66 protein-coding genes, 2 tRNA genes and 1 other RNA gene (2 of these 69 running past the window's edge) are annotated in these 57,671 nt (G+C 29.8%); 49 read left to right on the top strand and 20 right to left on the bottom strand.

Features of this window, described 5'->3' with window-relative positions; genetic code table 4:
- A protein-coding gene (locus NXS15_RS01015) for an MAG0110 family membrane protein (protein ID WP_259290017.1) crosses the window boundary here: on the top strand, positions 1–623 show its 3' portion. The gene continues 97 nt to the left of window position 1, outside the view; only the last 623 of its 720 coding nucleotides appear in the window; the start codon falls outside the window, past its left edge; the stop codon is at positions 621–623.
- A gap of 69 nt (positions 624–692) precedes the next feature.
- Here the strand turns inward: NXS15_RS01015 and NXS15_RS01010 are convergent.
- Positions 693–769 (bottom strand) — tRNA-Arg (locus tag NXS15_RS01010).
- 163 nt (positions 770–932) lie between these two features.
- On the opposite strand from NXS15_RS01010, the gene lysS reads away from it, so the two are divergent.
- Positions 933–2,402 (top strand): lysine--tRNA ligase, encoded by a 1,470-nt coding sequence (gene lysS, locus NXS15_RS01005; protein ID WP_259290016.1) that lies wholly within the window; start codon positions 933–935, stop codon positions 2,400–2,402.
- A gap of 57 nt (positions 2,403–2,459) precedes the next feature.
- Here the strand turns inward: lysS and NXS15_RS01000 are convergent, their stop codons facing one another.
- The 5 genes from NXS15_RS01000 to NXS15_RS00980 all read right to left on the bottom strand — a co-directional run bounded on the left by NXS15_RS01000 (position 2,460) and on the right by NXS15_RS00980 (position 5,433).
- Positions 2,460–3,332: an ATP-binding protein gene (locus NXS15_RS01000; RefSeq protein ID WP_259290015.1), complete on the bottom strand. Its 873-nt coding sequence runs from the start codon at positions 3,330–3,332 to the stop codon at positions 2,460–2,462.
- 3 nt (positions 3,333–3,335) lie between these two features.
- A complete protein-coding gene (locus NXS15_RS00995) occupies positions 3,336–4,292 on the bottom strand; it encodes a DnaD domain protein (RefSeq protein ID WP_259290014.1) in 957 nt (318 codons plus the stop codon).
- A 52-nt stretch (positions 4,293–4,344) separates the two neighbouring features.
- The gene (locus NXS15_RS00990; RefSeq protein ID WP_259290013.1) at positions 4,345–4,917 is read right to left on the bottom strand and encodes a dephospho-CoA kinase; all 573 of its coding nucleotides are present in this window, start codon (positions 4,915–4,917) and stop codon (positions 4,345–4,347) included.
- Positions 4,911–5,288: a YigZ family protein gene (locus NXS15_RS00985; protein ID WP_259290012.1), complete on the bottom strand. Its 378-nt coding sequence runs from the start codon at positions 5,286–5,288 to the stop codon at positions 4,911–4,913. The genes NXS15_RS00990 and NXS15_RS00985 overlap by 7 nt, the downstream gene beginning before the upstream one ends.
- Before the next feature lie 69 nt (positions 5,289–5,357).
- A tRNA-His gene (locus NXS15_RS00980) sits at positions 5,358–5,433 on the bottom strand.
- A 190-nt stretch (positions 5,434–5,623) separates the two neighbouring features.
- Here NXS15_RS00980 and NXS15_RS00975 point away from each other — a divergent pair.
- The 4 genes from NXS15_RS00975 to fba all read left to right on the top strand — a co-directional run bounded on the left by NXS15_RS00975 (position 5,624) and on the right by fba (position 8,412).
- Complete coding sequence (locus NXS15_RS00975; RefSeq protein ID WP_259290011.1) at positions 5,624–6,064, top strand: hypothetical protein; 441 nt, start codon at positions 5,624–5,626, stop codon at positions 6,062–6,064.
- Positions 6,065–6,151: 87 nt separating this feature from the next.
- The gene (locus NXS15_RS00970) at positions 6,152–7,138 is read left to right on the top strand and encodes a hypothetical protein (protein WP_259290010.1); all 987 of its coding nucleotides are present in this window, start codon (positions 6,152–6,154) and stop codon (positions 7,136–7,138) included.
- Between the two features lie 142 nt (positions 7,139–7,280).
- The gene (gene rpoE, locus NXS15_RS00965) at positions 7,281–7,544 is read left to right on the top strand and encodes a DNA-directed RNA polymerase subunit delta (RefSeq protein ID WP_259290009.1); all 264 of its coding nucleotides are present in this window, start codon (positions 7,281–7,283) and stop codon (positions 7,542–7,544) included.
- A 1-nt stretch (position 7,545) separates the two neighbouring features.
- Positions 7,546–8,412 (top strand): class II fructose-1,6-bisphosphate aldolase, encoded by an 867-nt coding sequence (gene fba / locus NXS15_RS00960; RefSeq protein WP_259290008.1) that lies wholly within the window; start codon positions 7,546–7,548, stop codon positions 8,410–8,412.
- A 27-nt stretch (positions 8,413–8,439) separates the two neighbouring features.
- On the opposite strand, the gene NXS15_RS00955 is transcribed toward fba, so the two are convergent.
- Positions 8,440–9,384: a phosphatidate cytidylyltransferase gene (locus tag NXS15_RS00955; RefSeq protein ID WP_259290007.1), complete on the bottom strand. Its 945-nt coding sequence runs from the start codon at positions 9,382–9,384 to the stop codon at positions 8,440–8,442.
- A gap of 187 nt (positions 9,385–9,571) precedes the next feature.
- On the opposite strand from NXS15_RS00955, the gene pyrH reads away from it, so the two are divergent.
- Genes pyrH through NXS15_RS00940 form a run of 3 tightly spaced genes read left to right on the top strand, consistent with a single transcriptional unit; the run spans position 9,572 to position 11,211 of the window.
- Positions 9,572–10,288, top strand: a complete 717-nt coding sequence (pyrH, locus tag NXS15_RS00950; protein ID WP_259290006.1) for a UMP kinase — start codon at positions 9,572–9,574, stop codon at positions 10,286–10,288.
- Complete coding sequence (gene frr, locus NXS15_RS00945; protein WP_259290005.1) at positions 10,288–10,839, top strand: ribosome recycling factor; 552 nt, start codon at positions 10,288–10,290, stop codon at positions 10,837–10,839. Before pyrH ends, frr begins: the two co-directional genes overlap by 1 nt.
- 21 nt (positions 10,840–10,860) lie before the next feature.
- Complete coding sequence (locus tag NXS15_RS00940) at positions 10,861–11,211, top strand: hypothetical protein (RefSeq protein ID WP_259290004.1); 351 nt, start codon at positions 10,861–10,863, stop codon at positions 11,209–11,211.
- A 23-nt stretch (positions 11,212–11,234) separates the two neighbouring features.
- Here the strand turns inward: NXS15_RS00940 and metG are convergent, their stop codons facing one another.
- Genes metG through secG form a run of 4 tightly spaced genes read right to left on the bottom strand, consistent with a single transcriptional unit; the run spans position 11,235 to position 15,953 of the window.
- Positions 11,235–12,773 carry a methionine--tRNA ligase gene (gene metG / locus NXS15_RS00935; RefSeq protein ID WP_259290003.1) on the bottom strand — a complete coding sequence of 513 codons (1,539 nt, stop codon included), beginning with the start codon at positions 12,771–12,773 and terminating at the stop codon, positions 11,235–11,237.
- Positions 12,774–12,781: 8 nt separating this feature from the next.
- Complete coding sequence (locus NXS15_RS00930; protein WP_259290002.1) at positions 12,782–13,552, bottom strand: tRNA1(Val) (adenine(37)-N6)-methyltransferase; 771 nt, start codon at positions 13,550–13,552, stop codon at positions 12,782–12,784.
- A 1-nt stretch (position 13,553) separates the two neighbouring features.
- A complete protein-coding gene (gene rnr / locus NXS15_RS00925) occupies positions 13,554–15,713 on the bottom strand; it encodes a ribonuclease R (protein WP_259290001.1) in 2,160 nt (719 codons plus the stop codon).
- 3 nt (positions 15,714–15,716) lie between these two features.
- On the bottom strand, positions 15,717–15,953 hold the full coding sequence (secG, locus tag NXS15_RS00920; protein ID WP_259290000.1) for a preprotein translocase subunit SecG: 237 nt from the start codon (positions 15,951–15,953) through the stop codon (positions 15,717–15,719).
- Between the two features lie 230 nt (positions 15,954–16,183).
- Here secG and gmk point away from each other — a divergent pair, with 230 nt between their 5' ends.
- From gmk to NXS15_RS00860, 12 genes are all read left to right on the top strand, one after another.
- Positions 16,184–16,780: a guanylate kinase gene (gene gmk, locus NXS15_RS00915; RefSeq protein ID WP_259289999.1), complete on the top strand. Its 597-nt coding sequence runs from the start codon at positions 16,184–16,186 to the stop codon at positions 16,778–16,780.
- A complete protein-coding gene (locus NXS15_RS00910) occupies positions 16,773–17,546 on the top strand; it encodes a PP2C family serine/threonine-protein phosphatase (RefSeq protein WP_259289998.1) in 774 nt (257 codons plus the stop codon). Before gmk ends, NXS15_RS00910 begins: the two co-directional genes overlap by 8 nt.
- Positions 17,546–18,532, top strand: a complete 987-nt coding sequence (locus tag NXS15_RS00905; RefSeq protein ID WP_259289997.1) for a serine/threonine-protein kinase — start codon at positions 17,546–17,548, stop codon at positions 18,530–18,532. Before NXS15_RS00910 ends, NXS15_RS00905 begins: the two co-directional genes overlap by 1 nt.
- Positions 18,533–18,537: 5 nt before the next feature.
- Entirely contained in the window at positions 18,538–19,377 is an 840-nt protein-coding gene (gene rsgA, locus NXS15_RS00900) for a ribosome small subunit-dependent GTPase A (RefSeq protein ID WP_396888590.1), read from the top strand.
- Complete coding sequence (locus tag NXS15_RS00895) at positions 19,370–20,023, top strand: ribulose-phosphate 3-epimerase (protein WP_259289996.1); 654 nt, start codon at positions 19,370–19,372, stop codon at positions 20,021–20,023. Before rsgA ends, NXS15_RS00895 begins: the two co-directional genes overlap by 8 nt.
- Positions 20,024–20,233: 210 nt before the next feature.
- Positions 20,234–21,385, top strand: a complete 1,152-nt coding sequence (locus NXS15_RS00890; protein WP_259289995.1) for an AEC family transporter — start codon at positions 20,234–20,236, stop codon at positions 21,383–21,385.
- Between the two features lie 51 nt (positions 21,386–21,436).
- Complete coding sequence (locus NXS15_RS00885; protein WP_259289994.1) at positions 21,437–22,486, top strand: YihY/virulence factor BrkB family protein; 1,050 nt, start codon at positions 21,437–21,439, stop codon at positions 22,484–22,486.
- 94 nt (positions 22,487–22,580) lie between these two features.
- A complete protein-coding gene (locus tag NXS15_RS00880) occupies positions 22,581–23,660 on the top strand; it encodes a DnaJ C-terminal domain-containing protein (RefSeq protein WP_259289993.1) in 1,080 nt (359 codons plus the stop codon).
- A gap of 58 nt (positions 23,661–23,718) precedes the next feature.
- Positions 23,719–24,189, top strand: a complete 471-nt coding sequence (locus NXS15_RS00875) for a hypothetical protein (protein ID WP_259289992.1) — start codon at positions 23,719–23,721, stop codon at positions 24,187–24,189.
- Between the two features lie 69 nt (positions 24,190–24,258).
- Positions 24,259–24,936, top strand: a complete 678-nt coding sequence (gene cmk / locus NXS15_RS00870) for a (d)CMP kinase (protein ID WP_259289991.1) — start codon at positions 24,259–24,261, stop codon at positions 24,934–24,936.
- Positions 24,926–26,236 (top strand): ribosome biogenesis GTPase Der, encoded by a 1,311-nt coding sequence (gene der / locus NXS15_RS00865; RefSeq protein WP_259289990.1) that lies wholly within the window; start codon positions 24,926–24,928, stop codon positions 26,234–26,236. Before cmk ends, der begins: the two co-directional genes overlap by 11 nt.
- A gap of 128 nt (positions 26,237–26,364) precedes the next feature.
- The gene (locus NXS15_RS00860; RefSeq protein WP_259289989.1) at positions 26,365–26,640 is read left to right on the top strand and encodes an HU family DNA-binding protein; all 276 of its coding nucleotides are present in this window, start codon (positions 26,365–26,367) and stop codon (positions 26,638–26,640) included.
- On the opposite strand, the gene recU is transcribed toward NXS15_RS00860, so the two are convergent.
- Positions 26,629–27,117, bottom strand: a complete 489-nt coding sequence (gene recU / locus NXS15_RS00855; RefSeq protein ID WP_259289988.1) for a Holliday junction resolvase RecU — start codon at positions 27,115–27,117, stop codon at positions 26,629–26,631. The two genes, NXS15_RS00860 and recU, sit on opposite strands and share 12 nt — an antisense overlap.
- A 144-nt stretch (positions 27,118–27,261) precedes the next feature.
- Here recU and NXS15_RS00850 point away from each other — a divergent pair, with 144 nt between their 5' ends.
- The 16 genes from NXS15_RS00850 to NXS15_RS00775 all read left to right on the top strand — a co-directional run bounded on the left by NXS15_RS00850 (position 27,262) and on the right by NXS15_RS00775 (position 39,479).
- Positions 27,262–27,564: a 4'-phosphopantetheinyl transferase superfamily protein gene (locus NXS15_RS00850; protein WP_259289987.1), complete on the top strand. Its 303-nt coding sequence runs from the start codon at positions 27,262–27,264 to the stop codon at positions 27,562–27,564.
- A gap of 9 nt (positions 27,565–27,573) precedes the next feature.
- Entirely contained in the window at positions 27,574–28,317 is a 744-nt protein-coding gene (locus NXS15_RS00845) for a lysophospholipid acyltransferase family protein (protein ID WP_259289986.1), read from the top strand.
- Positions 28,310–29,065 carry a segregation/condensation protein A gene (locus NXS15_RS00840; RefSeq protein ID WP_259289985.1) on the top strand — a complete coding sequence of 252 codons (756 nt, stop codon included), beginning with the start codon at positions 28,310–28,312 and terminating at the stop codon, positions 29,063–29,065. The genes NXS15_RS00845 and NXS15_RS00840 overlap by 8 nt, the downstream gene beginning before the upstream one ends.
- Entirely contained in the window at positions 29,055–29,639 is a 585-nt protein-coding gene (gene scpB / locus NXS15_RS00835) for an SMC-Scp complex subunit ScpB (protein ID WP_259289984.1), read from the top strand. Before NXS15_RS00840 ends, scpB begins: the two co-directional genes overlap by 11 nt.
- Before the next feature lie 26 nt (positions 29,640–29,665).
- Positions 29,666–30,526 carry an RluA family pseudouridine synthase gene (locus tag NXS15_RS00830; RefSeq protein ID WP_259289983.1) on the top strand — a complete coding sequence of 287 codons (861 nt, stop codon included), beginning with the start codon at positions 29,666–29,668 and terminating at the stop codon, positions 30,524–30,526.
- 7 nt (positions 30,527–30,533) lie between these two features.
- Positions 30,534–30,836, top strand: a complete 303-nt coding sequence (locus NXS15_RS00825) for an Asp-tRNA(Asn)/Glu-tRNA(Gln) amidotransferase subunit GatC (RefSeq protein ID WP_259289982.1) — start codon at positions 30,534–30,536, stop codon at positions 30,834–30,836.
- Positions 30,836–32,164: an amidase family protein gene (locus tag NXS15_RS00820; protein ID WP_259289981.1), complete on the top strand. Its 1,329-nt coding sequence runs from the start codon at positions 30,836–30,838 to the stop codon at positions 32,162–32,164. Before NXS15_RS00825 ends, NXS15_RS00820 begins: the two co-directional genes overlap by 1 nt.
- On the top strand, positions 32,157–33,575 hold the full coding sequence (gatB, locus tag NXS15_RS00815) for an Asp-tRNA(Asn)/Glu-tRNA(Gln) amidotransferase subunit GatB (RefSeq protein WP_259289980.1): 1,419 nt from the start codon (positions 32,157–32,159) through the stop codon (positions 33,573–33,575). The genes NXS15_RS00820 and gatB overlap by 8 nt, the downstream gene beginning before the upstream one ends.
- Before the next feature lie 113 nt (positions 33,576–33,688).
- Complete coding sequence (locus tag NXS15_RS00810; RefSeq protein ID WP_259289979.1) at positions 33,689–34,246, top strand: thermonuclease family protein; 558 nt, start codon at positions 33,689–33,691, stop codon at positions 34,244–34,246.
- Positions 34,247–34,442: 196 nt separating this feature from the next.
- A complete protein-coding gene (rplK, locus tag NXS15_RS00805; protein WP_259289978.1) occupies positions 34,443–34,886 on the top strand; it encodes a 50S ribosomal protein L11 in 444 nt (147 codons plus the stop codon).
- Complete coding sequence (gene rplA, locus NXS15_RS00800; protein ID WP_259289977.1) at positions 34,886–35,578, top strand: 50S ribosomal protein L1; 693 nt, start codon at positions 34,886–34,888, stop codon at positions 35,576–35,578. Before rplK ends, rplA begins: the two co-directional genes overlap by 1 nt.
- A 77-nt stretch (positions 35,579–35,655) precedes the next feature.
- Positions 35,656–36,366, top strand: coding sequence for a hypothetical protein (locus NXS15_RS00795; protein ID WP_259289976.1), 711 nt, complete (start codon positions 35,656–35,658; stop codon positions 36,364–36,366).
- A gap of 34 nt (positions 36,367–36,400) precedes the next feature.
- Positions 36,401–37,378 (top strand): aspartate--ammonia ligase, encoded by a 978-nt coding sequence (locus NXS15_RS00790; protein WP_259289975.1) that lies wholly within the window; start codon positions 36,401–36,403, stop codon positions 37,376–37,378.
- A 79-nt stretch (positions 37,379–37,457) separates the two neighbouring features.
- A complete protein-coding gene (prfA, locus tag NXS15_RS00785) occupies positions 37,458–38,537 on the top strand; it encodes a peptide chain release factor 1 (RefSeq protein ID WP_259289974.1) in 1,080 nt (359 codons plus the stop codon).
- Positions 38,537–39,250, top strand: coding sequence for a peptide chain release factor N(5)-glutamine methyltransferase (gene prmC, locus NXS15_RS00780; RefSeq protein WP_259289973.1), 714 nt, complete (start codon positions 38,537–38,539; stop codon positions 39,248–39,250). The genes prfA and prmC overlap by 1 nt, the downstream gene beginning before the upstream one ends.
- 7 nt (positions 39,251–39,257) lie before the next feature.
- Positions 39,258–39,479 carry a phosphopantetheine-binding protein gene (locus NXS15_RS00775; RefSeq protein WP_259289972.1) on the top strand — a complete coding sequence of 74 codons (222 nt, stop codon included), beginning with the start codon at positions 39,258–39,260 and terminating at the stop codon, positions 39,477–39,479.
- A gap of 29 nt (positions 39,480–39,508) precedes the next feature.
- Here the strand turns inward: NXS15_RS00775 and NXS15_RS00770 are convergent, their stop codons facing one another.
- The gene (locus tag NXS15_RS00770; RefSeq protein ID WP_259289971.1) at positions 39,509–41,359 is read right to left on the bottom strand and encodes an ABC transporter permease subunit; all 1,851 of its coding nucleotides are present in this window, start codon (positions 41,357–41,359) and stop codon (positions 39,509–39,511) included.
- 53 nt (positions 41,360–41,412) lie between these two features.
- Here NXS15_RS00770 and NXS15_RS00765 point away from each other — a divergent pair, with 53 nt between their 5' ends.
- The 7 genes from NXS15_RS00765 (at position 41,413) to NXS15_RS00735 (ending at position 47,537) form a co-directional block, all read left to right on the top strand.
- The gene (locus NXS15_RS00765; protein ID WP_259289970.1) at positions 41,413–41,943 is read left to right on the top strand and encodes an NUDIX domain-containing protein; all 531 of its coding nucleotides are present in this window, start codon (positions 41,413–41,415) and stop codon (positions 41,941–41,943) included.
- Positions 41,943–43,367, top strand: coding sequence for a phosphotransferase (locus NXS15_RS00760; protein ID WP_259289969.1), 1,425 nt, complete (start codon positions 41,943–41,945; stop codon positions 43,365–43,367). The genes NXS15_RS00765 and NXS15_RS00760 overlap by 1 nt, the downstream gene beginning before the upstream one ends.
- A gap of 62 nt (positions 43,368–43,429) precedes the next feature.
- Positions 43,430–44,341, top strand: a complete 912-nt coding sequence (locus NXS15_RS00755) for an RluA family pseudouridine synthase (RefSeq protein WP_259289968.1) — start codon at positions 43,430–43,432, stop codon at positions 44,339–44,341.
- Positions 44,342–44,354: 13 nt separating this feature from the next.
- On the top strand, positions 44,355–45,188 hold the full coding sequence (locus NXS15_RS00750) for a hypothetical protein (RefSeq protein ID WP_259289967.1): 834 nt from the start codon (positions 44,355–44,357) through the stop codon (positions 45,186–45,188).
- Between the two features lie 39 nt (positions 45,189–45,227).
- On the top strand, positions 45,228–45,845 hold the full coding sequence (locus tag NXS15_RS00745; protein ID WP_259289966.1) for a ribonuclease HII: 618 nt from the start codon (positions 45,228–45,230) through the stop codon (positions 45,843–45,845).
- Positions 45,846–45,893: 48 nt separating this feature from the next.
- Positions 45,894–46,628, top strand: coding sequence for a nitroreductase family protein (locus tag NXS15_RS00740; protein WP_259289965.1), 735 nt, complete (start codon positions 45,894–45,896; stop codon positions 46,626–46,628).
- A gap of 111 nt (positions 46,629–46,739) precedes the next feature.
- Positions 46,740–47,537, top strand: coding sequence for an alpha/beta fold hydrolase (locus tag NXS15_RS00735; protein WP_259289964.1), 798 nt, complete (start codon positions 46,740–46,742; stop codon positions 47,535–47,537).
- A gap of 84 nt (positions 47,538–47,621) precedes the next feature.
- On the opposite strand, the gene NXS15_RS00730 is transcribed toward NXS15_RS00735, so the two are convergent.
- The 5 genes from NXS15_RS00730 to NXS15_RS00710 form a co-directional block, all read right to left on the bottom strand.
- A complete protein-coding gene (locus NXS15_RS00730) occupies positions 47,622–48,356 on the bottom strand; it encodes a YebC/PmpR family DNA-binding transcriptional regulator (RefSeq protein ID WP_259289963.1) in 735 nt (244 codons plus the stop codon).
- Between the two features lies 1 nt (position 48,357).
- Positions 48,358–49,107, bottom strand: a complete 750-nt coding sequence (gene nadE, locus NXS15_RS00725) for an NAD(+) synthase (RefSeq protein ID WP_396888591.1) — start codon at positions 49,105–49,107, stop codon at positions 48,358–48,360.
- A gap of 116 nt (positions 49,108–49,223) precedes the next feature.
- Positions 49,224–50,138 (bottom strand): HpyAIV family type II restriction enzyme, encoded by a 915-nt coding sequence (locus NXS15_RS00720; protein ID WP_259289961.1) that lies wholly within the window; start codon positions 50,136–50,138, stop codon positions 49,224–49,226.
- A 14-nt stretch (positions 50,139–50,152) separates the two neighbouring features.
- Positions 50,153–51,028, bottom strand: coding sequence for an alpha/beta fold hydrolase (locus NXS15_RS00715; RefSeq protein WP_259289960.1), 876 nt, complete (start codon positions 51,026–51,028; stop codon positions 50,153–50,155).
- A gap of 124 nt (positions 51,029–51,152) precedes the next feature.
- Entirely contained in the window at positions 51,153–52,592 is a 1,440-nt protein-coding gene (locus NXS15_RS00710) for a DUF2179 domain-containing protein (RefSeq protein WP_259289959.1), read from the bottom strand.
- Between the two features lie 136 nt (positions 52,593–52,728).
- On the opposite strand from NXS15_RS00710, the gene gyrB reads away from it, so the two are divergent.
- From gyrB to smpB, 3 genes are all read left to right on the top strand, one after another.
- The gene (gene gyrB, locus NXS15_RS00705; protein WP_259289958.1) at positions 52,729–54,657 is read left to right on the top strand and encodes a DNA topoisomerase (ATP-hydrolyzing) subunit B; all 1,929 of its coding nucleotides are present in this window, start codon (positions 52,729–52,731) and stop codon (positions 54,655–54,657) included.
- 94 nt (positions 54,658–54,751) lie between these two features.
- Complete coding sequence (locus tag NXS15_RS00700) at positions 54,752–55,084, top strand: thioredoxin family protein (RefSeq protein ID WP_310592991.1); 333 nt, start codon at positions 54,752–54,754, stop codon at positions 55,082–55,084.
- A 58-nt stretch (positions 55,085–55,142) separates the two neighbouring features.
- A complete protein-coding gene (gene smpB, locus NXS15_RS00695; RefSeq protein WP_259289957.1) occupies positions 55,143–55,586 on the top strand; it encodes an SsrA-binding protein in 444 nt (147 codons plus the stop codon).
- An 18-nt stretch (positions 55,587–55,604) separates the two neighbouring features.
- Here the strand turns inward: smpB and NXS15_RS00690 are convergent, their stop codons facing one another.
- Complete coding sequence (locus NXS15_RS00690; protein WP_259289956.1) at positions 55,605–56,585, bottom strand: LacI family DNA-binding transcriptional regulator; 981 nt, start codon at positions 56,583–56,585, stop codon at positions 55,605–55,607.
- Positions 56,586–56,632: 47 nt separating this feature from the next.
- Between NXS15_RS00690 and ffs the strand changes: the two genes are divergently transcribed.
- An RNA gene (gene ffs, locus NXS15_RS00685) (signal recognition particle sRNA small type) lies at positions 56,633–56,729 on the top strand.
- A gap of 8 nt (positions 56,730–56,737) precedes the next feature.
- Here the strand turns inward: ffs and rsmD are convergent.
- A complete protein-coding gene (rsmD, locus tag NXS15_RS00680) occupies positions 56,738–57,280 on the bottom strand; it encodes a 16S rRNA (guanine(966)-N(2))-methyltransferase RsmD (protein WP_259289955.1) in 543 nt (180 codons plus the stop codon).
- Positions 57,281–57,325: 45 nt separating this feature from the next.
- Here rsmD and def point away from each other — a divergent pair, with 45 nt between their 5' ends.
- Positions 57,326–57,671 carry the 5' portion of a peptide deformylase gene (gene def, locus NXS15_RS00675; RefSeq protein ID WP_259289954.1) on the top strand. Its footprint extends 227 nt past the window's final position, so 346 of the gene's 573 nt are visible here — the first part of the coding sequence; its start codon is at positions 57,326–57,328; its stop codon lies beyond the right edge, outside the window.

Below are 57,671 nucleotides of genomic sequence, written 5' to 3'. Positions count from 1 at the left end.
TAATTGGTGCTATTACATTCACCACAACCGTTAAATACCTGCCCCAAAGCATCTTTTCATTTGCGTTTTTATTAACCGGATCAATAATTAATTTCATTTTAGTTATGGTAATAATGCTAGTTGGTCCAAAAATGAAAGCCTATGTTTTAGGTCCGCTGGCATCAATATCTATGTTCTTAGTCGGTTATTTTGTGCTTAGCTATGTATTTTATTTCTCTAAACCTTCTCAAGACCTTATTAAATTAATCGCTATATTCTTTATTCCAGCAGCAGCAATGTTATTGATGGGAGTATTGGCTTATTACAATTTAATTAAACTAAATAAACTTTTACCAATTTCAATGTTTGTTTTGGTAACCTTCATAATTTTAGTGATTGTGTCTTGATTTAGTTCAGGCAAATTAATTTTTACCCTTGTAAGTGCTTTTGGATTTTTATTAACAGTAATTTATATGGGAATAGATTGAATAATAATCATTAAATTTAATCATAATTATAAAAATTTATCTCCTGACGCACAATCAAATGCGGAATTAATCAAGTGAAGTATGTACTTCGGCTACAAATTAGCATGAGATTTCATTTATGCAGTGGTATATATATCAGAATTATTCAAAAACTAAAGTTGACAAAACCAACTTTAGTTTTTTATGCAAATAAATAGATTAATAATCAAAAAAAGTATAAAAAAATGGCGATCACGAGAGGATTCGAACCTCTGACAACAAGCTTAGAAGGCTTGTGCTCTATCCTGCTGAGCTACGCGACCATTAAAATAATTTTAATACTTTTTCCGAAAAAAATAAAAAAATAATTAAACTTTATTAAAATTTTGTTTTAAACGCTACTCATTAATTCATTTTTAAACTAAAAATTTATAAATTTTAGTAAAATTACTTTATCACTTTATTTATTTAAATTAGGAGGCGAAAGTGGAAAATAAATTTACAGAACAAGAACTTGTCCGTAGAAATAAGTTAGAACAATACAAAAAAGATAACATTGTCGCCTATAAGAAGGCCTATAACCTTGGTCAATTGAGTTATAGTGCAGATTTAATGGCTGAATTTGCACAATTTAGCAAAGAGGAATTACACGACAAAAAAATAATAAAATCAATCGCCGGAAGATTGATGGGTAAAAGAGGGCCTTTTTTAGTTATAAAAGATTTTAAAGGCACTATTCAATCATACTTCAATAAAAAAGAGAATACTGAATATGCTGATTTAGTTTCAACATTTGATATCGGAGATATCATTTGAGTACAAGGTGAAGTTATGAAAACTATGACTGATGCAGTTGTAGTCAAAGCTGATAAAATTGATATTTTATCTAAAGCCTTAAAACCTCTACCAGAAAAATACCACGGTTTAGTTGATGCGGAAGAAAGATATAGAAAAAGATATATTGATTTAATTGTCAATGATGATTCAAAGCAAAAATTCCTAAACAGAATAAAAATTACTCAATGAATTAAAGATTATTTCAATAATTTAGGTTATCTTGATGTTGAAACTCCATTCTTGCACGATTATATTTCAGGAGCAGCGGCAAAACCTTTTACCACTCACCATAATTCTTTAAATCAAGAATTTGTTTTGAGAATTGCTACTGAAATTCCGTTGAAAAAACTAGTTATTGGTGGCTTTGATCGTGTCTATGAATTAGGTAGAATTTTTAGAAACGAAGGTTATGATACAACACACAACCCTGAATTTACAACAATCGAGTTTTATGAAGCATATTCAAATGTTGAAGGAATGATGAATCGTACTGAAACACTATTTAAAGAAATATGTGCTAAATTAGGCAAAAGTGTATTCATCAATAACGGTGTTGAAATTGATTTATCACAACCTTTCAAAAGAATAAACATGGTTGATGCTGTCAATGAAAAAACAGGAAAAGACTTTAGAAATATTACCTTGGATGAAGCTGTTGCAGTAGCAAAAGAACATCAAGTAAAATTATCAAAATTCTTTACTGTTGGTCACATAATCAATGCTCTTTACGAAGAATTAGTAGAAGGCGAATTGATTCAGCCGACATTCGTTTATGGTCACCCAATTGAAGTTTCACCGCTATCTGCTGTCGGTGATGATCCAAGATTCACAGAAAGAGCAGAATTATTCATTAACACCAAAGAATACGCCAACATGTATACTGAGTTATCTGATCCAATTGATCAATTAGAAAGATTTAAAAAACAAATCGAAGAAAAAGCAGCAGGTAACGATGAAGCTAGCGACATTGATTGAGATTTTATCGACGCCCTTGAACACGCTATGCCGCCAACTGGTGGTTGTGGAATTGGAATCGATCGTTTAGTTATGTTATTTACTGAAACCAGTTCGATTAGAGATGTTTTATTATTCCCAACATTAAGAAGTATTAAAAAATAATTCCGGTTTAAGTCGGAATTATTTTTTTAATTATCTGTTTTAAATCATTAAATAAAGTTAAAAATTAATTTCAATAGTTGACTCTTGTATTTTTTGAATAAGAGTCAATGTTTTGTGTTTTTCATCTGCTAAAGTACGGTGGTTTTCGTAGTAATTTGACAATTGTTTTATTGATAAATTACTGAAAAATATAGATATTTTATTGGAAACAACACGTTTTGACAATATTTGCGAAATCACTTCAAATAGGAATCAAGAATTGGCCGATTCATTGCCCAACTCATCAAAAATTACGATATCAGCTCGCTCCAAAATGGATAAAATTTGCGCATTTTGGTTTTGTCCATCATTGAAACCTGATCTTAATTTTTTAAATAAGTCCTGTGTTTTAATATAGACCGTTGTGATGTTTGATATTGCAAACTCATTTGCTAACGCTTGAGCTAATTTCGAGCTATGCAAAACATCATTGTTAACCGCAAAGACACCTTTAAGAGAAATATTTTTGTGTTCAGCAAAGGTTTCTTTGATCATATTCATTCTTTTTTCCAATTCATCTTGTTTGCTGGAAATAAGACTGACTTGACCTAATCTTAAATCTTTATTAATATTAGAAATATCACTTAATCAAAGATTATTTTGGATATTCATCAACTCTGCAATTTTTTTGGTTGCGGGAACTTTTTTAAAAATTAATTTTTTTTCATCATCACGAAATATTTCATAACCAAAAAGACAATTATCAGGGTTTTCTAAATATTCTCTTAAATCCACAAACTTAACTAAATTATCTAAAAATTCTTCTTTTGTAACTTTATTTTGGTGCAAAACCACTTGTAATTTCAAAGAACTTCTAACTAAATTATCAACATGTTTTTTAAATTGATCATTATCAAAGACATATTTATCGATATCTAGATTTTTTGCCATATTTTACCCGTTATATACTTTTTCACCTTCATTTAATGATTCAATATATGATGCTTTGAAAAGATCTTTTTTAGTAACCAACATTTTTTTCTTTTCACGAATTAAAGTGTCGATGTATATCTCTAACGGTTCAAAATAAATTATATTTTTGTTAGCTAGATCTTTGATTATTTTTCTTACATAATTGTAATTAATGTAACCATTCATTTCGTTAGCATAATAAAAAATTAAATTAACACATTGGTCGTCAAAACCTATTTTATTAGCTTCATTAATTAAATCGATAATGTTTTTAGTAGGTATTTGACCTTGAATTTGACTGAAAAACGATACTGAACTAGTTTTTAAAATAGCTTCGTAAACGTTCGAATAGTTAAAGTTATTTAAATCCAATTTAACTTGGATATCATTTGCGGTTGTATCTGGGCGTTTTTGTTGTTCGTCATCTTGATCTTTGTTCAAGTTTAGGTCTAAAGTATCAATGTCAAACATTTCATCAAATCGTGTTGAAGCATCCTCAAGATATTCAACACGTAAAATACTTTTATTTTCTTTGCCTATGATTCGATTGTAATTATCAAAACCAATAATTTTTACCAATTTATTAGCTAGAAAAATATTTTGTTTTAAACCTTTGCTATCTAGGGGTTTTTCTACAATAAATAATGTTTTTCGTTTTAATTCATCAATATATGTTGATATTAAGGAAACAGATTCTAATAAAAATCTAGCTTCATTTAACTCTTTTAGATCCATTTTTAACATATAGGTTATGTTGTCGTAATCATGAAATCCTTCGCTATTGTTTTTCTCGATCGCTAAATCACGTAAATATTCATACAAAACAATTGCATTAGCACCTAAAATAGGTGCATAAAATTTACGAAGATTTTTCAAATCCTCGCCGCCAATAATCGATGGACTTTCAGCAATAAAATATGGATAAATATCTTTTTTCATATGATTTACCTTTCTAAAAAAATGCGCCTGATTCGGCATAGGTATAATCATTTTAGATTATTGTCTTAAGTAAATCGATATTTTTTTTATTTTGTGGAGTTGATGTAAAGTTGTCAGCATAGATATCCACAATCGTTATCTTACCAAAAAGTGCTTTTTTGGCTATTTTTGGGTCGTTTTTTGCATCTAATGCTTTAATCGTTAATTTATTCACACCGCGTTTTATTAAATTTTTTTGGCGATTTTTCTCATTTGTTGATAAGCATAAAATTAGAGAAAACAAAGGTAAAAAATTAATATTTTCATTATATAAAACAGGTATCTCTACAATCTCATAATTCCCATTTTTTAGCTCATCAAAAATAACAGGAAATACGACTTTTTCTAATATGTCTATATTAGTGTTATTTTCGTTTAATCACTCACGAATTTTGTTTTTTGAAACATGATCATTTTCTAATAAAAATTCACCGATTTTCAATTTAATTTCTTGATAAATTTTGCCTCTTTTTTTATATTCTTGTTCCACAAATTCATCAGCAAAGAAAATTTTTGAAGCTTCTAAGCCACAATTTTTTAGAAAAGTTGATTTGCCAACTCCGATTTTTCCGATTACAGCTATCATGATACATTCTCCTTTTTAAAATCATTGAGTGCTTGCGAAGCTGATTTTGTATATGCTTTGCCTAGACCACCAGCGCCTAGCTTGATGCCACCAAAATATCTAACCACAAAAATTACTAAATTTTGAGTACTTGTTTTTATAAGTAAATCCCTAATAGGTTTGCCGGCAGTTCCTTTTGGTTCGCCGTCATCATCAAAACCAGCATTTATTATCCCCTCATTCAAAAAAGAATATCCATAACATATGTGTGTTGCTTTTTTGAATTTTTTTCATAATTCTGCATTAATCGCTTTAACTTCTTCTTTTGAATTAATAGGTAAACAAACACTATAAAACTTTGATTTTTTTATTTCATGCTCAAGAAACTTCATATTAAATATTATAAATTATGAACCGAGATGTTGTCAAATACTAATAAGTCAAAAAAAGTATAAAAAAAATGGGGCGAATGACGGGATTCAAACCCGCGCATGACGGGACCACAACCCGCTGTGTTAATCGCTTCACCACATTCGCCATATTTGCATAAGAATTATAAACAAAAAACACAAAGACAAAAGAAAAAAATAAGACTTTATTTTTGAAAAGTGCTGAGTCAATTTCAGTATTTTTTCAGTCTTTTTATATATAAAAATCAAAAATTAATAATTAATATTTGGTATAATTCAAACATTAAATTAAAAATAAAATACAGAAAGGAAATAATATGAGCTCATTAAAATTATTTAAATTTTTTATTTCTGAAGACAAAAGTAAAGATTCTGAAAAATTCAATCTTGAAATCGCCCAAACAGGAGAAAAAACTGGGTTTTCTAACCTTGATGATTTAACTTCAACTGTCGAAGAATTATCTCTTGGTAACGAACAAGAATCAAGAATCTGGGTTGTAAAAAACAAAAAATTCGTCGGAAGTTTATCTTTAAATGAATTTAAAGATGTTTTAGCAAAAGTTAAAAAAGAAAATGTTGAAGCAGGTAATGCTCTTTCATACATCATCGAAAACAAATTATTACACGATGATCACGAATTAGTATTTCTAGATCCAAGATGAAAAAATGTTTCATTGCTATTCATAGTTGCGATCGTTTTATTCATTATTGTTCTAGCGTTAACAACAAAAATTTATTTAGATTTACCAACTAATTAATTATTTACAAGGCGCCAAAAAATATTAATTATTGAAATTTAAATTAAGTAAAGCATTTAGAGCGTTACACACAGTTATTTACTCATAATGAATAATGGAAAGGATGAAATGACAAACAAAAAACCAAAATTAAACAGATTTTATTTGTCTGAAAAATACGATGAAGTTGATGGTAAAAGAGTAATTTCTTTCAACCTTAAAAGAGCAAAAATAGCAAAATTGCAAAACTTCAAAACCTTCAAAGAAGGTGTTGACGAATTTAATAGAGTTGCTTTCGAATTAGAAGGAAACTCAAGAGTTTGATTCCACCAAAACGGAGCTTTTAGAGGTTCTGCTACTCCACAAAGAACAGCACAAATTCTAGAAGTTATTAACCAATCGCAAGTTAAAGATGAAGACGTAATTGAATTCATTAATAAAGAACAACTTGTTGATGTTGCTCCTAAAACTAAAAAGAATAAAAGAGAAGTTTCAGTTGATCAAGAACCAACTCAAATTATTGATTTAGATGAAACTGAAGAAATACTAACTGAAGACAGCACAGAAGAAGTTGTTGTTGAAGAAGAAAAAAACCCTGAAACAGAAGATGCATGCGAATGTGAAAGCGAAATGTGTGGAAAAGTTAGCGAATTAGATCAAATAGCTAGCGGCTTTGAACTATACGTTGAAAACCCAGAAGAAAAATTTGCAAAAGATGTTCAGTTACAAGAAGTTAAAAATAGATTTAAATATAATTTAGTTGTTACTTCAATCGAATGACAAGATGAAAATGTCTTGGCTAAATATGTAGTTCGTGATAAAGAAAACGATAGAGAATCGAGAGAATTTTCACAATTATTAACTGGCTTTAAAAAACCAGTAGTTGAAGAAGAACAAGTTGCTCAATTAGAAACTAAAAAAGAAGAATTAACTGCTCTGCCACAGCGTAAAATTCACAGACATTTAGTTGAAAGAACTGAATGATCTAAACTAATTTACTGAATTTTAGGAATTATCATTGTAATTTCAGTGATTATGATTATACTTCTAAGTTTACACATTGCAGGTCTATTCTCAATTCCTTGATTCTTATAATTAATTATTTAAATTGCAGCTAAACTGCAATTTTAAATAATTAAAATTTAAAAATTAATCTTATATTCTATATTGTGTTTTATTGAATATAAAATTGATAATATAATTAACATTATAAAATAAAAAACTATTGGAGGTCTTTATGAAAACAATGTTAGATGTTGTATCAGAAATAGCATTCAACGAATGCAAAAATGGTAACTTTGTTGAATACAATTTTTTATTCGATAAAGTTGAAGCAGAACTAAAAACTAAGTGAGAAATTTTAGCTTCTGAAAGTGGTAAAGATTATAGTGTCATAAGAGTAAATAAACTAGGTGAATTGTACCGTTTATTAACTGTTGATTCAAACTTTATTAGAAACTCAAAGGGACAATGGTCAATCAGACCTGGCTTCACAATTTAATATGTCAAATTTAGTAAATTCAAAGGAAATGATACTGAAAGCTTACGCCAATCAATATTCTATTCCGCACATCAATATCAATAATACTGAATGAACAAAAAGTACTCTTTTAGCAGCCCAAGAAATGCAATCACCAATAATTTTAGGAGTTAGTGAATCTGCAATCAAATATATTGGTGGATATCACAGTGTTGTTGGGATGGTGAAAGGCTTATTGCGCGACTTAAATATAACCGTCCCCGTTTCGCTTCATTTAGACCATGGAACAAAAGAAGGTTGTTTAAAAGCAATTGATGCTGGTTTTACTTCAGTGATGTTTGATGGTTCAGCTTTAGACTTAGAAAAAAACTTAGCATATACAAAAGAAGTTGTTGAATATGCGAAAAAATTTGATGTAACTGTCGAAGCTGAAGTGGGAACAATCGGTGGTGAAGAAGATGGAGTTATCAGTAACGGTGAATTAACCAATATTGATGAGGCAAAAAGAATTACTGAATTAGGTATTGATATGTTAGCAGCCGGTATCGGTAATGTTCATGGTAAATACCCTTCGAATTGAACTGGTTTAAATTTCAATTTATTACAAGATTTAAAAAATATTTGTAATATACCTTTGGTTTTACACGGTGGATCTGGAATACCATTCGAGCAAACTAAACGCGCTATATCGTTAGGAATAGCCAAAATCAATGTCAATACTGAACTTCAGATAGTTTTTCATAAAGCAGTCAGAGATTTTATTAAGTCAGATAAAGATTTAATAGCTAAAAATTTTGACGTCCGTAAATTTCTTTTAGATGGAATTAACGCTATTCGAAATAAAGTTAAAGAAATTATTATTGACTTCGGTTCACAAAACAAAGCATAAAAAACCACTTTTTAACAAGTGGTTTTTTTATGCTAATTTAACATTGGTAAATAAAATTAATACAAAACTTAAAACAGTTATAAAGCAAATACTATCAAGTCTGTCTAAAATACCACCGTGACCACGTAATATCTTAGAATAATCTTTAATACCGTTAGAGCGTTTGATGAATGAAAAATACAAATCACCAACCACTGCAAAAAGTGGAGCGAGAATAGCAAAAATAATTTTTAAATAATTATTTTCAAACAAATCTAATGAGTAGACAAGAATAAAGGTTGCGATTACGCCACTGATTACACCGCCAATAAAACCTTCTCACGATTTATTGGGCGAAATAGTCGGTGTGAATGGTTTTTTGATAAATTTGCGACCGAATGAAACACCAAAAATAAAACTAAATGTATCAGTAACTGCAGCAATTAAACTAATACTAAATCAATATTTTCATTGACCAGAAATTACAATAAATAAATGGAAAACTTTTGAAAATATAGCCAATAAATATAGAGTCACAAAGGCTATTAATGCACGAATAATAACTTGAGAAAAATGAGAATAAACACGAGTAAATGAATCAATCAATAACAAACAAACTGATAACACTAAACAAACAATTATTGTAAATGGATCGAGCGCAATAATGCGCGTATATTCAACTAATAATTCGGGCTTAAACAACGCTTGCGCAGTGGCAGGATTTAGTCATCTTAGAGTTATTTCTTGAACGGGAATAAACGCCAATGATAACCCAATGAGTGATAGTGTTACTACTCAATACCATTTTATCCGTTGCGATTTAAAAAATTCATAGACTAAAATTGCAGTAATAATCGCTATAAAAACAAACGAAAAAACTCTGGACACATAATATTGTGCCGAGAAAATAGATAAAGGAATTAAACTGCCTAATAAAAATATAGCCAGCAAAATACCTGGAATAATTCTTTCGTAAACTGTTTTTTTATTCATAAGTACCTAAATTGTATTTTAAATTATACTATCTTTATTATTATCTTACTCAATTAAACCAATTGCCCAAGAATTTAGCGATTTTTATTGCCGTTTTACCTTGAATTAGTTCGTAAATTTAAGTTTTAATGTTGATTTTTAATTAAACATTTATAATATTAATAATTATTAGTAGGAGATCAATCAGATGAAATATAAAAGAATACTGGTTAAACTTTCTGGCGAAGGTCTAGCCAATAAATCTAAATCGTTGGCAATTGACTATGAATTAGTTGAAAACATTGCCAATCAATTAAAACAAATAGTTGAAAAAGGGATTCAAGTTAGTGTTGTTATCGGTGGTGGAAACTTTTGAAGAGGTGCAAGTGCCGAAAAAAATGGTATACCACGAAACCGTGCAGACTACATAGGAATGATTGCAACAATTATGAATGCGTTAGCATTACAAAGCGGTTTTGAAGAAGCTGGTTTAAAAGCTAGAGTTCAATCTTCGCTAAATATTGACCAAAGAGTGGCAGAATATTACATCAACGAAAAAGCAATCAAATATCTTGAAAATGGCGAAGTTGTTATTTTTGGAGGTGGAACAGGTAGACCTTATTTCACAACTGACACAGCAGCAACATTATGCGCTTCTGAAATAGGTGCAGATGTTATTTTGATGGGTAAAAACGGAGTAAAAGGGATTTATGAATCTGATCCTAAAATTAATCCGGATGCTAAAAAGTTTGATGTCATAACTTATGACGAAATTTTAGATCGTAAATTACAAGTTATGGACCTTACAGCTACATCAATGGCAAGAGACAACAACATTGGCTTAATCGTGTTTGACATTCAAGAAAAAAATGCTATTTTAAGAGCAATTGAAGGAACTATAGAAAGAACAGAGGTAACAAAATAATGGAATTAGAAATGTATCAAATGACCCTAGAAGAAGGTGCAACAAAAGCTATTCATCACTATGAATTCGAATTATCAAAAATATCGACCGGAAGAGCTAACCCGCAATTAATTAAAGGAATTAAAGTTGATTACTATGGAACTCCTACTCCACTTGAAGAACTAGCAACAATTTCAGTTCCTGAGGCAGCGCAGTTATTAATAAAGCCTTTTGACGTGTCTTCTGTTAAGGAAATCGAAAAAGCAATATTACACGCTAATTTAGGTGTAACACCAGTCAATGAAGGACACCAAGTTAGATTGACTTTCCCAGCATTAACCACTGAAAGAAGAAAAGAGTTGGTTAAGAGTTTAGCTAAATTTACTGAACAAGCAAAAGTAGGTGTAAGAAACACTCGTCAAGAAGTAATGAAAGCAATCAAAGCTGATGAAGAATTAAGTGAAGATGAACAAAAACGCTTTCAAGATCTTATTCAAAAAGATGTAGATGCTAAAATTGAATTAATCAACAAAATCACTGCACAAAAAGAAAAAGAATTAACCAATTTATAGTGTGTTTGACACACTTTTATTATGAAATTAAATAAATATACTTTTTATACATTGTTTATTATTTCGGTAATTCTTTTTCTGTCATCTTTTGCTATATTTATCGGTCTTTCAGTAGCAGGAAACGTATTGAAAAAAGCTCAACCCAAACTGGGTTATGGATTACTAATTGCAATTGTAGTTTGTGTTATTTTATCAATCATTTTACACATGATTTCAATACCTTTTGCAATAAAATACTATAAATATCGTTTCTTCGAGTTGAATGATAATCGTTTAATATTATTCAATATATTTTATGTCCTAGTGGCAATGTTTGTAGTCGGTAAATGAACTTACGAAAAAGAGCAATTAACTAATTCTGAAAATGATTAAAAAATAGACACCTGTGTGTCTATTTATTTTAATCTGGCAAAAAACATGAATTTATCAGCTAATTTAATGTTGTCAAATTTAGTAAAATCGTGTAAATTCTCTTTACTAAATTCATCAATTTTTAAAGCTTGTGCAACTTCTTTAATTTTGTTTGGCATTGTGACTTGTAAAGCTCATGATAAAGAATAAATACCATTTAACAATCTATTTAATATTAAATTTAGTTTATCTAAATTATCTGTTAATTTTCAAGGTGTTGTTTCGTCTATGTATTTATTCAATTTTGAAGAAAGTTCAACTATTTTTTTGTGTGCTTTATCAATTTTAAAATTATCCATCAAAGAGCTAAATTCATAATCAAAACCAATTATTTCATCTTCTATTTGTTTGTGAATTTGTTCGTTTGAATGTTTATATACTGTTCCGCTTGTAAATGAATTTGAAATCATTTTTAATGTTCTTGAAACTAAATTACCATAATTATTTATTAAATCAGCGTTAATTGTTTCTTTCAATTTTTCTTCGCTAAAATTACCGTCTTCACCAAAAATAATTTGACTTGCAAAGTAATATTTTATCATTTCGGGATGGTAATTTTGGTAAAGATAATCCGGCTCAATCGCATTGCCTAATGATTTAGACATCTTGCGTCCGTCTTTATCACGCAACAAACCGTGACTAACAATGTGTGATGGTTGTTTGATATTTATTGCTTTCAAAAACATTGGTCAATAAATAAAGTGGAATCTAGATATTTCTTTACCTAAAATATGAATAATTTCATCACCTTTTTCTCAATATTTAACAAAATCAGCACCTGGATTTTCTAAATCAAAATTCAATGCAGTTACATAATTAAACAAAGCATCTAATCAAACATACAATGTGTGTTTATTGTCTTCATTAATTGGAATGGCTCATTCAACATTAGTTCTTGTTACCGAAAGATCTTCTAAACCTTCGCTAACAAAATTGCTTTGAATTTCATTTAATGTTTTCTCAGGCATTAAAAATTTACTATTTTTAGCAACATAATCGCTTCATCACTCTTGCATTGCTGAAATTTTAAAAAAGTAACTTTCTTCAGCCATTTTTGTTAACTCGTGTTTAGAAGTTGGATGATAGAATTTTCCGTCAATTTCTAAGGCTTGAGCCTTAGTTAAAAATTCCTCATCTTCAATTGAATATAAACCTTCGTATTTATCTTTGTAAATAAAGCCGTTTTTTAAAAATCAACTAAATACTTTTTTAACTGTTGCTTCATGTTGCGGAGATGTTGTGCGTGAAAAATAGTCAATTTCAATATTTCATTTTTTTCAGGTTTCTATATAACTTTTAACTAAATCATCAACAAATTCTTTAGGTTTTTGATTATTTTTCAATGCTTTGTTTTGAATTTTTTGCCCGTGTTCATCACTACCAGTTAAAAATTTAACATCATAACCCATTATCTTTTTGTAATTAGCAAGGGTTCTTGCCATAATTGTTGAATATAAATGCCCAATATGTAAAGGCCCTGATGCGTAATAAATCGGTGTTGTAATATAGCAAGTTTTTTTCATTTTACTCCTTAAACCTTGATTGGTTTGTATAGATCTTTAATATTTTGTAAATATTCATGTTTGTTTTTATTATTGTTATCATGCAGATATAAATTAGGTAAAAAATGTAACCCTCATCCCGATTGATATCTAGCTTCAATTAAAACTAACTTTGGTTTATCATCCACGCGCGGAATAATCATTTGTATACGCTTAGGTTCAAATTTAAATTGACGCATATATTCGAAGCAATCAACCATGCGCTCTACAGGAATAACCATTGTTAAATAGCCTTTTTGTTCGATAATTTTGGAACTACCCTCAATTATTTGTTTTAAGTTTAATTTAACTTCGTGAGTTGCAATTAGCATCTCTTCATTGATATTTTTTGTTAGTTTTGTGTTCTCTATTGTATAAAATGGTGGATTAACAACAATTGACTGATATTTTTTTGCACTACTTTTCATATGCTCTTTGTAAAAAACGTTAAAGTCAATATTGATAACACTAATTTGATCGGTTTTATTATTCATCGCAATGTTTTGAATAGCTAATTCAGCTGCTTTTTCCTGAATTTCAATTGCATCAATGTGTAAATCTTTATGTCTATCGCTAATAAAAATTGATAAAGCACCGTTATTTGTTCCAATTTCAAGCATGTTTGTTATTCTTTTGTTTAAAAAGACAAAATTACCCAATAAAATCGTGTCCACTGAATAATTAAACATGTCTTTATCTTGAAAAACATATAAATCAGAATCAAAACCAAGTGAATTTTTAACAAGATTTCTATTTTTCATTTTAAGAATTTGTTTTATTAATTTTGCCTTTCAAGGCTTTGTAATAATCTTGATAATTTTTTACTAGACAAGCATCAACTTTACCGTTGATTGGGTCAGTGCTCAATATGACAACAGATGTTTTATCGCCAAGACGGTATTTGTTTTTCGTTTTGGTTCCTACAAGTTCTGTTCCTTCAGTGTTCAATACATATTCATCGTCAGTCATGGTTGATAAATGAACTAAAGCATTTGTTTTGTTTTCAAATTCAACAAACATACCAAATTTCAATATACTTACAATTTGCACATTGTAGCTTTGACCGATTTTATCGGCAAAATATTCTGCATAAAGTAAATCATTTGTATCACGTTCAACCTGCATTGCTTTCTGTTCTGATTCACTATTCAATTCAGCTATGGCAGGCAAAATTTTATTCATGTGCTCAATTTTTGTACGATCTTTATTGATTAAAATATCTCTAATTACTCGATGAACAATTAAGTCTGGATATCTACGAATTGGACTTGTAAAATGGCAGTAAAATTCGCTCGCTAAACCAAAGTGACCAATATTTTCAACACTATAAACAGCCTTAGACATAGTTCTTAAAAACATGGTTTGTAAGAAACTATCAAAGCGTTGTTTTTTAATTTTTTCAATAGTGTTTTGGAATGATTTAGGAGTTAAATTTAGGCTATCAACTTCAACTTTGATATTTAATGAGTTCATCACTTGTTTAAATTGATTGATTTTTTCTTCTGATGGTGTTTCATGAACACGGTATAACAAAGGTATTTTATTTTTTGCTAATGTCTTAGCAACTTCTTCATTTGCCCTAACCATAAAATCTTCAATCATTTTTTCACTGGTACCGCTTCTATCAACAACAACATCAACAACTTTGTTGTTTTCGTCAAGAATAATTTTTGGCTCTTCAATTTCTAAGTCAATATATCCTTCTTCATTTTTAACTTTACGGATTTTTTGTGTCAATTCATACAAGATATTCAACATTTTATTCAATGAATTATCAGTAAATTTAACTTTATTGTCTATAAAATCATTGACTCTTTTATATGTTAATCTGTATTTAGAATTTATTATCCCTTGGACAATATTTGACTTAATCGTTTTACCATTATTATCAATGTCAATCAAGATACTCATAGTAAATCTATCTTCGTTGGGGTTAAGTGAACAAATACCGTTTGATAATTTTTCCGGTAACATCGGAATGACTTGATTAGCTAAATAAGTAGAAGTACCACGTTTTAATGCCTCTTTATCAATTTCACTATTTTCACGAACATAATAGCTCACATCAGCAATATGAACTCCTAATTGATAATACTTATTGTCAATCTTTTTAATCGAAATAGCATCATCATAATCCTTTGTAGACTCGCCATCAATAGTGATGACTAGTTCGTCACGAAAATCAACTCTATTTTTCATTCCTTTAGCATCAATTGTATCCGGAATAGTAGCCGCTTCATCTAGAACTTCTTTTTCAAAACCTTTTGGTAGTTGCATCTCAGCTAAAAGTGACTTAACATAGCAAAGTGGGTCTGAAATATTAGATATTTTTTCAACAATATCTATTGTTAAAGTCTTTTTATTGTAATCGGTAATTTTTGCGACAACAAGGTCATCAATTCTCGAGTCGACTTTAAATTCCTTGATAACAAAATCAAAGCTTTTAAAGTCATTTTTAAGAGGTCTAAAGCTTAAAATGTTATTTTTCAACTCAATCACACCGTTAAGTGTTGTTGAGTTTCTTTGTTTAATTTGCACTACCACTGCATATTCTTTTTCTTCTTGTGAATCAAGTTGTTTATAAACTTTAGCTTTAACTTGGTCTCCTGATAAAGCACCGTTAAAATTAACTGATGACACAAAGTACGATACTCTTTCTTCACCTTCTATTTCAATGTCAATAAAGCCGAATCTACCGTCTTTTGCGTATTTCAATTTACCTTCAATGGTGTCTAAATATTCAATAGCAACATAGTTTTTGTCTCTTGTGTATAACAATTGATTGTTTTTAGACATTTTCATTAAAGTCTGTGTCAATTGTTTGTTTTTATCAAAAGGTATTTTTAAACCCTTAGCGATATTAACGAAATTTGACTTAGGGTTTGATTTAACAAAATTAAAAATATTTTTTTCTTCTATCATGTTTTATAACAAAAATTTAATTAAAAGCGCAAAAATGATTACAAGGATACCCATTGTAAACATTGTTCACTTCATAAATTTTTTAACTCCCCTTTCTTTTGAGTTTTTAAATAATTCTAGATCTCCAGAACCAACTAATGCACCTGAAAAACCATTAGAATCAGGCGACATCATTAGCGAAATAATGATAATGATTATTGCAATAACAATTAGCGCTATTGTTATTATAAGAACAGTCATAACTACCTCCACTTTGTAATGTAATTTCAATTATATATTAATATAGATAAATAATATTAATTAAATATTAAATTGGATAGATGTTGAAAATTATTTTTGCTAAATTTTCAATAAAAATATTGAAAAAAATAACAAAAATAAAGAAAAATTACTGATTTTATTTTGCTTTCGTTATTCTTAGCAAATAATCTCTTATATTAATATAAAAATTAATTTATAATAATAAAACTATGAATATTAATAATCGTAAAAAGAAACCAATAATTATTTTCACCGGCCCTAGCGGGGTAGGAAAAGGAACTATTGAGCAAATATTATTTAAAAATGAAGATTTAAAATTTAAACTTTCTGTTTCAGCGACAACACGTAAACCACGGACTGGCGAAATAGACGGTGTTCATTACTTTTTTATTTCCAAGGAAGATTTTGAACAAAAAATTGCCAATAATGAATTGTTGGAATACAACTTCCATTTCGATAATTACTATGGAACATTGTTGAGTGAAATAGATAATATTCACAAAGATAACAAAATTCCTTTTTTAGAAATCGAAACATTAGGGACTAAAAAAATTCTTGAAAATAAAGAAAATCTCAACAAATACAACATAATTACTGTGTTTATTTTGCCACCGTCATTTGATGAATTAAAAAACAGAATTATTGGTCGAAACACCGAAACCAAAGATTCTATTGATCAAAGACTGCAAAAAGCAAGTCATGAGTTAGCTGACAGACATATTTTTAAATACAATGTTGTTAACGATGACCCTTATAGAGCCGCTGAAGAAATAAAAGAATTACTATTGAAAGAACTACATGAATAATTTTGCTCAATTAAGTGTTAAAGGAAATGTTCGAAATAGCAACCAAGATGCCGTAGGTATTTTTCACAAAGATAACATTCACATGCTTTTGCTTTGTGATGGTATGGGCGGGCATTATGGTGGTTCAAAAGCTTCGAATATTACAGTAAATACATTCAGTAAGAAATTTGCTCAAATGATGCCGTTAGAGAAATTTGATGTTAATTCCGTTTCTTTATGATTTAAATCAGTTGTTAATGATGCACGACTAGAAATGAAAACTTTTGCCAATGTAGAAGAAGCATATTTAGATATGGGAACAACGGTAACGGCCGCAATTTATAGCGAAGTACATGGTTTTTTATATATTTTTAACATTGGTGATTCAAGAACTTATATTTTAACTAAAGGTGGTGATTTGAAACAAATTACAGTCGATCATAATTTGTATAATCGACTTATAAATGAAGAAAATTACACTGAATTAAAAGCCAGAAACGTTAAATACAACATGGCCTTAACCTCGGCGTTAGGTCCACTTAAAAAAACAAAAATTGAAATCTTTGACTTATCAGCTTCTATCAAAGCAGTGCATAGCATACTTTGCACCAGCGATGGAGTCCATAATTTTTTAGAGAAACCTTCGATTGAATTAATTATCAAGAAAGAAATTAAAGCACAGAAAATAGTTGAAGTCTTAGTTCAAGAAGCATTGGATAATCGCTCAACAGATAATGCTTCGGCTGTTTATGCCTCTCTTTCAAATATTGACGAATGGAGCAAATAATGCAAATCAATAAAAATAGTGTTGCCTTACAAAAATATAAAATAATCGCCAAAATTGGGCATGGCGGTTTTAGCGAAGTTTACAAGGTTGAAGAAATTGGAAAACCTGGTATTTATTACGCTTTGAAATATTTTTTAGTTAAAAATCAAGCTGATACAGAAACAACAATCAAGAGATTCAAGCAGGAAATAAACCTGTATAAAAAAGTAAAATCATCACGTGTTGCACAATACATCGATTCGTATATTGGCGATAATGAACAATATTTAGTGACTGAATTCATTGATGGGGAAAATTTAAAAACGATTATTAACAAAAACGGGAAATTAGTTGCCAGAACTGCAGCTAATTATGCAATGCAGATTGCTGACGGAATTAGTGAGTTGCATAATAGTAAAATAATTCACCGAGACATCAAAAGTCAAAACATTTTAATAACCAGAGATCGTGAAGTCAAAATTATTGATTTAGGATTGGCGTTATCCGAAGATAGCCAACGTTACACAAAAGATACCAAAGTAATTGGAACTGTGTATTATATGGCACCTGAATTGTGTATTGCTGGCAATAACCCTACTGAAAAAACTGATATTTATGCTTTGGGAATTATGTTATACGAAATGCTGAGCGGTGAGTATCCAATTAAAGGCCGAGATGCGATTGACACAATAAATAAACAAAAAAGTCAACCAATGCCCGAAATTACTAAAATAATTGATATTCCGCAGGCTTTGAGTAATGTCATTGCTAAAGCAACTGCCAAAGACCCCGATAATAGATACAAAAATATGTGAGAAATGTATCATGATTTAAAAACCAGCACCAGTCCTGAAAGATTTTACGAAAAACCTTATAATCCTAAAAGAGCTAGAAGTAAAATAAGTTTTCAAGACATCATCAATTCTAATAAATTTATTATTTCGGCAATCGTTATACTGACATTGTTATTTATAATCGGTATTATTGTTCTAACAATTTTAATTTAGGAGTTATGTTGAAAGGAAAAATTTATTCATTAACCGGTGGAAGATACCATATTAAAGACGAAAACAATCAAACTCACTTTTTACCAGCCGCAGGGGTTTTTAGACACAAAAATATAGACCCTGTGGTCGGCGATATAGTTGAGTTCGAAACTGATGGTTATATCTCAAAAGTTTACGAACGTAAAAACGTTTTTGTGCGTCCTAAAGTAGCAAATATTGACGCAATTGTTGTTGTAATGTCTGTAGTTGAACCAAAATTTCAACCCTATTTAGTTGATAAATATTTAGCTTTTATTGAAGCTAATGATATTGAACCAATTTTGTTTATTACTAAAGTTGATTTAGCACTCAGCGAGTGAGAAAATACTTATCGGGCAATGGGCTATGATGTTTTTGATATTGATTATCAGGATGCTAATCTTAAAGAAAAAATTAAACATTTCTTTAACGGAAAGGTCATATCATTAATGGGTCAATCGGGAGTTGGTAAAACAACATTTATCAATGTAATAGCGGGAACAAATTTTCAAACCCAAGAAATATCTAAATTTGCAAACCGTGGGAAGCACACAACTCGAACAGTTCAAATTATTGAGACTTTAGGCGGGGAATTAATTGATACTCCTGGATTTTCGAGTTTTGATATAAATTTATCAAAAATTCAATTAGCACAATCTTTTAAACAATTTAAGGAATTGTCAAAGATGTGCAAGTTTAAATCTTGTTTACATTTAAACGAACCTGAAGAATATTGCAATATAAAATTACACGTCAAAGACGGCATTATTCCTGAATTAAGATATAAAAACTATTTAAAAATGATGAAAGAGGCAAAAAATGAGTAAAAAATATGTAACACCTTCATTATTGAATGTTGAAGAAGGCAAAAGAGCACAAATGGCACAAACCTTAATTAATGAGGGCATTGAATGAATTCATTATGATGTGATGGATGCAAAATTTGTTCCTAATAAGGCTATTGAACTAGAAGAAATTATTGATATAAAACAAAACACATCGAAACACTTCATGGATGCACACTTAATGGTTGAAAAACCACTGGATTATTTAGACAAATTCAAAGATGTTGTGGATATTACCACTATTCACTATGAAGCGATAGACCATGATGAATTATTGGAATTTTTAGAAAAAAAACACCACGATTATAGAATTGGTTTAGCTATCAAACCACAAACAAATGTTGAAGAAATTCAAGATTTTCTGCCATATGTCGCTCTTGTTTTAGTAATGTCAGTTGAACCAGGAGCTGGTGGCCAAAAATTTATCCCAACAGCCTTAGATAAAATAAGTTTATTAAAAAAATTAAGATCTAAAAATCAATACCAATATTTAATTCAAGTTGACGGAGGGATCAACGATACAACTGGACCACAAGCTTTTAAAGCAGGTGCTGATGCTTGTGTAGCAGGAACATTTTTAGTAAAAAACCCTACAAAAGAAACAATTTCGTCTGTACTGAAAAACTAATAAATTCCATTTTTGGAATTTTTTTAAATTAAATCAAACAAAATATTATTTCGTACGGAGGGAGTATAATTTTTTATTATGAAAGAGTTGTTTATATCTACGATCACAAACTCCAATTTAATTGGGGTTTGTATTGCCTCTATTTTAGTTATTTTTATTGGTTTTTTACTCACGAAAGCATCAATATTTAAAACTGAGTGAATAGGGCCAATGAGTAAAATTGTCTTAGAAATCGCATTGCCAGCAATTGCTATTAAAGGTTTCATGTCTTCTTTGACAATGCAAAAATTAAAAGAACAAGCCTGAATCTTATTGATTTCATTTTTGTTTTATTTTATTCTTTCAATAGTCTCTTGGCTATGAATTAAGTGTGATTGAAAACTTCCTGTTTTCATTAAAAAAAGCAACTCAAAATCAATTGTCAATACACTTGCCCGCACTTCAAATGGTGATATACCACGAGAAAGAGTATTGACAATGTGAATGCTGTTAATTTTTGGTTCCACAACAACATTTGGCCTACCAATTATTACTGAATTTTATCGTGGCACAATAAACGAAGCAACTTCAATATTGAGTGTAAGCATATTTAATGTTCCTCAACGCATGTTTTTATACACATACTGCTTTATGATGTTTACTGGTTTGAAATTCAATAAAAAAAATATGGGTAATACCTTAAAAAAACTCGCAACAAATACAACTTTACTTATTACTTTTATTGGGCTTGCGTTGTGATTAACTCAATTAATTCCTGCTATAGGAGAACACAGTCAAGCCGTGTCTAAAACATTGAATTTAGCCAATAATGAATCAGTATTAACAGTCAAAAAAGCAAGTTATGGTGTTAATTTCCTACCAATTTATTTTGATGCTGAAGGTAATAAATACATTTACAATATTGCAAAATCTATATACGAACGCACGACATTAACTGCATCTGGTTGAATGGACGCAGGCGTGACAATGCCATACTTTAAAAATATCGCCAATATGTTAGCATCTTTATGTACACCACTTGTTTGATTAACTGTCGGAATGAAAATGAGTGAAAGCAAACTTAGAGCTGTTTTCACTGATAAATGAGTCTGATTTTACACAATTGTTAAAATTGTAATAATCCCATTATTAATGTTGGGTGTAATGTATTCACTTTATAATTCAAATCATAAAGTTGGTGCTGTTGCGGCACTATCAATCGTTGTTGTTAGTGCAACACCACCAGGAGCAGTTCCGGCCGCAATCGCATTGTCATACAATAAGGCCCCAACGTTTACAGCTCGTGCATCGGCGCTTTCAACACTGGCTTCAATCGTTTTTTTACCGATTTGAATAATTCTTTGTCAATTATTATTCACATAATAAAGAGCAATTTAAATATTGCTTTTTTTAATATCTTTTTATAATATACATATGAAAGAAACAAACAACAATATTTATACTGGTATTGAACCAAAAAAAATGTATAAAGCATACAAAAAAACAATAAAAAAAACATGAGTATCACGCAACATTATTCAAAATGAAAATAGCACTTTTTGACTATTTGAAAAAATTGCTAAATTTTTCTTAATGTTAATTTTATTTATTTCAACTCCTAAAACGAGTTGAAAAAATAAAAGTAAGTCAAGCGAGTTGATAGATCGTACATACCAAAAATTTACGGCTAAAGAATCAGCGTTTATTCCAATATCATTATCATTTTACTTTCTAATCTCCTTTGTTCCTATATTGACAGTTGTTGTTGTGTTGTTGTCATTCATCAATGGCTATAATACAGTGTTTTTAGACATTATTTTGAGTCGGATAATTCCTGGTGTTAAATCAATATTAAACATTCCAAACTTTAAAATTAATCAGAGTGTGCAATACACAACAATCGGTATTTTATTGTTCGGTTCTACATGATTAGGTTCGAGTGGTTGAGGGCGTTTTATATACTCACAAAATTACATATATGGTCACGAAAACCTAGGTAACTTTTTCTTAAATAGACTAAAAGGCTTTTTTATTGTTCTTGGCATTAGTTTGTATTTGTTTATTGTTTCTTTAATATACATATCTTTTTATAAATTAATTGTGCCAAGACTTTCAGTCGTTGGCGAACTAGTATTTTTTTACATTAGTTTTATGTTTTACTTAATATTGGTTTTATACTTTGGTTTTTCATTAATTTACAAGCTGACACCAAGTTTTAAATTGCCGTGAAACTCTGTTTTACCAGGCGTATTATTAGCTACAATCCCTAATATGATTTTCATTGGTGTTTTCGGATATTTAACATCACTTATCAATTACACCCAATACGGAGCAATTGGAACATTTATGTATATAGCTTTATTTGTTTCATCTTTATCATATTTTATATTTATTGGCTTAATTGTAAATGAGTCTTATTATAAAACCTATTACTCAAGTTACACGATAGCAAAAAGAGATTTTTTCTTAAAAAGAATAAAATAGTCAATAAAATTCAGTGTTTTAATACAAAAAACACTGAATTTTTTTAATTATTAATATTTAGCACTCTAATACTTTTTGTGCTAAAATATAAAACATGAGTAAAAAAGATTATTATAAAATTCTAGGAATTTCTAAAGACGCAACAGAAAAAGAAATTAAAACTGCTTACCGTAAATTGGCAATGCAATATCACCCAGATAAATTAAAAGATGGAACAAGTGATAAAAAAATGCAAGAAATAAACGAAGCATACCAAGTATTAAGCGACAAAGAAAAAAGAGCAAATTACGATAAATACGGCACTGAAGATGCTCCACAAGGCTTTGGCGGTTTTGGTGGCGATATGGGCGGTTTTGGTGATATTTTTGGTTCATTTTTCAATAGTTTTACTGGTTCAAGTTCATCACACTCATATGGGCCTTCTCGTGGGGATGATTTGCTATCTAGAATTCAAATTGATTTTAATGATGCAATCAAAGGTAAACAAGTTACACTTGAATTAAAAAAATGAGAAATATGTGATTTGTGTAATGGCAAGGGTGCCCAAAATGCTTCAGATATCAAAACATGTGATGTTTGCAACGGTTCAGGACAACAACAATTTCAACAAAGAACACCTTTTGGTGTAATAAATACCGTTGGTACATGTCGCAATTGTAATGGAGTTGGAGAAATAATTGCCAACAAATGTAATCAATGTAAAGGCGAAAAATATATTAGAAAAAACAAAAAAGTATCATTCAATGTTAGTGAAGGTGCGGACACCGGCGAAAGAATTAAACTTGCTGGATATGGCGACCGTGGTGAAAACGGCGGGCCTTCAGGAGATATGTATGTTGAAATTTATGTAAAAGACCATAAACACTACATTCGTAAAGGTTTAAATCTATTTTTAGAATATCCAGTATCTTTCCTAGATATCGTTAAAGAAAATGAGGTTTTAGTTCCTACTCCATATGGTAACGAAACTATCAAACTTCGTCGTAATTATCAAAATGGACAAACAATAATTTTAAATGGCAAAGGTGTTAAAAAGAATGGAAGAGTTGGTGATTTGAGAATTACATTTAAAGTTATGATTCCTGAATTATCAAACACAGAATTTAAGAAAATGGCCAAAGATTTAGATAAATATTCAGACTCCACAAATAAAGATTTCATAAAACAATTTTAAGAACATCATTTAATGATGTTTTTTTATTTTATTTATATTTGTTATTTATAATAAAAATATGAAATCTCCTAAAAAAATAAATTTAGAAAATGTATTCCCAAGTAAGGGATACGATGCAAAAAGCTTATTTAGCTCTCTACTTAAAGAAGATGAAAATTTCAAAAATGATGTTGAAATGTTTTTTTCTTTACTACCAGAAAACAATTTAGATAAAGACCTAGATGATGTGTTTATTTCCCAAAAAGAGCTAAATAGTAACCAAAATATTGACATTATCAATACAAAGGAACTTACTGATATCAAAGTCAATTTAACTGTTTTTGAACAAAAATTAAAGGGTTCAAAAAATAATTACTTCAACAAAATATCATTGCAAGATAAAGAGACTTTAGAAATGACTAAACAATTTTTTTTGGAAATGAGAAATTTCGATGGCTACGATACAGGTTTAAATTCGAGATTTGATGATGGCGACACAATGACAATAGCCGAATCAGCCGAAATTGTCATAACAAAAGTAGAACTTTAAACAAAAAAATTACTTTTTTTAGTAAGATTTATATATTGTAGTTTTAAACGCTATTATGTAAGGAGAAATATGAAAAAAATTAACGTTGCTATTGACGGACCATCAGGTGCTGGTAAGTCCACAGTTTCACAAGAAGTAGCGAAGAGAATTAATTATGCCTTTTTAAGTTCTGGCAGTGTTTATCGTGCTATCGCTTACGTGATTAACCAATTGAATATCGACCATAAAAACGAAGAACTTGTTAACCAAAACTTAAAAGATGAAATTTTAAAAATAACTTTAGATGAAAATCAGAAAATTTTTGCTGACGGGAAAGATATAACTTTATTAATAAGATCTGATGAAATCTCACAAATTTCATCAAACATTGCTGTTTACAAAAAAGTTAGAGAATATGTTGTTGAATATATACAAAAAATTACAAGAGCAAACAAAGGATACATTATGGATGGCAGAGACACCACATATCGTATTATGCCTCATGCAGAAGTAAAAATTTTCCTAACAGCTACAGCAAATGAAAGAGCGAGACGTCGTATTTTACAAAACCAACAATTAGGTTACAATACAAACTTCAATGAAGTATTAGCCGAAGTTGAAGCAAGAGATAAACAAGATTCAAGCAGAAAAAACGATCCTCTAAAAATAGTTCCTGACGCAAAAGTTATCGATTGCACTTCAATGAGTTTCGAAACAGTAGTTGAAAACATTGTTTCATTAATTAAGGAAAAAGAGAATGAGAAATAACGTAATCGCAATAATCGGAAAGCCAAATGTTGGTAAAAGTACTTTATTTAACCGTTTAGTGGGCAAAAAAAGTTCAATTACATACGATGAACCTGGTGTAACTAGAGACAGACTATACGAAACTTTTGAGTGAAGCGGTAAAGAAATTAAAGTTATTGACACAGGCGGAATTGAAGTAGAAAACCGGCCTTTTCAAGAACAAATTAGAACTCAGGCAAAAATTGCAATTGATGAAGCGAATGTAATTGTTTTTATGGTGGATGGTTCTTCGGAAATAACAAACGATGACCAGATGATTTTGAGTATTCTTCGTAAAAGCGGCAAACCAGTAATAGTTGTTGCCAATAAGCTTGACAATAAAGATTTATTTAATTGATCATGATATTCTCTTGGGGTTGATAAAATATTCCAAATCAGTGCACAACACGGACACGGGGTTGGTGATGTGCTCGATGAATGTCTGTTTTACTTAAATCTTGATGATGAAAAAACTGATAAAAATTTCAGACTTTCAATAATCGGAAGACCAAATTCTGGTAAATCTTCATTATTAAACTTACTATCAGGTGAAGAAAGATCAATTGTCAGCGATATTGCCGGAACAACCAGAGATAGCGTTAAAACTTTTGTTACAATTAAAGACCAAAAATTTGAGTTGGTCGATACTGCAGGTATTACCAAGAAAAGTAAAATTGTTGACATGATCGATAAGTACGCATTGATGCGTGCGATTTCAGCTCTTGATGAATCAGATTTATCAATAATTATGATTGATGCGTCAAGAGAATTAAGCCATTTTGATTCTAGAATAATTGGATATGCTCTAGAAAACTCAAAACCAATAATAATTGCAATAAACAAATGAGATTTAATTGAAAAAGAAACAAACACAATGGCCAATTTTGAAAAAAATATGCGTAACAAATTCCACTTTGTTCCTTGAGTGCCATTTAGATTTATCTCTGTCTTGCAAAACAAAAGAATTGATAAATTATTAGAGACAATTTTACATGTCAAAGAAAATTTAGAACGTGATGTTAAACCGTCAATACTTTCTAACTTGATAAGAGAAACTCAATTAATTCAACCCGCTGCTCCTTACAATGGAGGAAGGTTAAATATTTATTTTGCGAGAAAATTATTAAATACTAGAATCCCAACTTTTATGTTTTATGTAAACAATAAAAAATTTCTACACTGAAGCTATGAAAGATTTTTAGAAAAACAAATTAGACAAATGATTGACTTTGAAGGTACACCAATAAAATTGATTTTCAAAAATAAATCAGGTCTAGAATAAAATTCTTTCAATAAAAAAAGAGTATTTTTTCTATATTTTCTTTTTCAATCAAATTTCTCTTCTTTATTTATTTAGAAATATGAAACGAAAATAATATAATAAAATGTTAAATTAACGAAAGGAATAATATGACTAAAAAAGAATTTGTTGCAGAAGTGGCTGATTTAATGGGCGTTCCCGTTAGAATTGCTAACGACTTTTTTGAAAAGTTTATTAGCGTACTTAAAGATTGTCTTGTAAGAGATGAAAAAGTTCAACTAAGTGCTCTTGGAACATTCGAAACTGTCGTTAGAGATGGACGTGATGCTATTAATCATTTCACAAAAGAAAAAATAACAATTAAAAAGAAACGTGTTGTTAAATTTAAACCATCTAAATATTTAAAAGAACAACTAGCCGAATAAGTTGTTTAAATAAGGTAAAAAATCAATAATGCCTGGATACGTTAGCTCGATAGAGTATCCGGCATTTTTTATTTCTTCATATGACCACGATTTTTTTCAATGTTCAATTAAGTACATAGCATCAATCAAATAGAATTCATCTCATAAAGAAAATAAAACAATGAAAAAAGAGATACCTCCTAATGAATTAATTTTGCTTAAATATTCAATTTGGTGAGTAGAAATATTGGATGATGGCAGTCTATTTTCGTTTGTGCTTTTGGCTTCAAATGCAATAAAAGTTCCATTGAAACAACCGATGTAATCAACAGTACTTTTCTTAAAGACAAAAGCCCCGCTGACTTCTTTATTTGAATTCATTTTATGAAATTTAATAGGTAAAGTTTTCTTTTCAATTAGAGCAAGACCATTTTTTTCATAATATGAAATTGTTTGGTTTATGATTTTTTCTAACAGCATTCCACGATTTTTATTCATGCAATAAAAACACCAAAAATTATTGAAAAAAATAAAAAAGGAAAAAATAATTAATTTTAGGCAAAAAATAATACTTTAATCAAATTCACGCTTAATATAAATTAATATTTAATATTAATAAATAAAATAAATTATAATAATCATATGAAAATAGGAGTAGATATAACATCAATCCAGAGATTTCTAAATATTCCTAACGGATTTGAGAAGCGTTATTGTCATCCAAATGAACTAAAAATTATTGCCAAGAGCAAAAATAAGGCTAAGGATTTAGCAACTATTTGAGCAATCAAAGAAGCTTTATTCAAAGCTGATAATCAGTTGTTTGAGTTCAATAAAATTGAATTGACACACACTGAAACTGGATGAGAATACAATGATAACTACACAATTTCCAATAGTAACGAAGGCGATTTAGTTATTGCCTTTGTAGTAAGTAAAAATTAAGGAGCAATTATGAGTTTTAATATAAAAATGATTTTTCTATGATGACATTTTCTATGGTGTTTATGAAGACTGAGAGCACAGGCAAGAAAATATCGTAGACAGCCTAATGACTCAACACCTCAACAAAGAAATGACTACTTGTTGAAGAGAGCAAGACAAATTCTTTGATACTTTAATGTTAAGTTAGAAGTTACAGGCTATGATGATTTACCTAAATCACCGGCAATCTTAATGCCTAATCACAAGTCAAATATGGATCCAGTGATTTTGCTAGCGGCATTAAGAAAGACAAATCATGCCAAACAAGGTGGAAATAAAATACCAACTTTTTTAGCAAAAATTGAGTTGAAGAAAAAAGGAATTGTTAAAAATGCATTGGAATTATTAGATACTATCTTTATCAACCGTCAAGACATTAGACAATCAGTTAAAGCTTTAAAAACCTACGGTGATTTTATTAAGTCTAATAAAAGATACGGAGTTATTTTCCCAGAAGGAACCAGAATTAAAGAAGATGGTTTAGGCGAATTTAAAGCAGGAGCAGTTAAAGTTGCTCAAAGTCAATATCTATCAATTATTCCTGTGGCTATCAGCGACACACGAGATGCATTGAATAAAAATCGTGCTAAAAAACTTGTTGTCAAAGTTAACTTTTTAAAAGCTATTAAGCCAGGAGAATTTCTATCTATGGAAAATCAAGCAGTTGCTTCACGTGTAAAAACATTAATTGAAAAGGCTTTAGAAAATGAGTAGTATTTTTGTAAATGACACAGAAAAATTTTCAATAAATATTAAAAATTTTGATGGTCCACTAGATTTATTATTAGCATTGGTCCAAGATAAGAAAAAAGACATCATGGATATTGATGTTGCCGAGTTAGCTTCAGCTTACTTAAATATCATTCAAAATTTACAAGATAATGAAATTGATATTGCTGGTGAATATTTAGTTATGGCCGCAACATTATTAGCGTTGAAAACAAAAATGATTTTGTACACCCCAGAAGAAAAACCAGAAATTGAAGAAGACAAGCGAGAAATATTGCGTCGTTTGTATGAATATCAACAATTTAAAGAAATTTCAAAAGCTTTACGTGAAAGAGAAGAAGCTAGAAAATTGATCTTTATTAAAAAACCAAGTGATATTGAAGAGTTTTTAGTTGATGACGATAAATCTCAACTAGACGGGACTTCTAACCCACTTAAACTTGTTACAGTTTTAAGAAAAATGTTTGAGCGTACTTACGCACAAAAATTAAGACAAACAAAATTAGACCATTTCCAATTAACACCGCAAGATCAAATTCCATTTATTTTAAATCTATTCGATAATTATGAAAATGTAACGTTTGAAATGATCTTTAATCAGCCAAGCATGAACCACTTCGTAATTACTTTTTTAGCAATTTTAGTCTTAGTTAAAACACAAAGAATCAAATTAACCCAAAAAGAACAATTCGGAACAATTACATTCGAAAGAGGTCCAGAATATGAAAAATAATATTTTAGAAGCTTTATTGTATATTCAAGGTGATGAAGGTTTAACTTTGGAACAAGTAAAAGAAATTTTCAACCTTAATACAACACAGGAAGCAAAAAAAGTGATTAATGATTTCATTAAAGAATACAACAAGCGCGAAACTGCCCTAAAAGTTGTAAATTTCAATGAAATATATAAATTAGCAACACGTGAAACATATCGTGAATACATTGCGAAAATGGTGCAAGTTGTTAAGAAACACAGATTGTCAAATGCTGCTATTGAAGTTGCAGGTATTGTGGCTTATAAAGCTCCTGTAACTCGTTCAATGGTTAATAACATTCGTGGAGTGGCCAGTGAACAAGTAATGAATACATTATTGGCAAAAGGTGTTATTGAAGAAGTTGGTATAAGCCCTACTCCTGGTAACCCTGTTTTATACGGAATCACTAACAAGTTTTATGATTACTTTAGAATTAAAACAATGGCTGATTTACCAAGATTAAATGAGTTTAACTTTGTTGATGGTTTAGATGATGAATCTCAAGAAGATTTCAGTTTCTTTGACTCGCAAAGACCCGACCAATACGAATAGTGGTTTTTCCACTATTTTATATTACAATGTCAAAGCAATCTTTTATTGCGACATCTAACGATAATCAACGCAAATTATTGAAATTTCTATCTTCAATATACAAAAAAGTGCCCTTATCTAAATTACATAAAACACTGCGTAACGGTGACGTAAAAATAAACTCCAAACGCACAAAAGACTTTAATTACATAATTCAAGAAAATGACATTATTGAAGTTTATGGACTCAATGATAATGACTCGTTATTGACTAAATTCAACTCATCAATAACCTTAACAAGCGAGATTATATACGAAGATGACAATATTATTTTAATCAATAAAAAAGAAGGCGTCGAAGTTCACGGAAATTCAAATTCGCTTGACCAACAAGTTTATTCATATTTAAATTTTGAACAAAACACTTCGTTTAAACCCAGTCATGTTGGAAGACTAGATAAAGTCACAAGCGGCCTGATAGTTTATGCAAAAAACTATGAGTCATTAGTTGAATTAAACAAAGCAAATAACGCCTTTGATAAGGATTATATTTTTGTCTCTGAGGCAAAAATTACTGATAATCTTTACTCACTATTTATCAGTAAAAACGAGTCGCAAAAGCGTATGATTATAAGCAATAATGAAACAAAAAACTCACAATTAGCAATAACAAACATTGAATGAATTAACGGACAATACCACGCAAAAATAATAACTGGTAAAAAACATCAAATTAGAGCCACTTGTGCATATTTAAATGCCCCAATAGTTGGAGATACTAAATATGGCGCCAAAGCCTTTAGACGTGTGTTGTTGCATTCGTATTCATTGAAATTTAAAAATTTAGAAGGCAATCTATCTTATTTAAATGATAAAACCTTCTCATGCAAACCAAAAAATTGAGTATAGGAGAAAAATGAAAGTCATAGATAAAGAAAAACTAATAAGTATCGTTAAAAATTTACTTTTAGAACCAAGCGATGAAGTCATAGAACAAATTCTTTCAGAGTGAAATACATTAGAAAAACAAATATCTAATATGCAAAAAATAGATACAGAAGGCGTAAAACCTTTAACACATATCAACGAAAAACCTTTGGTTGATTTTTTCAGAGAAGATATTGAAAATAACGATTGAGCAATCACAAAAGAGCAAGCCTTACAAAACGCTTCTGATGCCGATGAAGACTACATAATAACATCTAAGGTGGTGAAATAATGAAACTATTAAATTACGGAAATTTGGATAAAGCATTAGCTGAATTAAAAGCTGATAAAAATAACGCAGTAGCACACGTTTTTGAAGAAAATTTCAATAAAAATACTGAAGGTTTACTAAAAAATGCTGTTTTTACTATTAAAGATGTTTTTGCCACAAATAATGCCAAAACAACTGCATCAAGTAAATTATTGGCTAATTTTAAACCTGGTTATAATGCAACATCAGTTCAAAAACTAATTGACGCCGGAGCTATTCCAGTTGCTAAGGTATACAATGATGAATTGGCTTTAGGGGGAACTGGGACTTTTAGTGCTTTCGGTTTGATTGCTAACCCTAAAGACTCACAAAGATTAGCAGGTGGATCTTCTTCAGGTTCAGCCGCTACATTAACTGAAAATATTTCATTTGCACTTGGTTCAGACACCGGTGATAGTGTGCGTCTACCTGCTTCATATAATTCAATTGTTGGTTTTAAACCTAGCTATGGAGCAATTAGTAGATATGGTATGTTTGCATACGCATCTTCATTAGATACTGTTAGTTATTTTGCTCACAACACCAATGATATTGCTTTAATTTCACAAGTTTTATATGGCATAGATAACAAAGATTTTACAACTGTAGAAGTCAAAATTGACAATGTAGCGAAATTAAAACCAAGATCAATTGTTGTTTTAGATATTGATGAAAAATATCTTTCACCTTTTACAAGCCAATCATACAAAGCTCTTATTGAAAAACTAGAAAATACAGATATTTCAATTGAAAAAGTCAAAATTAATGAGGATTTATTAAGGGCTGTTAAACCTGTTTACGATATTATCTCTTACTCTGAAGCTTCTTCGAATTTGTCTAATTTAAACGGAATTGCATTCGGCGAAAGAAAACAAGGTGAAAGTTGAGAACAAATAATGACTAACACTCGTTCTCAAGGTTTTGGAACAATGGTTCAAAGAAGATTGACTTTAGGAAGCATTTTCTTGTTTTCAGAAAACCAAAAAGAATTATTTATAAAAGCTCAACAAGTTAGAAGATTAATCAAAGAGTATTGAGATGATTTACATTCAAAATATGATGTTGTTATTTACCCAGCAAGCGGCGATATAGCCCCTTTTATTGATTCAACAAAGAATAAGTCATATGACTTTATGGAATACATTTTAACAACTTCAAACTTAGCTGGTAACCCATCAATAACAATCCCTTGAATTAAAGAAAAAGAATTAGGTATTAATTTAGCAATAGATTCAGCAATTTACACTGACGAAAAATTACTTTCGCACACTTTATGAATTGAGGAATTTTTAGGAGGCAAAAATGAATAGTTTTGAAGTAGTTATTGGGATAGAAATACACCTTGAATTAAACACTAAAACTAAAATGTTCTCACCGGCAAGAATAGATTTTAACGCCCAACCTAACACCACAATTAACCAGATTGATTTAGGTTACCCAGGAACCTTACCTTTATTGAATAAAGAAGCAGTAATCAGTGCTATAAAACTTGCAAAAGCCTTGAAAATGGACATTGATACTGAAATGCATTTTGACCGTAAAAACTATTTTTATACCGATTTACCAAAGGGCTATCAAATTACTCAATTTTTTAGACCAATTGGTTCAAACGGACATATTATTACAAATCGTGAAACAGGTTCAAAAGTTGAAATTGAAAGAATACATTTAGAAGAAGACACGGCAAGACAACACCACGGCGAAGTTACTAAATTAGATTACAACCGTGCGGGCGTACCTTTAATCGAAATAGTAACAACACCTTCAATCAGAAGTGCTGAGCAAGCAGTCGAATATGTAAGCAGTATTCGTCAAATCGCTTTATCTTTAGGTATTTCTGATGCCAAAATGGAAGAAGGATCATTAAGAGCTGACGTAAATATTTCATTAAGACCAAAAGGCTTTGATGTTTTTGGTACTAAGGTTGAAATTAAAAACATCAATACCTTCCGTGGTATTGCTAAAGCGATTGAAAACGAAATTGAAATCCAAACTAAAAAATTAAGAATGGGTGAAAAAATATTGCAAGAAACAAAACGTTTTAACCCCGAAAATCAAACAAATGTCTCAATGCGTGTTAAAACCGGTCAAGTTGATTATAAATATTTTCCCGAACCAAATATTCCAATAATTAAAATAAGTGATGATTTTATTAATTCAATTAAAATTAATGAATTGCCATGAGAAAGAGAGCAAAGATATAAAGATAGTGGAATTCAACAAATTTATATCAATTCTTTAGTAAATGATATTGAGCTAGCCAACTTCTTTGACTCAATAAATGTTGATAATAAAGATAAATTATCTAAACTATTTTTCGCTGAAATTGTCTCACTTGCAAATTCATTGCAAAAACACGTAGTTGAATTAAACATTAAACCAGTATATATTGAGCAAGCTATTGCTTTATTAGACAACGAGGTAATAAGTGGAAGGGCATTTAAAAAATTAATACCTTTATTGCAAAATTTCAATGAAAATATTGATGAATTGGTTCAAAAACACAAACTTGCTCAAATTTCAGATACATCAACAATCGCTAATTGAGTTAATGAAATAATCGCACAAAACACAAAAGTTATTGACGAGTACCCTACCAGACCTGAAAGAGTTTTAAAAATGATTCAAGGTTCATTAATGAAAATTTCTGGTGGTCAAGTAAACCCTACAAAAGCGATTGAAATTATTGAAAAAATACTGAATGAAAAATTTAATAATTAAAATTTAGAAAAGCATTAGGCGTATGTCTGATGCTTTTTTCTATTGTTTTTTCAATAAAAATAATAAAAAAGTCTTTTTATTGAAAAAAATCATCAATAAGCAAATATTCAAATATGAAATTTAAGCTTCATTTTCTACCAATTCTTTTAAGTCCCGTATGTGTTGTTGCTTGTGATTCAACGTTTTCAACATCTGGAAAAATCGTTAATTTCGAATATTATCATGTCAGTGACGGGGATACGATTTATCTTAATTACAATAACAAACGAACCGGCATTCGTTTTTTAGGTATTGATACTCCAGAGACTAAAAAAGCTCACAATGTCATTGCCACATTAGAAAATGCTTATGCTCAAAAGGCTAAGCAAGCTTTAATAAAGTTATTAAACAATAAACCAATCAAAATTCAAATAATAAGTATCGATCGTTATAATCGCCTAGTTGCTAGGGTTTGAAATTATCAAAATATTGACGCAAATATTTACTTAGTTTCGAACGGTCTTGCGCGTGTGAAATACCTCGATAAAAAAAGAAGTAATATTAATTATTGGAATAATAATTGAAAAATTAAAGCATATTATGACAAATTAGTTGCAGCTGAGTCGATGGCAAAAAGAAATAAAATAGGTATTTGAAAATATAAAATCGGAGATATTTTTTACAAAAAATAATTATTTAGCACTTTGCATTTTTACTTTTTTCAATTAAAAAACGTATAAATTCGGCAATTTTTATTAAGTTTAAAAAAAAATTATTATTTTTTACAATTGAATTTATAATTAAAAAGCAATTTAATATATATGATTGCCTCTTAACTAGTGGGAGATAAAAATCGCTAGAACCACACTATCGAAAGGATAAATTATTATGGCAAAATCAAAAGCTGATATTGTTCGTGTTCGTAAATTACAGTTCAAAGCCGGTCAAGCTAAACCAGGTCCAGCTCTAGCTGGTGTTGGTATTAACATGCCTGACTTTACTCGTGCTTTCAACGATGCAACACGTGACAGAGGTGACGAACCAGTTCCTGTACAAATTACAGTTTACAAAGACAAATCATTTGACTTCAAAATTTTTACAGCACCTGCAAGTTACAAATTAATTAAAGCTGCAAAGCTTTCAAAAGGTAGCTCTAACGCTAAAACAACTAAAGTTGCAACAATTACTGTTGACCAATTAAGAGAAATCGCAGAATACAAATTACCAGATTTAAATACTAACAACATTGAAGCAGCAATGAGAACAATTGCTGGAACTGCTAAAAACATGGGTATTCTAATCGAAGGTTTCGATTCAGAAGGAGATAAATAATGGCTAAAGTTGGTAAAAAAATTAAAGCAGCATGAGAATCATTTGATAAAAATGTTGCTTATGACTTAACAGAAGCTATTGAATTAGCAAAAAGAACATCATATTCAAAATTTGATGGTTCAGTTGAATTAGTATTTAAATTAAACCTTGACGTTCGTAAAGCTGATCAACAATTACGTGGTGCAGTTTTACTTCCACACGGTACAGGTAAATCAATCACTGTTTTAGTTGTTACAAATAACCCAGAAAAACAAAAACTAGCTAAAGCCGCTGGTGCTGATCAAGTTGTTGACGGTGCTGCTTTAGAACAAAAAATCAAAGAAGATGAATTCGACTTTGATGTTATGGTTGCTGACCCAGCAATGATGCCTATTTTAGGTAAATACGGTAAAAAACTTGGGCCTAAAGGTTTAATGCCTAACCCTAAAACCGGAACAGTTACTCCAACTCCTGAAAAAGCAGTTGAAGAACTTAAAAAAGGTAAAGCAAACTATAGAACTGATAAAGCTGGTGTTGTTCATACACAAATCGGTAAAGTATCAATGGATACAACTAAATTAGTTGAAAACGCACAAACAGTTATCAACTTAATTAAAAAACTTAAACCAACAACCGTTAAAGGTACATACATGCAAAATCTTGTTGTTTCACCTACAATGGGTCCTGGTATTAAAGTTAAAATTGAAAAATAATATAATAATCAAGCTTTTGCTTGGTTTTCTTTTACCATTTTTTAAATAAAGTAAAATTATCAATTAAAGGAGGAAAAATGAATAATAGTTTAATTCCTAACAATATTCCAAGTAGACAAATGAATTTAACTTTAGTTATTTTAGACATAATATTTTTAGTTTTTTTATACGCATTAATAATCTATAAGAAAAAATATATGAGTGCTATATTTTCCTTTGTTGGTGGTATATTGTACTTTATAGTTGACTGAGGTATTTTTTACAAAGCTTTGGGTCAAAGAGTAGTTATTGGAGCTAATCCATTCTGATTTTTATTATGATTATCAATGAGTTACGGAACAACAAATTTTCTATTGATATGACTCGCAATTAAAAAAGACAAACATCTATTGCATTTTGCCTTGATTATTGCAATTTGATGAATCTGTTCACCATTGATTTCAAGACTACAGCCTAACGCACAGCAAATTATAATTTGAAGAGAAACAGGTAAATACCATTGAGTAATGGCAGCAATGCTAGTCTTAGGTTACTTTGCCTTAATAACTTATAATTTAGTAACAAAACAGTCACAATTACCAATAATTAGAATGTTAATTATCGGAATTAGTGTGCAATTCGCTTGAGAATTAGCACTGATGATAAATGGTATTAGAAAATTACAATGAGGCCCAATAATTATTGACTCATTGATAGAAACTAACTTAGGAATTCCATACATTTATTTAATTTGAAAATCACTATCAAAAAGATGAAATGAAAATCTATCTAAAGTTAGTGCCAATTAGATATTATTTTTAGCAATAAAAACGAAGGAGGAAAATGTATAAATCAAAATTGTCAATTAGACAAACCCAGAGCGCAATTCAGGACCTTAAATCTTTTTTTCAAGAAGAATTGAAAAAAGAACTTAACTTAACAAGAGCAACAGCACCCCTATTTGTCTCACAAAAATCAGGATTGAATGATGGTTTAAGCGGGGAAAAACCAGTTAAATTCTTTCCTAAAGACACCGCAGAAGAACTTGAAATTGTTCACTCGTTAGCAAAATGAAAAAGACAAGCATTATATAACTATCATTTCGATGTATACGAAGGATTGTATACTGACATGAACGCAATCAGACGTGAAGAAACATTAGATGATACACACTCATATTACGTCGATCAATGAGATTGAGAAAAAATAATTTTGCCAAAAGATAGAAATATTGATTATTTAAAATCAATTGTTAATTCAATCAATAAATGTATTGTTGATACTAAAAAACATATAAATCAGAAATATAATTTAGAGCATCACTTTAGCGAGGAAGTTTATTTTATAAGTGCTCAAGAATTGGAAGATTTATATCCTCATTTAACTCCAGAGCAAAGAGAAAACGAACTAGCTTCAGTAAAAGGAACAATATTTATCTATCAAATTGGTTGAAATTTAAAATCTGGAAAACCACACTCAAACAGAGCATTCGACTATGACGATTGATATCTAAACGGCGATTTAATCGTCTATGCCCCTTGAAAAAATAAGGCAATTGAAATATCATCAATGGGTATCAGGGTAGATAAAAAATCTTTAATTGAGCAGTCTGGATTAAGTACTGAAGAAGTCAAAAAAATATCGGAATTTCACTCAGGCATTATTGATGATATTTTGCCACTAACAATTGGTGGTGGAATTGGACAAAGTAGATTGAGCATGGTTATGTTAGAAAAGCAACACATCGGTGAAGTTCAGTCATCTTATTGACCTAAAGACATTAAAGACGAATTAGAAAAACAAAACATTTATTTACTATAGTAGCTTTTGCTACTATTTTTATTGCTAATAAACGTATATGTAGGCACAATATTTAATGTTTCGTTTATAATATAGAACTATGGAACAAACAATGTACAAATCATTACTTGGAATCAAGAGTAAATATGACGAATTAACTAATAAATTGACTGAAGAATCAGTTATAAACGATATAAAGGAGTATACAAAAATAAACCGCGAAGTCGGTAAAATTAAAGATATTGCGCAGGCCTTCACTACATACCAAAATCTTGAAAAGGACGTTAAAACAGCCAAAGAAATGTTGTCTTCAAAAGATAGTGAAGAAGTGTTGTTTGCTAAATCAATAATCGAAGAAAATGAGCCAAAATTGGACGAGTTAGAAGCAGAATTAAAAATTCTTATTTTGCCAAAAGATGAAAATGATGATAAAAATGTTATTATCGAAATCAGAGGAGCTGCCGGAGGAGATGAAGCTAATATTTTTGCCGGTGACTTGTACAGAATGTATTCAAAATACGCTGAAGAAATCGGCTTTAAACACACAATATTGTCATCTTCGCCAGCTAACGCAGGTGGTTTTAGCCAAATAGTTTTTATGGTTAAGGGCGAAAATGCTTATTCTAAATTAAAATTCGAAACCGGTGTACATCGTGTGCAAAGAATCCCTACTACTGAAAGTAGTGGCCGTATTCACACTTCAACAGTTACTGTAACTGTAATGCCAGAAATTGACGACAGCGTTGACATTGAAATCAAACCAACAGACTTAAATATTGATACATACCGTTCATCTGGTGCTGGTGGACAAAGTGTTAACACAACTGACTCAGCAGTTAGAATTACACACATTCCTACAGGAATTGTTGTAAGTTCACAAGATCAAAGAAGTCAAATTGCTAACCGTGAAGCGGCAATGTCAGTGTTAAAATCAAAATTATATGATTTGGAATTACAAAAAAAACAAGATGAAGAATCTAGTTATCGTAAATTAGCAGGGCATGGTGACCGTAGCGAAAAAATCAGAACATATAATTACCCACAAGACCGTGTGACAGATCACCGTATTGGTTTCTCGTCTTCTTTAAAACAAGTTATTGAAGGTAAATTAGAACCAATCATTCAAAGTTTATTGACAGAAGAACAAAATCAGAAAATTGCCGCCAGTGGTTTAAAATAATGCCAACAGTTGAAGACTTATTACTAGAAAAAAAACGTTATGGCTTACAACAAATAATTACTGATGAAGAAAAAATAAAGCTTGATTCAGGAATGCCAATTCAATATATTATGGGTTATGTTGAATTTTTGAATACACGAATCAACCTTAATCACAAGGTATTAATCCCTCGTTATGAAACCGAAGAGATGGTACACATGATTATTGAAAAATACTCAAAAAATATTGATAATATTAATGTTTTAGACTTGTGCTGTGGTTCTGGTTTCATCGGTTTAGCAATCAAAAAAAATATAAAAAATGTTTCAGTTACTCTTTCTGACATTGATCAAGAAGCGATTGATCAAACGAATGAAAATATTAAGCAAAATTTCAACGACCATAGAGACATTAAAGTTATTAAAAGTGACTTGTTTGAAAAAATTAACGATCGCTTTGACTTAATTGTTTCAAATCCACCTTATTTAGATCCCAATATTAAATTAGAAAATCAACAATCCCTTAATTTTGAACCTCAACACGCACTGTTTGCTGAGGATCAAGGTTGATATTTCTATGAAAAAATACTCAAAGAATACAAGAAATACCTAAAGCCAGGCGGTAAATTAATTTTAGAAATAAACCCGTTACACCTGGAAAAATGAAAAGCATTAGAAAATGCGGTTATCATTAATGATATAAACAAAAAACCACGTTTTGTAATTGTTGTATAATTTACCTATGGATATTAAAGAAAAAGTAATACAAAGAGTTCAAAAATATTCTAAAGGCAAAGTTTCTTTAGAATCTGAATTAAAAGAATTGAAAATCGACTCATTAACACTTGCTGAATTAGTCTTTGAATTGGAAGAAGAATTAAATATCAGAGTTAGTGATTCGGAATTAATGAAAATAAAAACCATTAAAGACGTAGTGTCATTAATTGAAAATACTAAAAAATAAAGTTGTTCTAATTCAACAACTTTATTTTTTTACACCAATTTAAGTTTCATATTTAGATTAAATTGTTGAAGGTAACGATTTACCTTTTGGTTATATTTCACTATTAATTTTGGCGTCAATGTGTGTTCAATTATTGTCAACAATGAAGTTAAACAAATTGCAATAAAGGCGCATTCATACATAATATTTGTTGAGTTGTGACCATGATTATTTAATTCAGTAACCATTCTGGTTGTCAGTGTTTGTTGTGAATAAAGAAGCGAAAAGACTGGTGAATTATGATGGCCAGATGTTAAAAGAAATGGAGATGCTTCGGCGATAAATAAGACAAAACACAATAGCAATGCTTTTATAAATGTTGGGATCACAGCGACTAACTTGACTTTTAAAAATATTTCTCTGTTTGATAATCCTTTTGTCCGTAATCGTTCAACAATATTTTTGTTCACGTTTTTGAATCCATTATTAAAGTGTTTGACCATTACTGGAATTAATAAAGCAATTACCGACATTACCCCAGCCAGTAGTGAAGAATCATGTTGTGGACTCAATGTTAGATGCAATACCTGTATAAAAATAGAATAAGCAAACAAACCATGAATTAATGAAGGAAGTCCCATACTCATTAAAATACTGGTGTTTAGCAATCTTGAAAATCACGATTTACGGTTGGTTTTTTCAAAATAAAGTGAAATTAAAAAGGAAATTGGAATAACAAAAATGGTTGTTCATAGCGCACCATATAGTGTCATAGCAGTTGTTCATAAAGTAGTGTTTGTACCAAATTTAAAGGTGGTCGTTTTTGAAAATGTTGAAATTATTCCGCCAATAAAAATAAATAAAAATGTAGATGAAAGAATGCAAACTAGAGCAATAAAAGCAATGATTTCTGTTATTTTTTTGTATCAATTATAGACACTTCAATATGTTTTCTTTGTTTCGTTATTTATCTTTGTGTTATATAGCAGAATTATTTGTTTTTCGCTTTTTTGATTGAATTTCAATAAACTTAACTTGCGAATCATATAGTTTATCAATGAGATAAAAATAATTAACATCAGAGATAGTGAAAATAAATAATCTCTAACTTCAGCTTTAGATTCGGTAAAAAAATTAGTAGTTATCAAAGTTGCTGATGATTTTAAATGTGAATTAAAAAATCCAAATAATCCGTTGTTTCATACGCCAGCTTTTGAATTGCTTCACAAAACGAACGAACCGGCCGATGCTTCGCCTACAACCTTCATAAACGCAATAAAAAATGCTCTAAAAATTTGTTTTTTCTTATCTCTCAAAATAATTTTATAAATTATCAATGAGTCGCTAAGACCTTTATCTTTTGCTAATCTTTTGTGTATCAATTGAAATTTATTCAATACATTATTCAGTATATTAGTCAAAACTGCACAATTATAAACAAAGAACATCATTATTGCGGTCAATAAATTACGTCCATCAGAAACATTTAAGATTCACTCGCTTCCTTTGGATAAAAATTTAAGTGCAAATAAAGCGAATATAACTGAAGGTAAACCACCGATTATTTTAAAAAATAGTTTAATGCCTCATTGCAGTTTATTATGTAGTCTAAAATTAATAAATATTGCAGTTTTAAGCGAAAGCGGTATTGAAAGAATCAATGTCAAAAATGCTAGAACAAATGTATAGGTTATACCGCTTAAAATTCCGCCGTTAATATCGGCAAGAGTATAATTTCATCCAAGTGGTGCAATACCTTTTTTTACCACTAAATTTGTTGCTTTTCATATAATTATTAATATAAACGCAAACATCAACATCAAAAACAAAACAGCGGTTGATATTATCAAAATATCAACAAATCTCTTTTCTTTGTTTGTTTTTTGCGTTCTTTTTTGCATATATTAAGTATAAAAAAATATTAAAATAACGGAATAAAAAACGGAGGATAAAAATGGAATATCTTGATATTTATGATGATGAGAGAAATAGAACTAATAGGACAATAATTAGAGGCGAAAAATTAGGACCAAATGATAATTTATTGGCTGTGTTTATTGTCTTATTCAATAACGAAGGCAAAATGCTGATTCAAAAACGTTCAAAAGATAAAAGTGTTGCACCTGGTTTATGAGATTTCAGCGCCGGTGGTGCTGTATCATCAGGCGAGAGCTCTTACGAAGGGGCTTGCCGTGAAACATTAGAAGAAATTGGCTTTGAAATCAATAAAATCAGTAAAAAACCCGCCTTTTCTCAATATTATTCTAAGTTTATCATCGATTATTATGTTGTCAGAACCGATTGAAATATAGATCAATTCAAATTGCAAAAAGAAGAAGTGGATCAATTAAAGTATTGTGATTTTGATGAAATTAAGACAATGATGGAAAAAGGCGAATTTAGACAACACAGTTTAAATATTATTAGCTTATTGTTTGAAATCAACAGCCAGACCGGTTTTGGTGAAGAAGGAAACAATTTATAATGGAAAAACAAATTGAATTATTGAAGCAAAAAATAGACCAGAAAATTTTTGTTCAATTAAGTAACATTGAATTTGTTTATGAAGGTTTTCACAATTTAACATTTACAGGTGTTTATCAAAATTCTAAAGTTCAAATTCGATTACCTAAATCAAATCTAGTTGATCATTCAAAAGAATCAAAAATCTTATCTCAATTCAAAAGTACAATTTACTATCAAGACGGTATTTTGATAAAGAAATGGTTTGAAGGCAAAAACATTGAGAATGTTGAGTTAAGTTACTCAAATCAACTAGACCTAATACGAGAAGTTAAAAAATTCCACAAAATAAAAATTGAACTTGAACCAATTGACTTTTTCTATTATGGTGAGGGTGACAAAAAATATCAAGAATTAGTAGCAAAATATTCAAAAAATAAAGATTTAGTAACTGGACACAATGATCTTAATGGTAAAAACATATTGATCAATGAAAAGGGAGAAATAAAACTAATTGATTTCGAATGAGTAAGAAAATCACATCCATTCTTTGATGCTATTGCCTTGTATCGAAACTTAAATATTGATAAAGAGTTAATTGAAAAAGAGTTTGCTATAACAGAGGAAGAATTCGTTGAAGTTACTTATATTTATGATAAATTCAAAGAATTGGCGTATAAAAAAACTTATTCTAATTTAATCATAGATGATAACATCAAACAATTAACCGCTGGCTACACCAACATTTCCTATGTTAAAAATGATTTATTTATACAACAGAAACGTCTAAACGGATTTAATCATTTGCACAATTTAAGTGTGTTTAATAATTTAAAACCCAATCAAAAAGTTATCTATGAAGACGAAAAGATAATTGTTAGAAAATTCATCCAAGCGTGTGACATTGACTTTAATGACTGAGAAATTAGAAAAAAAATCGCAATTGCGATTGCCGATATTCACAACTACAATGTTAAATTATTAAACAACAAAATATATGAACGCATTATTCATTATGTCGAACAATTAAAGGATCACAAAAAATATAACAGTGTATTTACACAAAATATTAAAAATAAAATTATTTCTAATGCTAAATATCTTCCAAATGATGTGGTCAGTCATAATGATTTAAATAGAGCTAATATATTGCTGGATAAAACAAATAATATCAAGATAATAGACTTCGAATACGCATCGCTAAATTCAAAATATTTCGATATAGCATATCATTGTTCCGATCTTGACTATAACACAGAAGATGAGAAGAAATTTATAGAAATTTATAGAAAAAATACTGAAGATTACTTTGATTTCGATGAATATTATCGTGTGAAGGCCATTGTTAATTTTTATGGTATTTCTTGATCATTAACCTTTAATCCTGACTTTGATTTCGATTGACTAACAAAACATGTTTTGAATAATCTAAAATATTTAAAATAAATAGAATACGTATAATTACTAAACTAATTTAATCTAAAATAATAATTATATATAATAATCATATGATTAAATTAGAAGTAACTTATAAAGAGAGAATAGACAAGTATATTTCCGATAATTCGGAACTTTCAAGAAATGATGTTAAACAATTAATTTTGCAAGGTGCAGTTTTATTGAATAACAACACAATACCAGTCAATAAACCTAAATACATAGTTCAACCAGGTTGAAACATTACAATTACCAAACTAATCGAAAAAGAAACTAATGTTGTTCCCACTGCTATGAGTTTAGATATCGTGTACGAAGATGACCATTTAGTGATTTTGAATAAACCAACTTCACTGGTGGTGCACCCAGCACCCGGTCATTACGACGATACATTGGTTAATGGTTTATTGCACCATTTTAAAACACTATCAAATGAAAATGGTTTATTAAGACCTGGGATTGTCCATCGAATAGATAAAGATACAAGTGGCTTATTAATTGTTGCTAAAAACAATGAAACACATATCAAATTGGTCGAAATGCTTAAAGAACACAATATTCACCGTTCGTATATTGCTATTGCTGACGGTTTGATTGAAAACAAAACCACTAAAATAAATTTACCTATCAATAGACACGCAAATGATAGAAAGAAAATGACTGTGCATAGAGACGGTAAAGATTCAATAACTACTGTTTACTTATTGAAACATTTCTATTTAGACAAGACACCAAAATCATTAGTTCGGTGCGAGTTACAAACTGGTAGAACTCATCAAATTCGTGTTCACTTAAAATATATAGGACATCCAGTGTTTGGCGATCCTGTTTATAATAAAAAAGTAGATGATTTCAATCAACGTTTGCATGCGTACAAACTTGAATTCGATCACCCGATAACAAATAAACATATTAAAGTCTACGCCCCAATTCCAAAGGAATTTGATGTTGCCGATTTTGATTTTAGTCAATTAGAAAACTAGTAAAAGGAGAAAAATGAAAAGAGATTATTTAAAAATTACCGATACAAATGAACTTTGATCTTTAGAAAAATCAAGATTTAGATTATTTATTATTGGTGCTTGTGTTTCAATAGGGTTGATTTTATTGACTATTATCACTAAGACGATAGTTGATGCAACATTGCTTTTTATTAGAGAAAACTCTCTGCAAGAAGGAAAATTAAAATTACCATCAGATGTGCTAATAGATTTGGTGTTACTATCAATCAATATCTATATTGCCGTAACGTACTACAAAGGTATTTCCAAGAGCTATAAAGAAAAAACATTTGAATATTTAGATCAACGTGCAATAATGTTTTACGGAATAATGTCGTTTATTTCGATCATAAATTTAATCCTTTTATTCACTAGATCATTTAATAAAAATACAAATTTAGATCCAATTGAAATTGCATCAATTACAATTGGGGCTCTATTAATTGTAATGAATATAGCATTTTATTATGGCTTTATTAAAGAAACAAAATTTATTGGTCTTGCCTTTGCTAATGCAAAAGCTATGCAAAGCTTAAAAAGTCAAATGGCAGAGAACGAAGAATTATCAAATATGATGTCTCAATTATTCGGTTCAAAAATAACAACTGAAAACGATCAAAAATCTGATAAAAACACCGAAGACGAGAAAATATTACAAGAAAAACAACAAAAAGAAACAGTCAGAAATGAAAAAATAAGTCAGTTAATTTCCTTACCAAATTCCAAATTATTTGCAATTGCCGAAAAATTATATATTAGTGGCTACGAAAAAATGGACAAAGAAGAATTAGCTAACTTAATTTACGATATTCTAGAAAAAAATAAATAAATTTGTGGCTGAAATGCCGCTTTTTTATCGAGGTAAATAATGTACAACTTAGATATTGAAAAAGAATACTCAAACAAAAATAATATTTTAGGAATTGATGAAGCAGGTAGAGGCGCATGTGCTGGCCCGCTCGTTGTTGCTGGGGTAATTTTGCCTAAAGGATATACAAATAGTCTGATTAATGATTCAAAAAAATTAAGTCAAAAGCAACGTGATAAAGCTTTTGAAATTATCAAAAAAGATGCAATAAAATATTCAATTAAAATTGCTACACCAAAACAAGTAGATGAATTGAACCCTAAACAAGCAACAAGAAAGTTAATGAAGGAAATTGTGGAAGAATTAAATTTTGCCGATTTAATAATTACTGATTTTGAAAAAGTCGACATTTCTTATATTGAGCAAATCAATTTAATTAAAGGCGATTCTCAGTCTTTATCAGTAGCTGCCGCTTCAATAATTGCAAAAGTTTACCGTGACAATTACATGAACTCATTGTCAACTAAATATCCTCAATATTGTTTTGATAAGCACAAAGGATACTGTACAAAATTACACAATAAATTGATTGAAAAACACGGAATTTGTGAAGAGCATAGAATAACTTATAAAAACGTTGTCAATAGTCTTTCAGTTTTTAAAAACAATAAAATCTAAAACAAATGTAAAATATATTTACAATTCAAATATTTAAAGGGAGTTAATATGAATTTTTATCAAAAAATTATGGACAGATATAGTGTTAGGGAATTTGATACAAATAACCCAATCACTGATGATGAGTATAAAAAAATAATTGACGCAGTAAATTCAGCACCTACATCATCTAATTGGCACTCATCGAGTGTTATTGTTGTCAAAGACCGTGAAATATTGACTGAGTTAAGCAAGGCAAACAAATTTACAGGAGCCTTAAAAACAGCTGATATATTATTGGTTTTTTTAGCTGATTTCAATAGAATGAATGAAGCGAAAAAGGAATTTCCTGAGTATGAATACAATAGCAATTCAACTGAATCATACACTGTCGCTGTAAGTGATGCTTTTATTCAAGCAACTATGGCACAAGATATGGCTTTGAGCCTAGGACTTGATACCTTATTTCTAGGTTTAACAAGAATGATGGTTGAACCATTAATCACAAATTTAAACATACAAGGACAAGCTTTTCCAGTTGTTTCGTTAGCCATTGGCCACAAAGCTAGTGAAGGTAAAATTAAACCTAAATTGAATAGAGTATTTGAAAATAAATACGATATTGACAGATTAAAACATGATGTCGCTGAATACAATGATCAAATTTTAGATTACTTTAAATCAATTGCTCCTGACAAAACAGCATATTCATACACTCATGCAACCATAAAATCAGCCTCAAGTTACAAAATGAACACTGACATCATTGAAAAAATTTGAGATTTAAAATTAATAAAAAAATAAAAAAACACCTGTTTTCACAGGCGGTACATAGAAGTTACTCACTTCAATGCGGCTCATCGCTTGTTAAGTATAACAAAATAACAAATCATAAAAATTAAAAAATGGAGAAAAATGAAAAAAATTATTTACGATTATCCTTATGTTTTTAAAGATAACAACAATCCCGAAGAAAATATAATTTTTGTTCACGGTTTTAATTCAAGCCCAAACACATTTAAATTGTTTCAAAATTATTGAAAAAATTCAAATTATTATGCAATTCAATTCCCAGGAAATAGTGGAGTCAAAGCAGTAAAAAACCATAAACTTAGTGTGTATCAATTTGCTGAGTTATTGATTGATTTTATTGAGCAAAATCAATTAAAAAATGTTACTCTAATCGGACACTCAATGGGGGGTGGGACAATTTCATTAGCCTACCGCATGAGACCTGAACTATTCAAAAAAATGGTTTATGTAGCACCGATGAATAAAACATCTTTAGCAACAGCAGATGCCTATAAACAAACATATTTTCCAAAGAACTTTGATGAATTTTTGAATTTTCTTAGAGGTTTATATTTTGATATTTCAAAATTCACTAATGATGAAAAGTGAATGCGTTTAACAAAAGCTACATTCAATGCAGATGACTTTAATAACCCTGATATTTTAGAATTAGGAGATTCTTTACCTGTTTTAAAATTACACGATGATATTGAGGCAGGTTTAGAGAGCATTAATGTGCCAACGCTATTAATATTGGGTGAAAAAGACGCTGTAATTGCAAGAGATCAGTGTTTGAAGTATTTCAACGAACACGTTAAAGATGTACAAACAACATTCATTCCTAAGACAGGGCATATGATGTTTGAAGAAAATTGAGATAGTTTTATTTCAATTCTAGAACCATTTTTACTAAAGAAATAAATATTTGGTAGCTTTGTTAGCTACTTTTTTTTATTGCATTTTTAGAATATAAAAAAATGCGCAAAAGCGCATTTTGATTTGTGATTAGTCTAATTCAATATTGTGAAATACTTCTTGAACATCGTCATCATCTTCAAGTTTAGCAATAAATTCCTTGATTTTTTCTGTTTTTTCTTCGTCAAATTTCACAGTTGAATTAGGGATATATGTAACTTCACATTGTAAAAATTCACTGATACCTAATTCGTTTTCAATAGCGTTTTTAACTTCACTAAACACATCTGGTGTTGTTGAAATTAGATAACTGCTATCATCCACATCAATATCACTTGCTCCGTGTTCCAATGATGTTAAAGTAATTGTATCTTCATCAACCAATTCTTTTGATACCTCAATAATACCTTGTAAATCAAATTGAAAAGGAACTTGACCTGTTTTACCTAGGGTTGCGTTTTGACGGTTAAAGTATGCGGTCATTGATGACTTAGTACGATTCATGTTGTCGCTCAATGTTTTAATTAAAAATGTTGCTCCACCAGTAATTGTGGCATTGAATAAAGTTTCAACAAAACTTGCGCCATCTTTCGCTTCACCTTTTGCCTTCGCTAAAGCTCTTTCAATATTGGCTTTAGGCATGTTTTTTGCTTTTGCTTTAGAAATTGCTAATTTTAAAGCTGGGTTTGAATCTGGATCAGCTCCGCCAGCACCAGTTGCTACTACATAAATCTCTTTAAATAGTTTTTGGAATATTTTCCCTCTTGCTGCATCTTGTGCACCTTTACGGTGTGCTATATTAGCTGAATGTGAATGTCCTGCCATATTATTTCTCCTTCTTAAAATATTGTTCTATTGTTTTGGGCTGATATGCTTTTTGTCTTTTATGATGAGTTGCTCTATGCAATCTTTCAATTTTAAATTTTATATTAGTATCTAATAAATCTAAATTATTATTTAAGTAATTATCTAAATCATTATACGAAAAACCTAATTCGTCTTCATCACTTTGTCCTTCTCATAAACCGGCAGAAGGTTTTTTATTAATAATTGAGTCCGGAACATTTAGGTGTTTGGCAAGTAATCTAACCTCATTTTTTAATAATCTAGAAATTGGAAGTATATCAACTCCCCCATCACCATGTTTGGTGAAATAACCAATAAATAATTCATCTTCATTGTCAGTACCGACAACTAGATAATTTTTTTGTTGTGCTAAAGCATACAACGTTGTCATTCTCAATCTAGGTTTGATGTTGCTTAATGACATTTTATCAGTAACATTTGTTGCTGATTTTATTTCTTCAAACGTTGATTTCAAATCAACTGAAATTAAATTTAATTCAATGTTTTTTTGTAGCTGTTCAATATCATTTAAGTCAAAACTCATTGAATCTATTGGCATGACAACGCCAATAGTATTGTCGGGAAAAGCGCGTTTTGCAAGAGCAGAAACCAATGCTGAATCTATCCCACCACTAATTCCGACAATTAAACCTTTTGCTTTGGCTTTTTTTACACGTTCACGCAATCAATTAACCAAATAATTGCTATATTGTTCAATTTTTTGTTCAATAGGTTTTGAATTTATATTACTGTTTTCTCTCAAACCAATTCTCGGCATATTAACTCCATTTTCTTATATAAGAATATTACTATATATACAATATATAGCTTAAATTTTGAATAAATTTATTCATTTAATTCACTTGAACTATCATTTAAAACTTGTATTCTCATTCGTGAAGCTTTTTTGAAGTTGCTATTTTCATTCTCATTATCAAAAACAATTTCTCTCAATTTGACCATATCAGGCTCGAATGATGATAGTTTTTCTCAAGCATTATCACTCATTGTTATCATAAATTCAAGTGTTTCTTTATCAGTTGATAAATTTGGCATTTTTAAGAAAAAGTCTTCATTTTTTTCTTTAAATAAATTGATATTGTCTTCAATCTCTCTTCATTTATTTTCCAACATATAATCACTAAACAAATCCGCACCATATCTAAATGAAATTGAAATATCTTGCAAATGTTCGTTATTTGTAAAGTTATCGAATTTTTCTTTCGAACTTGTGTATAAAGGGTCAATAAACCACACAATATATTTGATTTTTCAATCAGGATTTCCTTGCGAGAGTGCTTTAGCTCTAATTATAGATTGTTCAATAAATTCATCAGCTTTCTTTTGCGAAAAAGTGTCTCTTTTTCGTGCAAATATTAAGGTCATTTCCTTATCAGTTGAGTTACGAAAAGCAATTGAAGTCCTAAATTTAATAACTTCGCTTTTATCAATAATTTCTTCTGAATTCATATCATCCAAATTGTCTCTGTCAATAACATAGTCCAATTTAAATGAATTTTTTAAGTGCTCAATATCGTCTAAATTAGAATAGAAAATTTCCTCTGCACAATTTACAATAAATTTGTAATAATTGTTCTCTTGTGCTCTTAAAAAAGATTGTTCTAATTTAGTAACAATATTGAACGGGTGCAAATTTGAATTGAATCGATAAGGCGATTCGATTAATTTAAGCAATAATTTTGGCCCATTACCATTGTTCAATATGCTTCTTAACTTTAGTTCAAAACTAGTGTAATCCATTATTTCTCCTTTATCTAATTTTGGATATTAAATATTTCTTCAAAATTTTCTGGTTCTTGTTCAACAAAGACTTCCATTTTGTTTTTATTAAAATCAATAAATCTTGTGTTTCAAAATCTTTTTTTCGGCTTTAATAAAATATTTAAAAAATGATTAATTCCTTTAGGATCTGTGTATAGAGGCGAGTGATTTTTACCGATAATCAAATGTGCTGCGTCAATGTTCATTGCATATTCTATTAAACGTTTAGTATCAACAATGGGGTCATTTTCACCGATCATAAAAATCAATTTATTTTTGTTTACTGTATACAAATCATCCAATTTTTTTAGAAATTCAGGGTTAAGTAAATTATCTTTGATTATAGGAATCCATTTTTCATTAACGTTCATAATACTGCGACCAATTGATGAAAATTTTAGACCCATGCTCAATATTTTTGTTCAAAAATCACCTGATTTTGCGTTGTTATTCAATAAATTTTTCATCATTGAATATGACTGAGATTTAACCATATTAGGATTGATAGGAGAAAGTAAAATTACTTTTCTAACTCGATTGTGATTTGCTAGTTTTGCCCCAACATAACCAGACATTGAGTGTGCAATAATGTATATGTGTTTTGTTTTTATTCTGCTAATAACTTGATCAGCGTACTCGCATCATTTATCTAAATTAATTTTAGAATTTATGTCTTCGCTTTGAATATATTTACTGCCAGGAAAATTGATTGCAACAGTGTTATACTCGTGGTCTAATTCAATAAGTTTTTGACAAAAATCGCTGCTTGAATTTATCCCGTGTAAAAATAATATTGTAGTATCACTTTTACGATCGTCTGTGTAAATCGGAATTTGTTCATTATCAAAATCAATATAATTAAAGTTCATTATTTAATTATAGTTTAAAAAAACTAACACTGTTTAAAATATTGCTTTCATTGTAGTTGTGTTTAACTTTTTACACTTAAAAACGTGTATTTTAGTAAAAAATAAAGTTCTGGAACGAACTTTATTAGAATTTACTATCTGGAATATATAGTTTACCATCGACTGATGAAACATTCGATACAGTAATCAATGCGTTTTTATCAACAGCTCTTATTTTTTTAATTAATCTAGGAACTTGTTTATATAAAGTTATTGAAGAAAGAACTTTAGTTTTAGATCCTGAATAACCACCTTCACCAACAGTGACTGTAAAGCTATTAATTGTTTTCTTATCACCAATAATAGCAGATTTAATAGCACTCATGTGTGGTGAGTAAACTTTACATTGTACAATTTTAAATCTAGGGAATAATTTATTTAGAGCAAAGACAAAAACAAAGTTTGAAATTAGGGTTGAAACAAAGTTAGGTGAAAGATACATTGATGGCGATCAAGCCAATTCTTTAAATGATTGTAAGGTCGAAATAATTCTTCCTTGTTGGTATGCACCTAAATTGTCTCAATTTTCAATTCTTTGAACAAAAGAACCTCAATCAGCAACTGTGTTAGTTGGAGCTATTTCTTTGGCAAATGAATTGATTAATAAGCTTCCTGGCAAGTATGAACCAATTGCCACCGCAACTACCAATATTCCAAGATTGATGTAACCATTTATGGTACCAAAGTTTTTTTGTTTAACTACTGACATGTATTCGCCGATAATTCCGGTAACACCTGCCGATCCACCTATAATTGCAATAACTGCAAAAAAGAATGCTAATAAGAAACCATAAACAACACCAAAAATCATTTGTGCTATAACATTCCCTGCATCATTTCAATGTAAAGGAATTAGTGATCACATTTGATTTTTACCAGCTCAATAATATTTAACAATATGTTCTTTTAATTGAACGGGAATATCGTTGTGTGAAAAGTTTCCGATTAAGTATAGTTTATCCGATCCGGGAATTTGCCCGACGGCAAATGAAACTAAACTTGAGACAACTAAAAATAAAATTGTCAATAGAGTGAATAGCTTTCCTGTTTTTTTTCAACCAAAAATAAATATTGGTATCGAAAGAACAATATAAAGAATTCAGAACAATGAGTGATCAATAACATTGTAAATTGCGGGACTAATATTTTTATTATTTTTCAATAACACATTGGTTATTCTGGCAGTTGCTTGCCCGAAAGCTGCTGCCCCAAAATTATAAATACCTGGGTTTTTAACTAGAAAAACACTGATAATACCAAATAAAACTGCTAGACCAGAAGTGATTAACGCAAGTTTTCACATTGGCATTGGTGCGTAAAATCTTGATAATCTCAGTACAAAGTTAGATAATTTTGTATATTTATACTTTGTATTTTTTCTTGCAACAGTTTTTTTAACACCTTGTCCAGGTTCTTGAGTAAAAATATCAAGACTTGCTGGATCTAATTGAGTTTCAGATGCAATAAAATCATCTTGATTAGCGTTTGCGCTTAAGCTTTCTAACCCATTATCTTTTTTATTCATAATTCTCCTTTCCTCGTATTTGTATAAAAAAAGAACTAAAAAAATTTAGTCGCGTTTTTCACAAATTATAAATTATTTTCAATAAATGCGAAATCACATTATAATATTAATATTAAATTTAATAGAGGAGGTAGCTTTGCCAGATAAAAAAGAATATGGTGCTTCGAACATTAAAGTGCTTAAAGGATTAGAAGCTGTTCGTGTACGTCCAGGTATGTATATTGGTTCAACAGGTCCAAGAGGTTTACACCACTTAATTTGAGAAATCGTCGATAACTCTGTTGATGAAGCAATGGCAGGATTTGCTGATAAAGTCTCAATTACAATTACTAAAGATGGTAGTGCAATTATTGAAGACAACGGACGGGGAATACCTGTTGATATTCACCCCGAAACAGGTCTTTCAACAGTTGAAACAGTTTTAACTGTTTTACACGCCGGTGGTAAATTCGACTCAGAAACATATAAGGTTTCAGGGGGATTACACGGAGTTGGAGCTTCAGTAGTTAATGCTTTGAGTACCAGTCTAGAAGTGTGAGTTAATCGTAATTCAAAACAATATTACGCTCGTTTTGCAAATGGTGGCGAAATTGTTGAGCACTTAAAAGAAATTGGTGATATTGACTCTGAAACAACTGGAACTAAAATTAAATTTAAACCTGACTTTTCAATAATGGACAATCATCCTTTTGATAAAAATGTAATTATTGACCATGCTAAACAAATTGCATACTTAAACAAAGGTTTAAAAATTTCTGTTACTGACGAAAGAGATGGCACAGAAAAAGAATTTCATTTTGAGGGTGGTATTGTTGATTATGTTAAAGAATTGAACAAAGGCCAAAAACTTATTCACCAAGACGTAATCTATGCTGAAGGTGAATACTCATATAATAATGAACCATCAGTTGCAGTTGAAGTTGCTGTGCAATATAACGAAAAAATAACCAGTAATGTTGTTAGTTATGCAAACAACATTATCACCGTTGAAGGTGGAACACACGAAAGCGGTTTCTATGATGCTCTTGTACGGCTAATTAATAATTATGCTACCTTGAATTCATACGTTAAAAATGATGATGATAAGTTCACACGTGATGATGTTAAAGAAGGAATAGTTGCAATTATTTCAATAAAACATACAGATCCTATTTTTGAAGGACAAACAAAAAGTAAATTAGGAAATAAAGACGCTCGAATTGCAGTAAATAAAGTGTTTAGTGATTCTCTAGAGAGATTCTTAAACGAAAATCCTGCTGAGGCTAAAACATTAATTCAAAAAATTATCGATGCTCGAAAATCAAGACTTGCTGGACAAGCAGCTCGTGACGCTGCTCGTCGTAAAACAGTTTTTGATACTGGGTCATTACCAGGAAAATTAGCTGATTGTTCTTCAAAAAATGCTGAAATCAGTGAACTTTACATTGTCGAAGGGAATTCAGCCGGCGGGTCAGCCAAAAACGGTCGTAACCGTGAAACACAGGCAATTCTACCATTGCGTGGTAAAGTTATTAATGTTGAAAAAAATGCACCAAGTAAAGTTTTTGGCAACGCCGAAATTTTATCGTTAATTTCTGCTCTAGGTACAGGAGTTGGTGAAGATTTTAACATCAATAAGTTGAGATATCACAAAATAGTAATCATGACCGATGCCGACGTCGATGGTTCTCACATTCGAACCTTATTATTGACCTTTTTCTACCGTTATTTCAGACCATTAATTGAATATGGCTTTATTTACATTGCTCAACCTCCTTTGTACAGATTACAACAAGGTAAAACAATTAAATACGTTTATACAGATGCTGAAAAAGAAACATTAATGGCCGAAATGAATCAATCTCAAAAAATCACCGTTCAACGTTATAAAGGGTTAGGTGAAATGGACGCTGAACAATTGTGAGATACAACAATGGACCCAGCAAACAGAAAAATGCTACAGGTTCAAATTTCTGATGCGGCACAAGCCGACTGAACATTTACAACCTTAATGGGTGACGAAGTATTTCCACGTCGTGAATTCATTGAAGCTAACGCAAAATATGTAAAAAATATCGATTTATAATCAAAAATGAAACACCTTTAACAAAAAATGCAAAAAAGGTGTTTTTTTTAATAAAAAAATGTGTTTTTATATTAAAATTATCGTAATAAAACAAATGAAAGGAATTATTATGTTAAGAGAAGTTGATCAAACTGCTTATAAAAATGAAATCCACGGCAAAGAAGAAAAAACATATTTACTAGTTTTTCACGCTTTATGATGTCCACCATGTAGAAATTTCAAACATTCTTTAGAAGAATTAGCAGAAAAAAATGGTGTTAATGTTTACCGTGTGAATGTTGATGAAAATCTAGACTTGCCAAGCGAATACGGCGTAAGAAATCTACCTACTTGATTTATTATGAACCCTGATGGTACAGTTGCTGAAAAAGTTGTAGGTTACAAACCTTACGAAGACTTATTCCAAGACCTTTCAAAATACTTATAATTAAAGCGAGCAATCGCTTTTTTTATTTAATTGAATATTTGCTTGCTATAATTTCACTATGAAAATAATCAGCGATAATCGAAAAGGTTTACACGGATATAAAATTATTGATACATATGAGGCGGGGTTAGTTCTTGAAGGATGAGAAGTTAAATCGGCCCGCGCTGGCACTGTTCAACTAACAACCTCATATTGCTTTTTTAGAAATAATGAAATTTTTCTTTCTAATGCAACATTTAAACAATTCATGCTTGTTAAAGGCGACGAAACACGTGAACGTAAATTATTAATGCATAAAAACGAAATAATTAGGTTAGCAAATAAAAAAGATCGCTTAGGGGCTTCAACCATTTTGCCTACTAAAATATACTTCAATTCAGCATCAAGAATTAAAGTAGAAATCGCTTTGGTTGTTGGTATGAATAAAGCTGATAAACGTGAAACTATTAAAAAACGTGATAACGATCGTTATCTACAAAAAGTATTGAAAAATTATAAATAATAAAAATAAGGCGACGCCTTATTTTTGTGTAATTATTACTGGTTTAAACACGTGAGAAAACGATTTTTGTTCAGTATTTGTTTCATTAAATTTCGCATTTTCAACTGACTGAATAATTTTTTCGATTTGCTCACCAATTTTTCTATAATCAACAAATATTTTTGTTTTATATTTTTTTTGTGTGTCATATATTGATTGAAAACCAATATCCGTTAGTCTTAATTGTTTATCGTTTGAAGAAACTAGATTTACGAATGTTTCGTGTGTTGAACACACAACATTAACATGATTGTTGTCAATTAAATATTTTTGGAATTTTTGTACTTCGACAATTTTTTTGTTATCTACTAAATAACGCTCGTACTGGATATTCATTTTTTCACAGGCTTTTTTGAAACCTAAAAAACGTAGGTAACATTGTCTCTCTGATAATTTAGCATCATCAGCATAAATTAATTTTTGCGAAGGTTCGATGTAATCAGCGAATATTTTTGTAACAGAGAAAAACGCATTTTCTACATCAATATCAACTCAATTTATTCCTTCAACTTGTTGTCCGTAAATCACAGTTGTTGTATCAAAATGTTGATGTTTTAAGAAATGGATAATTTGGTCGTTTTCAATTTTTGGTAAAAAGAAAACAATTGCGCTTGGTTTTCAAGCTAAACAATACTTAATTGTTTCGATGTACTCGTGTTGGTTCGGTGATGAATGTGTAATAAACACTTTTTTACCATTTACTTTTGCGGCTTGCTCGATACCGTTCATTATGTGTGTGTAAGCATTATCGTATCATTCGGGAACAATGATAAATATTGAACTACTACGACCTTTAATAAGTCTTGCACCATTATTTGGATAATAACCGTGTTCTTTGACTACCTTTTCTATTTTAGATTTTGTTTTTTTACTTACATAACCACCGTTATAGTATCTACTTACTGTACTAATTGAAACTTTAGCTAACTTTGATATATCTTTATATGAAAAACTTCTCATGATTAAATTATATATAATTTATTAGAATATTTAATTTTAGTTTATAATAAAAATGCTTGTAGAACAATAACATCGTAACTTGGTCAGGGCGGGAACGCAGCAGCCACATCGAAACGTGTTGTGTCTATGGGCGCTTTTTTTATTCAATTTTATTAATCATTTTTAAGAAAGATGACAAAACTTTTACCATATTTTTTGGTTTTGATATTTTTAAATAATGTTGGGATTTTGATATTATCAATATTATCAGTTTCAATGATAATTTGCCCTTCATTATTCAACAAAGAACTCTCTTTGATTAGCTCCAAAGCTTGATTGACTATCATATAATTTTTATATGGTGGATCAATGAATATAAAATCAAAGACTAAATCTGTGTTTGCTAAAAATTTCAATGAATCAGTGTTTAATACTCGTTGATTTTCAATTTTCAATGATTTTAAGTTGTCATTGATTGTTTTTATAGCCACAAAATTATTGTCAATAAAAACAACACTGTTTGCACTGTTGCTCAATGCTTCTAACCCCATAGCACCACTACCAGCAAATAAATCTAAAACATCTTTATTTTCCATATCAAAGCGTATGGAATTAAAAATTGCTTCCCGAACACTATCTTTAGTAGGACGAGTTAAATCAGTAGCAGGTTGCTTAATTTGTAATCTTCTAAATTTTCCTGAAATTATTCTTAACATATCACCTCGTTTATAAAATCTAATTTATGGTATTATAATTAAACTATGAAATACAATGTAAAATTAGTAAAATTACCCAATAAAATTTTAAGAGAAAAATCTCAAGATATTCCAATTCCCTTGACCCCTGAGGACATTCATTTAGCCGAAACAATGATTTATCACATTGATGATAGTCAAAAAGAAGGAACTAAATTTCAGCCTGGAGTAGGTGTTGCCGCTGTTCAATATGGTATTTTGAAAAATATGTTCTATATAAACACTGAAGAAATAGACCCATTATTGATTTCTAACGGTGCCAGAAAAATTAAAGATGTTTTTATTAATCCAAAAATAATAGCAAAATCAGAGCACAAAATTTCATTGAATGATGGTGAAGGTTGTTTAAGTG

Origin of the sequence: Mycoplasma sp. CSL7475-4 (assembly GCF_024834065.1) — a bacterium.
GTDB lineage: Bacteria > Bacillota_I > Bacilli_A > Mycoplasmatales > Metamycoplasmataceae > Mycoplasmopsis.
Note: the sequence above shows the minus strand (reverse complement) of the source record. Positions and strands in the feature narration are given on the sequence as shown.